This window comes from Acidobacteriota bacterium, assembly GCA_016184105.1.
GTDB lineage: Bacteria > Acidobacteriota > Vicinamibacteria > Vicinamibacterales > 2-12-FULL-66-21 > JACPDI01.
This window is the reverse complement of the sequence record JACPDI010000029.1, coordinates 1-57671: the sequence shown is the minus strand read 5'-3', so window position 1 is coordinate 57671 and position 57671 is coordinate 1. Positions and strand designations below refer to the sequence as shown.

General features: G+C 67.2%; 40 protein-coding genes, 1 tRNA gene and 3 pseudogenes (1 of these 44 running past the window's edge). 23 read left to right on the top strand and 21 right to left on the bottom strand.

From position 1 onward, the window contains the following. The 4 genes in view from HYU53_11300 to HYU53_11285 are tightly spaced (at most 38 nt apart) and all read left to right on the top strand, a layout consistent with a single transcriptional unit that may run on beyond the window. On the top strand, positions 1-1354 hold the 3' portion of the coding sequence (locus HYU53_11300; protein MBI2221776.1) for a M28 family peptidase. 371 nt of this gene lie to the left of the window's left edge; the window shows 1354 of its 1725 coding nt (coding positions 372-1725); its start codon lies off the left edge, out of view; its stop codon occupies positions 1352-1354. Positions 1355-1390: 36 nt separating this feature from the next. Beyond that, positions 1391-3802 (top strand): endopeptidase La, encoded by a 2412-nt coding sequence (gene lon / locus HYU53_11295; protein ID MBI2221775.1) that lies wholly within the window; start codon positions 1391-1393, stop codon positions 3800-3802. 8 nt (positions 3803-3810) lie between these two features. After that, positions 3811-4941 carry a hypothetical protein gene (locus HYU53_11290; GenBank protein MBI2221774.1) on the top strand — a complete coding sequence of 377 codons (1131 nt, stop codon included), beginning with the start codon at positions 3811-3813 and terminating at the stop codon, positions 4939-4941. Positions 4942-4979: 38 nt separating this feature from the next. Beyond that, the gene (locus HYU53_11285; GenBank protein ID MBI2221773.1) at positions 4980-6266 is read left to right on the top strand and encodes an aminopeptidase P family protein; all 1287 of its coding nucleotides are present in this window, start codon (positions 4980-4982) and stop codon (positions 6264-6266) included. Between the two features lie 59 nt (positions 6267-6325). On the opposite strand, the gene HYU53_11280 is transcribed toward HYU53_11285, so the two are convergent. The 4 genes and pseudogenes from HYU53_11280 to HYU53_11265 form a co-directional block, all read right to left on the bottom strand. Further along, complete coding sequence (locus tag HYU53_11280; GenBank protein MBI2221772.1) at positions 6326-7021, bottom strand: methyltransferase domain-containing protein; 696 nt, start codon at positions 7019-7021, stop codon at positions 6326-6328. A gap of 21 nt (positions 7022-7042) precedes the next feature. Next, positions 7043-8843, bottom strand: a pseudogene (locus HYU53_11275) (bifunctional homocysteine S-methyltransferase/methylenetetrahydrofolate reductase). A gap of 46 nt (positions 8844-8889) precedes the next feature. Further along, complete coding sequence (locus HYU53_11270) at positions 8890-9576, bottom strand: metallophosphoesterase (protein MBI2221771.1); 687 nt, start codon at positions 9574-9576, stop codon at positions 8890-8892. 20 nt (positions 9577-9596) lie between these two features. Further along, positions 9597-10028, bottom strand: coding sequence for an NADH-quinone oxidoreductase subunit I (locus tag HYU53_11265; GenBank protein ID MBI2221770.1), 432 nt, complete (start codon positions 10026-10028; stop codon positions 9597-9599). Between the two features lie 19 nt (positions 10029-10047). Between HYU53_11265 and HYU53_11260 the strand changes: the two genes are divergently transcribed. From HYU53_11260 to HYU53_11245, 4 genes are read left to right on the top strand one after another with little or no spacing between them, the layout of a single operon-like run. Then, the gene (locus tag HYU53_11260; protein ID MBI2221769.1) at positions 10048-11295 is read left to right on the top strand and encodes a histidine kinase; all 1248 of its coding nucleotides are present in this window, start codon (positions 10048-10050) and stop codon (positions 11293-11295) included. Between the two features lies 1 nt (position 11296). Further along, positions 11297-12091: a response regulator transcription factor gene (locus HYU53_11255; GenBank protein ID MBI2221768.1), complete on the top strand. Its 795-nt coding sequence runs from the start codon at positions 11297-11299 to the stop codon at positions 12089-12091. Positions 12092-12123: 32 nt separating this feature from the next. Next, a complete protein-coding gene (gene lepB / locus HYU53_11250) occupies positions 12124-12717 on the top strand; it encodes a signal peptidase I (GenBank protein MBI2221767.1) in 594 nt (197 codons plus the stop codon). Next, positions 12718-13599 (top strand): cation transporter, encoded by an 882-nt coding sequence (locus tag HYU53_11245; GenBank protein MBI2221766.1) that lies wholly within the window; start codon positions 12718-12720, stop codon positions 13597-13599. It begins immediately after the preceding gene. Here the strand turns inward: HYU53_11245 and HYU53_11240 are convergent. The 6 genes from HYU53_11240 to HYU53_11215 all read right to left on the bottom strand — a co-directional run bounded on the left by HYU53_11240 (position 13596) and on the right by HYU53_11215 (position 27739). Beyond that, positions 13596-15725 (bottom strand): carbohydrate binding family 9 domain-containing protein, encoded by a 2130-nt coding sequence (locus tag HYU53_11240; protein MBI2221765.1) that lies wholly within the window; start codon positions 15723-15725, stop codon positions 13596-13598. The two genes, HYU53_11245 and HYU53_11240, sit on opposite strands and share 4 nt — an antisense overlap. 96 nt (positions 15726-15821) lie before the next feature. After that, on the bottom strand, positions 15822-17390 hold the full coding sequence (locus HYU53_11235; GenBank protein MBI2221764.1) for an amidohydrolase family protein: 1569 nt from the start codon (positions 17388-17390) through the stop codon (positions 15822-15824). A 17-nt stretch (positions 17391-17407) separates the two neighbouring features. Then, positions 17408-18781: an aminopeptidase P family protein gene (locus tag HYU53_11230; GenBank protein MBI2221763.1), complete on the bottom strand. Its 1374-nt coding sequence runs from the start codon at positions 18779-18781 to the stop codon at positions 17408-17410. A 31-nt stretch (positions 18782-18812) separates the two neighbouring features. Then, positions 18813-21599, bottom strand: a complete 2787-nt coding sequence (locus tag HYU53_11225) for a TonB-dependent receptor (protein ID MBI2221762.1) — start codon at positions 21597-21599, stop codon at positions 18813-18815. Between the two features lie 36 nt (positions 21600-21635). Next, on the bottom strand, positions 21636-24929 hold the full coding sequence (locus tag HYU53_11220) for a hypothetical protein (protein ID MBI2221761.1): 3294 nt from the start codon (positions 24927-24929) through the stop codon (positions 21636-21638). A gap of 29 nt (positions 24930-24958) precedes the next feature. After that, positions 24959-27739: a TonB-dependent receptor gene (locus HYU53_11215; protein MBI2221760.1), complete on the bottom strand. Its 2781-nt coding sequence runs from the start codon at positions 27737-27739 to the stop codon at positions 24959-24961. 249 nt (positions 27740-27988) lie between these two features. Between HYU53_11215 and HYU53_11210 the strand changes: the two genes are divergently transcribed. Next, positions 27989-29590, top strand: coding sequence for an amidohydrolase (locus HYU53_11210; protein MBI2221759.1), 1602 nt, complete (start codon positions 27989-27991; stop codon positions 29588-29590). Positions 29591-29619: 29 nt separating this feature from the next. Here the strand turns inward: HYU53_11210 and HYU53_11205 are convergent, their stop codons facing one another. Continuing rightward, positions 29620-30693 (bottom strand): winged helix-turn-helix transcriptional regulator, encoded by a 1074-nt coding sequence (locus HYU53_11205; GenBank protein ID MBI2221758.1) that lies wholly within the window; start codon positions 30691-30693, stop codon positions 29620-29622. Positions 30694-30853: 160 nt separating this feature from the next. On the opposite strand from HYU53_11205, the gene HYU53_11200 reads away from it, so the two are divergent. Continuing rightward, the gene (locus tag HYU53_11200) at positions 30854-32146 is read left to right on the top strand and encodes a helix-turn-helix domain-containing protein (protein ID MBI2221757.1); all 1293 of its coding nucleotides are present in this window, start codon (positions 30854-30856) and stop codon (positions 32144-32146) included. Between the two features lie 45 nt (positions 32147-32191). On the opposite strand, the gene HYU53_11195 is transcribed toward HYU53_11200, so the two are convergent. From HYU53_11195 to HYU53_11170, 6 genes and pseudogenes are all read right to left on the bottom strand, one after another. Continuing rightward, positions 32192-34024, bottom strand: coding sequence for a long-chain fatty acid--CoA ligase (locus HYU53_11195; GenBank protein ID MBI2221756.1), 1833 nt, complete (start codon positions 34022-34024; stop codon positions 32192-32194). 139 nt (positions 34025-34163) lie between these two features. Further along, a pseudogene (locus HYU53_11190) lies at positions 34164-35196 on the bottom strand (IS256 family transposase). A gap of 66 nt (positions 35197-35262) precedes the next feature. Beyond that, positions 35263-35655 carry a four helix bundle protein gene (locus HYU53_11185; protein ID MBI2221755.1) on the bottom strand — a complete coding sequence of 131 codons (393 nt, stop codon included), beginning with the start codon at positions 35653-35655 and terminating at the stop codon, positions 35263-35265. A gap of 281 nt (positions 35656-35936) precedes the next feature. Beyond that, entirely contained in the window at positions 35937-36920 is a 984-nt protein-coding gene (locus HYU53_11180; protein ID MBI2221754.1) for a D-2-hydroxyacid dehydrogenase, read from the bottom strand. 5 nt (positions 36921-36925) lie between these two features. Next, positions 36926-37339 (bottom strand): cyclic pyranopterin monophosphate synthase MoaC, encoded by a 414-nt coding sequence (gene moaC, locus HYU53_11175; GenBank protein MBI2221753.1) that lies wholly within the window; start codon positions 37337-37339, stop codon positions 36926-36928. A gap of 62 nt (positions 37340-37401) precedes the next feature. After that, the gene (locus HYU53_11170; protein MBI2221752.1) at positions 37402-38034 is read right to left on the bottom strand and encodes a redox-sensing transcriptional repressor Rex; all 633 of its coding nucleotides are present in this window, start codon (positions 38032-38034) and stop codon (positions 37402-37404) included. A gap of 191 nt (positions 38035-38225) precedes the next feature. Here HYU53_11170 and HYU53_11165 point away from each other — a divergent pair, with 191 nt between their 5' ends. The 3 genes and pseudogenes from HYU53_11165 to HYU53_11155 all read left to right on the top strand — a co-directional run bounded on the left by HYU53_11165 (position 38226) and on the right by HYU53_11155 (position 42700). After that, complete coding sequence (locus tag HYU53_11165; GenBank protein ID MBI2221751.1) at positions 38226-39680, top strand: aminoacyl-histidine dipeptidase; 1455 nt, start codon at positions 38226-38228, stop codon at positions 39678-39680. A 36-nt stretch (positions 39681-39716) separates the two neighbouring features. After that, a pseudogene (locus tag HYU53_11160) lies at positions 39717-41595 on the top strand (oligopeptide transporter, OPT family). 25 nt (positions 41596-41620) lie between these two features. Beyond that, entirely contained in the window at positions 41621-42700 is a 1080-nt protein-coding gene (locus tag HYU53_11155) for an Ig-like domain-containing protein (GenBank protein ID MBI2221750.1), read from the top strand. A gap of 7 nt (positions 42701-42707) precedes the next feature. Here HYU53_11155 and HYU53_11150 read toward each other — a convergent pair whose 3' ends face one another. The 3 genes from HYU53_11150 to HYU53_11140 form a co-directional block, all read right to left on the bottom strand. Further along, entirely contained in the window at positions 42708-43433 is a 726-nt protein-coding gene (locus tag HYU53_11150) for a 1-acyl-sn-glycerol-3-phosphate acyltransferase (protein MBI2221749.1), read from the bottom strand. 99 nt (positions 43434-43532) lie between these two features. Further along, positions 43533-44288 carry a hypothetical protein gene (locus HYU53_11145; protein ID MBI2221748.1) on the bottom strand — a complete coding sequence of 252 codons (756 nt, stop codon included), beginning with the start codon at positions 44286-44288 and terminating at the stop codon, positions 43533-43535. Positions 44289-44380: 92 nt separating this feature from the next. Beyond that, entirely contained in the window at positions 44381-45403 is a 1023-nt protein-coding gene (locus tag HYU53_11140; GenBank protein ID MBI2221747.1) for a D-alanine--D-alanine ligase, read from the bottom strand. Positions 45404-45588: 185 nt separating this feature from the next. Here HYU53_11140 and HYU53_11135 point away from each other — a divergent pair, with 185 nt between their 5' ends. The 9 genes from HYU53_11135 to HYU53_11095 all read left to right on the top strand — a co-directional run bounded on the left by HYU53_11135 (position 45589) and on the right by HYU53_11095 (position 56536). Then, entirely contained in the window at positions 45589-47268 is a 1680-nt protein-coding gene (locus HYU53_11135) for a HAMP domain-containing protein (GenBank protein MBI2221746.1), read from the top strand. Further along, positions 47265-47828 carry a peptidase M54 gene (locus HYU53_11130; GenBank protein MBI2221745.1) on the top strand — a complete coding sequence of 188 codons (564 nt, stop codon included), beginning with the start codon at positions 47265-47267 and terminating at the stop codon, positions 47826-47828. The genes HYU53_11135 and HYU53_11130 overlap by 4 nt, the downstream gene beginning before the upstream one ends. Further along, entirely contained in the window at positions 47791-49146 is a 1356-nt protein-coding gene (locus HYU53_11125; protein MBI2221744.1) for a sigma-54-dependent Fis family transcriptional regulator, read from the top strand. Before HYU53_11130 ends, HYU53_11125 begins: the two co-directional genes overlap by 38 nt. A 187-nt stretch (positions 49147-49333) precedes the next feature. After that, a complete protein-coding gene (locus HYU53_11120) occupies positions 49334-49561 on the top strand; it encodes a hypothetical protein (protein MBI2221743.1) in 228 nt (75 codons plus the stop codon). A 93-nt stretch (positions 49562-49654) separates the two neighbouring features. After that, the gene (locus HYU53_11115; protein ID MBI2221742.1) at positions 49655-50554 is read left to right on the top strand and encodes a 4Fe-4S dicluster domain-containing protein; all 900 of its coding nucleotides are present in this window, start codon (positions 49655-49657) and stop codon (positions 50552-50554) included. Further along, the gene (gene hybB / locus HYU53_11110) at positions 50547-51749 is read left to right on the top strand and encodes a Ni/Fe-hydrogenase cytochrome b subunit (protein ID MBI2221741.1); all 1203 of its coding nucleotides are present in this window, start codon (positions 50547-50549) and stop codon (positions 51747-51749) included. Before HYU53_11115 ends, hybB begins: the two co-directional genes overlap by 8 nt. Beyond that, complete coding sequence (locus HYU53_11105) at positions 51742-52422, top strand: glycine cleavage system protein H (GenBank protein MBI2221740.1); 681 nt, start codon at positions 51742-51744, stop codon at positions 52420-52422. Before hybB ends, HYU53_11105 begins: the two co-directional genes overlap by 8 nt. A 13-nt stretch (positions 52423-52435) precedes the next feature. Then, entirely contained in the window at positions 52436-53146 is a 711-nt protein-coding gene (locus tag HYU53_11100) for a glycine cleavage system protein H (protein MBI2221739.1), read from the top strand. 213 nt (positions 53147-53359) lie between these two features. After that, positions 53360-56536, top strand: a complete 3177-nt coding sequence (locus tag HYU53_11095) for a carboxypeptidase regulatory-like domain-containing protein (protein MBI2221738.1) — start codon at positions 53360-53362, stop codon at positions 56534-56536. A 93-nt stretch (positions 56537-56629) separates the two neighbouring features. Here the strand turns inward: HYU53_11095 and HYU53_11090 are convergent, their stop codons facing one another. Beyond that, the gene (locus tag HYU53_11090; GenBank protein ID MBI2221737.1) at positions 56630-56785 is read right to left on the bottom strand and encodes a hypothetical protein; all 156 of its coding nucleotides are present in this window, start codon (positions 56783-56785) and stop codon (positions 56630-56632) included. 174 nt (positions 56786-56959) lie between these two features. Here HYU53_11090 and HYU53_11085 point away from each other — a divergent pair. Continuing rightward, positions 56960-57045 (top strand) — tRNA-Leu (locus HYU53_11085). The last annotated feature ends 626 nt before the right edge of the window (positions 57046-57671 follow it).

Genomic DNA, 57671 nt, shown 5'->3' with positions numbered 1-57671 from the left:
CTACGTGGCGGGCGGCGATTTCTACCCGCACGCCGCGTCGGCGTCGCGCTCGGTTTCCGCCGGCGTCGTGTTCGCGGGCTACGGCATCACCGCGCCGGAACACCGCTACGACGACTACGCCGGCATCGACGCCCGCGGCCGGCTCGTGGTCGTCTTCGACGGCGAGCCGCAGAGCGACGACGAGCGCAGCCGGTTCCTGGGCCGCGCGCCGACCGCGCACGCCGGCGCGGAAGCGAAGATCGCCAACGCGAAAGCGCACGGCGCCGCGGGACTCCTCATCGTGCGCGCGCGGATGCGCGACGTGAAGAGCGTCTGGCCCGCGGACCCGCCGGTCAGGAGCCGGAACTTCCAGATGGCGGGGCGCGTCGATCGTGAGAGCCTCCCGATCGCCGTCATCTCCACCGGCGCAGCCGAAGCGCTGTTGTCCTCCGAAGCGGTGCCGGAGGAACGCAAGGCCGCCGCGTTGAAGAAGACCATTGACGACGTCCTGGAGCGCGCGGGCGACGGCGCCATCAGCGCGCCAGCCTCGTTTGCCGTCGCCGGCCGCCAGGCCAGGCTGTCGATCGACCTCGCGCGCGAGCGCGTCGTCGTCCACAACGTGGTCGGCATGGTCGAAGGGACGGACCCCGAACTGAAGCAGCAGATCGTGGTCGTCGGCGCGCACATGGATCACGACGGCCTGGACGCGGAGGGGCGCGTGTACAACGGCGCGGACGACAACGGCTCGGGCACCGTCGGCGTGATCGAGGCCGCCGAGGCCTTTGCCGCCGCCGCGCGGGGCGGCCGCAGGCCGGCCCGCACCGTCGTGTTTGCGCTCTGGAACGGCGAGGAAAAAGGGTTTCTTGGATCCGAGTACTTCGTCGAGCATCCGGCGCCCGCCGGACGCCTCGTCGCCAACGTGAACCTCGACATGATCGGACGCAACGAGGACGTGCCGGATCCAACGGACTTCCGGTTCAGGGGACTCGCGAAGACGACCGCCGCCGAGAACACCAACACCGTGCACCTGCTCGGCTATTCCTACAGCCCGGCGTTCTCGGCGCTCGTACGCGAGGAAAACGCGGCCGTGGGGCTGACGATCAGGCAGGTGCTCGACGTCTCACCGCAGAACCTCATTCGCCGGAGCGACCAGTGGCCGTTCCTGCAGCAGAGGATCCCGGCGATCTTTTTCACGACCGGGCTGCATCCCGACTACCACACGCCGCAGGATGACGTGGGCAAGATCAATTTCGAGAAGCTGGAGAAGATCGCCCGGCTCGCGTTCCGCGTGACCTGGCGCCTGGCGACCGATGCGGAGCTGCCGGCGTACGCCGAGCCCCGCCCGTCCGCCCGGGCCGCGCACCTCGAACCCTGACCGCGCCCGTTCCGCGGGCGCTGGCAACGAGAACTCATGCCCGACAACAGCCGCAGCACCGATCAATCCTCGCCCGATCAGCAGAACGGCGCGCCGCAGCTTCCCTCCGAGCTGCCGGTGCTGCCGCTCCGCCGCTCCGTCGTGTTCCCGATGACCGTCGCGCCGCTGGCCGTCAGCCGCCCCGTTTCGGTGGAGGCGGTCAACCGCGCGCTCGCCGGGGACCGCATGGTGCTGCTCCTGCTGCAGGAGGGGGAAGAGGAAGAGCCCGGGCCGGACGACCTCAAGCGCACGGGGACGGTCGGCATCGTCCGCCAGATGGCGAAAGGCACCAACGGCCTGCGCGTGCTGGTCGAGGGGGTCTCGCGCGCCAGCGCCGAGTTCCTCAACAGCGCTGCCGACGGCACGGGCATCACGGCGCTCATCAGGCCGCTTCCCGAGCAGGCCACGCGCAGCCTCGAGGTCGACGCGCACGTGCGCCGCATCCAGGAACTGGTCGAGCGCGCCCTGTCGCTCGCCACCGGTCTCTCGCCGGACCTGCGCGCGCTGGTCACGACCATCGACGATCCGCTGCGCATCGCGTACCTGCTCGCGAGCATGCTCGACATGAAGCCGGAGGACAAGCAGCGGCTGCTCGAGGAGAACGATCTCTCGGTGAAGCTGACGGCGGTGGCCGGCGCGCTCTCGCGCGAGATCGACATCCTCGAGCTGAAGGGGCGCATCGAGTCGAAAGCCGAGAAGGAGATCAGCGAATCGCAGCGCCAGTACGTGCTGCGCCAGCAGCTCAAGGCCATCCAGCAGGAGCTGGGCGAGACCGACAGCGAAGTGCAGGAAGTACGCGACACGATCGCGAAGGCGGGCCTGCCGGAACAGGTCGCCGCCGTGGCCACGCGCGAGGCCGATCGCCTGGAGCGGATGACCCCGGCGTCTCCCGAGTACCAGATGATCCGCACGTACCTCGACTGGGTGCTGGAGATCCCGTGGGCGAAGACCACGGAAGACCGGCTCGACCCCATCGAAGCGCGGCGCGTGCTCGACGAGGACCACTACGATCTCGACAAGGTCAAGGAGCGCATCGTCGAGTACCTGGCGGTGCAGAAGCTCAAGTCCGCCCAGGCCGCCGAGGGCCAGGCGGTGACCATCAAGGGGCCAATCCTCTGCTTCGTCGGGCCGCCGGGGGTGGGAAAGACGTCGCTCGGCCAGTCCATCGCGCGCGCGATGAACCGCACGTTCGTCCGCATCTCGCTGGGCGGCGTGCGCGATGAAGCGGAGATCCGCGGGCACCGGCGGACCTACATCGGCGCGATGCCCGGCCGGCTGGCGCAGGCCATGAAGCAGGCGGGCGCGAGCAACCCGGTGTTCATGCTGGACGAGATCGACAAGATCAGCGTCGGCATCCAGGGGGATCCCGCCGCGGCGCTGCTCGAGGTGCTCGACCCGGCGCAGAACCACGCGTTCCGCGACCACTATCTCGAGATCCCGCTCGATCTCTCGCGCGTGCTGTTCATCGCCACGGCCAACCAGCTCGGCACGGTCCACCCCGCGCTGCTCGACCGCATGGAGATGATCTCGCTCTCCGGCTACTCCGAGGAGGAGAAGCGGCACATCGCGCGGCGCTACCTGCTGCCGCGCCAGATCGCCGAGAACGGGCTGAAGCCGCACCAGCTCGAGATCGACGACGCGGCGCTGACCCGCGTGATCACCGAGTGGACGCGCGAGGCGGGGGTGCGTACGCTGGAGCGGCAGCTCGGAACGATCGCGCGGAAGGTCGCGGCCCGCGCCGCGGGCGCCGCCAATCCGCTGGAAACCGTGGAGAACGTCGAGGCGGAGGAAGTGGCGAAGTTCCTCGGCCCGCCGCCGTTCAGGCCGGACGTGGCGTTCCGCACATCGCGGCCCGGCGTGGCGACCGGCGTGGCGTGGACCGAATCCGGGGGCGACGTGCTCTTCATCGAGGCGGTGCTGCTCCCGGGGGGCCACGGCAACGTGACGCTCACCGGACAGCTCGGCAACGTGATGCAGGAGTCCGCCCGCGCCGCGCTCAGTCACATCCGCGAGCAGGCGGACAAGCTCGCCATCGACGCGAAGTTCCTCGACGGCCACGATCTGCACGTGCACGTGCCCGCCGGCGCGATCCCGAAGGACGGCCCTTCGGCAGGCGTCACCATGGCCACGGCGATGGTCTCGGCGATCCGCAAGGAACCCGTCCGGGAGGACGTGGCGATGACCGGCGAGATCACCCTGTCTGGCCTCGTGCTGCCGGTCGGCGGCATCCGCGAGAAGGCGCTTGCCGCCCGGCGCCACGGCATCAAGATCTTCGTCCTGCCGCAGCAGAACCTCCAGGACACCGAGGAATTGCCGGGCGAAGTGAAGAAGGAGATGCGCTTCGTGCCGGTCTCCACCCTCGACGAGGTCCTCCCCATCGCATTGCCGGCCCCGGCACCTGCGCCGTAGAAGTACACGTGCCGGGCCTGGTCTTCTACATATCCGCGCATGGCTTCGGCCATGCCTCGCGCGACATCGAGGTCATCAACGCGTACGGCGCCCGGCACCCGTCCACCCGCATCGTCGTGCGCACCGGCGCCCCGCGCTGGCTGTTCGATCTCACCCTGACCGTGCCGCACGAGTTCGTTTCCGCGGAGACCGACACGGGCATCGTCCAGCGTGACAGCCTGACGCACGACATTGCGGAGACCATGCGGCGCGCGGCGGCGTTCTACGCCACGTTCGACGAGCGCGTTGAACGTGAGGCCCGCTGGCTCGAGTCGCTGCGCCGGGGCGGACCTTCCAGGTCCGCCGATCTGCTCATCGTCGGCGACATCCCGCCGCTCGCCTTCGCCGCGGCGGCGCGTGCCGGCGTGCCGGCGTTCGCGCTGGGCAACTTCACGTGGGACTGGATCTACGAGGACTACGACGAAACGGAGCGGCTGGCGCCGGGAGTGATCGATACCGTCGCGCGCGCCTATGCGCACGCCCACGGCGCGTGGCGGCTGCCGATGCACGGCGGGTTCCAGTCGATCCGCCGCGTGGAGGACGTGCCGTTCGTCGCGCGCTTTTCGCGGCGCGATCCGGAGGAGACACGGCGCGCGTTCGGGTTGCCGCTCGACCGGAGCGTCGTGCTGTCGTCGTTCGGCGGGTACGGCCTCCGCGGGCTTTCCCCGGCGCAGATCGATTGCCTCGACGAGTACGTCGTCGTGGTCACCGAGACCTCGACTGGAACGGCCCGCTCCCCCGAACCGCCGGTCGTCATGCTGCAGGAACGGGCCATCTACGGCTCCGGTTTTCGCTACGAGGATCTCGTCCGTGCGGCGGATGTGGTCATCACGAAGCCCGGGTTTGGCATCATCTCGGAGTGCCTCGCCAACGACACCGCGCTCGTGTACACCTCGCGCGGTCGATTCCGCGAGTATCCCGTCCTCGTGCGCGAAATGCCCGCGTTCCTCCGCTGCGCGTTCATCGAGCAGGCGGACCTCTTCGCGGGGCGCTGGCGCGCGGCGCTCGACAAGGCGCTCGCCCAATCGAAGCCGGCCGGGCCGCGACGCATCGATGGCGCGGACCACGTGGCGCGGCGCATCGAAGCCGCGCTGTCCTGATCCCCCATCCAGGTGGCTGTTGCGATATCCTGTCGCGCATGCTCACCAGACGATCTCTGCTCCGGCTGTCTGCACTGACAGGCATTGCGGCGTGGTCGCGACCCTCCTTCGCTCTCGGGGGCGAGGGGCAGGTGCCGCCCGCGGATCGACCTGCGCCGATCGCCGCGCTGAAATCCATGCGCAGCCTGGCGAAGCCCATCACCAATCCCGAGCGCCTGCTGCGCCTCCAGAAGGCGCAGCGCTTGATGGCGGAACAGAAGGTCGACGCCATCATGCTCTGCCAGGGCACGTCGCTCGTGTACTTCACCGGCGTCCGCTGGAGCGGAGGGGAGCGCCTGTTCGCCCTCGTCGTGCCGCGGTCGGGCCATCCGTTCGTCGTCTGCCCGGCGTTCGAGGAGGACCGCGCGCGCGAGCAGCTCGGCCTCGGCCCGTTCGGGACGAACGCGGACGTGTTGACGTGGCACGAGCACGAGAACCCCTACGCGCTCGTGGCCCAGGGCCTGAAGAAGCGCGCCATCCTCACCGGGACGCTCGGTGTGGAAGAGACCGTGACGTTCGTGTTCAGCGCCGGGGTGGCGCACGCCGCCCCCGCCCTGAAGGTGGTCAGCGCCACGCCAATCACCGCCGGGTGCCGCATGGTGAAGGACGCGCACGAACTCGCCCTGATGCGCCTGGCGTCCGACGTGACGTTGCGCGCCTACAAGGCGGCGTACGAATCGCTGCAGGTGGGCATGACACAGGCCGACTTTGGACGCCTCGTCTCCGCCGCGCACGCGCAGCTTGGGTTCCAGGGCGGAGCCGGCATGCAGGTCGGAGAGTACTCCGCGCTGCCGCATGGCTCCGTCCAGCCGCAGGTCATCAAGGAAGGAACGATCCTGCTCATCGACGGCGGCTGCAGCGTGGAAGGCTACGCGTCCGACATCAGCCGCACGTTCGTGCTCGGCACGCCGAGCGACAAGATGAAGCGCGTGTTCGCCATCAATCGACAGGCGCAGGACGCCGCGCTGCGCGCCGCGCGACCGGGCGTTCCCTGTGAGGCGGTGGACGCGGCCGCGCGCAGGGTCATCGCCAATGCCGCGTTCGGCCCCGACTACAAGTACTTCACCCACCGCCTCGGGCACGGGCTCGGTATGGACGGGCACGAGTGGCCGTACCTGGTGCGCGGCAACACGCAGCCGCTCCAGCCGGGAATGACGTTCAGCAACGAGCCGGGAATTTACATCAGGGGGGAATTCGGCGTCCGCGTCGAGGACGACATGGTGATCACTGAAACCGGCGCGGAGCTCTTCACGCCGCAGAGCGAGTCGCTGGAAAGGCCGTTCTAATCAGGCGCAAGGCACGAGGCTGCCGCAGCAGACACGAGGTCCTCCCTTCAGCCTCGTGCCTAGTCCTTGATGCAGGTCACCAGCGACCAGAGCTTCGGCACGTTCACCTTCTCGATCGTCACTGGCTTGAGGTCCGCCTGCGCGAGGAACGCGGGCAGGTCGAGGTCCGACTTGAATCCGATGTGGATCGTCAGCGGCGAGATCAGCCGCTCGACTCTCGACAGCAGGAAATTCGGGCTCAGGAAGTGGTTCAGGAAGATAATCCGGCCGCCCGGCCGGCACACGCGGCGCATTTCCTGCGCGACCTGCACCGGGTCCGGCACCACGCTGATCAGGTACGGCGCGTACACGATGTCGAAGCTGCTGTCGGGGAACTTGAGATCGGCAGCGTCCATCTGGAGGAGCCGCACGTTCGACAGCTCCTTCTTCCACATCCGCTCGCGCGCCTTCTCGAGCATGGACGCGGAAAAGTCGATGCCGGTCACCTGGCAGTCGCGTGGGTACATCGACAGGTTGATCCCCGTGCCGACGCCCACCTCGAGCACCCTGGTGCCCGGCGCGATGCTCATCCGCTTGAGCGCCCTGACGCGCCCGGGATGCAGTGTAGGACCGAACACCCAGTCGTACACCTTCGCGAGCTTCTCGTAGACCCCCTCGACGAAATCGTTCTCGACGGCGGTTACCGAAAGCGCGCGAGTGGCGGCATCCGATCCGACGAGTTCCTCGTGCGGATCCTTCCGATCAAATAAGGCCATGCGGGTGCTCGGACTATACCATTACGATGAAGCGGCGGTCACTAGTTCAAGGACGTCCGGCACCGCCGCCGGCGCCACGCTGATTTGCAGACCCTTCACCATCCCGCGCAGCGGCCCGTCCGGCGGCCTCGGCCGCCCGCATCCGGTCGAGCAGCGCGTCCGGCACGTACACCCCGGGCACCTCGTTGGCCAGGAACTCGGCGTGCCGAACGCTCTCGAACGGCGTCAGGCCGGCCAGGATCGGGATCTGCTGCCGCGGGATCCTGGCCAGCACGCGCTCGACCTGCGCCACGTCGTACACCGGCTGCGTGATCGCGAACTCCGCCCCCGCTTCGAGCTTGTAGTTGAACCGGCGGATCTCGTCGTCCAGGTTCGGCGCCGCAGGGTTCAGCGCCACGCCGATGTGGAACGAGGTCGCCTGCCCGATCGGCTGCCCGCCGATGTCGAGCCCCTGGTTCAGGCGCGTGACGACGTTGGTGAGGCCGATCGAATCCACGTCGAACACCGCCGTCGCGTCCGGATAGTCCCCCACCTTCGGCGGATCGCCGGTGATGAGCAGGACGTTGCGGATGCCCATCGCGTGCGCGCCGAGCAGGTCTGACTGCATGCCGAGCAGGTTCCGATCGCGACACGCGTAATGCAGGATCGGCTCGAGCCCGCACTGCTGCTGGACCAGCACCGAGACGGCGAGCGCGCTCATCCGCGCGCTGGCCAGCGGACCGTCCGGCACGTTGACCAGATCGATGCCGTGGATCTTGAGCGCGCGTGCCTGCGCCACCACATCGTCGGTACGATAACCGCGCGGCGGCACCAGCTCCACGCTCACGACGAACGTGCCGCGCGCGAGCGCGTTCGCCATCCGCGACTTCTCCGCCCGCTCGACCGGCACGACGGCCACCGCGGGCGCCGATTTCGGCGCGGTCGCGACGGCGCGCGATCCCGGCGGCGCCAGCGCGCGCACCGCCTGCTTGATCTGCCGGATGTGCTCGGGCGTCGTCCCGCAGCAGCCCCCCACCAGCTTCACGCCGTTGACGATGAAGCGCCGGGCGTACGACGCCATGTATTCAGGGGAACAGAGATAGATGTTGCGCCCTTCGATGTCGCGAGGCCGTCCCGCGTTCGGCTGCGCCGCCAGGCGGGCGTGCGTGGTCTGCGCGATCCGCTCGATGGTCTCGAGCATCGCCGCGGGGCCGACGCTGCAATTGACGCCAATCACCGCCGCCCCTTCGGCCTCCAGCGCCGGCGCGAACGACTCGGGGGGCGCGCCATCGAGCGTGTTGCCGTCTTCCTCGGTCGTCATCTGCGCGACGACCGGCAGATCGCACACGCTGCGCACGGCGCGGATCGCCGCGCGAATCTCGTTGAGGTCACGGAACGTCTCGAGGATGAACAGATCCACCCCGCCTTCGTGCAGCGCCCTCGCCTGCTCCCGGAAGTACTCCTCCGCTTCGTCCACGCCCGTCTTGCCCCACGGCTCGATGCGGATGCCGAGCGGCCCGATCGCGCCGGCCACGAACGCCTGCTCGCGCGCGGCGTGTCGCGCGATGCGCGCCCCCTGCGCGTTGATCGTGTGCACGCGGTCCGCCAGGCCGAAGGACCCGAGCTTGATCCGGTTCGCGCCGAACGTGTTCGTCTCGATGAGGTCGGCCCCCGCGCGAACGTACGCCTGGTGCACCTCCGCCACCAGGTCCGGCTGCGTCAGGTTCAACTCGTCGAACGACCGGTTCAGGAAGATGCCCTTCGCGTACAGCATCGTCCCCGTCGCGCCGTCGCAGACCAGGACGCGCCTGTCGATTTCGTCGATGAAGGACTTCGCAGTCATGAAGTTCGTAGTTTGGTAATGTGGTCCAGATTACGAAATCACGAAATCACCAAATCACCAATTTCTCGTATTCCCACGTCCTCGGATCCAGCAGCAGGTACGAACGCGAAACCAGGTCCAGGCAGATCGACCGCGTGCTCTCCACCTCCCGCTCGTCGAACCGGTGGTGGTGGCCGAACAGATGCAGCCGGGGCCTGATGGCGGCGATCAATTCATTTATCGGCGCCTTGCCGGCATCCATGCGACCCACGCGGAACGGCCGCGGGGCCTCGTGAGTGAGCAGGACGTCCACCCGCATCTGCCGGCCTAGCGCCTTGGCCGCCTCGACTTCCGCCTTCACAAAATGGCGCCGCTTGTCGGCGAGCGCCGTCGCCTTCATTGTCCTCTTCCGGGGATGCGGCAGCGCGGCCGGATCCGCGTCATACCACGTGGGCGCGAAGGTGCCACCCACGCCCACGACCCGGACGCCTGCCACCTCGGCGAGCGTGCCGTTCGGCACGTACACGAGGTTCCCGCGCGCATCGTGCGCGTGTGCGGCGAGGTAATCGAACCACTCGTTGTTGCCTTTGATCCAGTACAGCGGCGCCGGAACGTCCTCGTAGATCCCCTCGTCGTCACCGAGATCGCCGACGCAGAGCCAGGCGGGAATTTCGGGGTGGCGCGCCATGATCCGGCGCACCGACGGCCAGTCTTTATGGATGTCGCCGAGGGCACCGAGCTGACCACTGGCCACTGATCACTGGCCACTGACCACTACGCCGTCTTTGCCGCCGACGGAGGCACGAGCAGATCCTGCTTGTCCCAGATGAAGTCGTCCTTGCTGTACACCGCCAGCTCGTAGTCCTTGCCCATGAACACGGCGGAAACCGGGCAGGCTTCCTCGCAGTAGCCGCAGAAAATGCACCGCGTCTTGTGGATCTGGTAGATGCTGGCGTAGCGCGGGCCGGCCTTCACCGTGCCGTCGTTTTCCGCCGCCTCGAGGTAAATCGCGTCCGACGGGCACGCCACCGCGCACAGCCCGCACGCGACGCACTTCTCCAGATCGTTCTCGTCCCGCATCAGCACCTGTTTCCCGCGGTATTTCGGGAACATGGGCATCTTCCCGTCCGGGTACTGGACCGTAATGGGCTTCCGGAAGATGTGTTTGAGGGTCGTCGCGAACCCGATGAGCAGCGGCCGGATCATCCAGCTATCATATAAGGACTTGCAGCACGAGCCCAAGTTCCTCTCGGCGGAGCAGTTCCTGCTGACGACGCTCATCGTGAAGCTGGCGGTGGCCGCCATCCTCACCACGATGCTCGTCCGTTTCCGGTGGTTCCGCCGGATCCTGCTCACCGAGCGCCGGGACTGGCCGGAACGGCTCGTGTTCGCGGCCGGGCTGGGCATTCCCCTGTGCGCCGGCATCGTGGCGCGGCTGCTGCTCAACTACAACGCGTTCGACCTGTCGCTCGAGGGAGCGTTCCTCGCGGGGCTCATCGCCGGCCCCTACGCCGGCGCGATCGTCGGGTCGCTCGTGGGCACCCCGGCAACCATCGCCGGCGAGTTCATCACGCTGCCCTTTGCCGTCGGCTGCGGCTTTGCGGGCGGCGGGCTGCGCGAGGTCTGCCCCAAGGAAACGATCTGGCGGCTGTCGCCCCTCTTCTTCACCGGCCTTCACCGCGACGCCTGGCGCTTCGTGCGACGGCTCCAGATCGACTGGCACATCCTCCTGATTGCCGCGCTCATCGCGCTCGAATTGCTCCGGCAGGCGCTCGGCCACCGCTTCGGGATCGAGCGGCTCTTCTGCCTCGCGCCGAGCAACGCCTGGTTCCTCGCGCTCGTGTGCCTCACCACCGTGCTCGCCGTGGCCATCCCGATCAAGATCTGGAACAGCGCGCGCATCGAGCCCCGCCTCGAGGAACAGGAACAGCTGCTGATGGCCGCCCGGATCGAGGCGCTGGCGAGCCAGATCAACCCGCACTTTCTCTTCAACACGCTGACGTCGATCTCCTCGCTGATCCGGTCCGAGCCGGAAACGGCGCGCACGCTGATCGTCAAGCTGTCCGGCCTGCTCCGCCGCCTGCTCCGCAGCCAGGACCACTTCGTCACGCTCCGCGAGGAGCTCCCCGACGTCCTCGACGTCGTCGTGCCGAGCATGATCCTGCAGCCCCTGGTCGAAAACTCGATCAAGCACGGGTTGTCGCGCAAGGTGGGAGACGGCCGGATCACGATCCGGTCGCGCCGCCACAACGGCCACGCGATCATCGAAGTGATCGACGACGGGCTCGGGATTCCCATGGAAGGACTGGAGTCCGCGATGCGCGGCGGCATCGGGATCAGGAACGTCAACGAGCGGCTGCAGGTGATCTACGGCAAGAACTACCGGTTGAAGCTCGACAGCAACCCGGGTCAGGGCACCGTCGCCCGCATCGAGATTCCCGAGCTGCTGGTCCAGGAGCGGGTGACGGCGTAACATGACTCAGGACGCGCTGCAGGTCGTGGTCGTCGACGACGAGCAGCTCGCGCGTGACGAGCTGTGCTTTCAGCTGCAGCGCATCGGCGGCGTTGACGTCGTGGGCCAGGCCGGCAACGGCGTGGACGCGCTGAAGATCATCGAGGCGCACGATCCCGATCTGGTGCTCCTCGACGTGCAGATGCCGGGGCTGAACGGGTTCGAGGTGGCCAGGCGGCTGCTGCAGCGCGAGTCCGGCACGCAGCTCGTGTTCGTCACGGCGTACGATCAGTACGCGATCGAGGCCTTCGACGTGAGCGCGGTCGATTACCTGCTGAAGCCGGTCGAACCGGAGCGGCTCGTCCAGGCGATCGACAAGGTGCGGCGGCGGCTCGCCGCGGACCGGCCGCGCGGCCTCCCGCCGCTCGGCACCGAAGAGCTGGAGCGCCTCCTGCGGATGCTGTCCGAGCGGGACGGCCGGCGTGAGCAGGTGGCGATCAAGGTCGCCGAGCGCTTCCTGCTCATCCAGGCCGACGAGATCGTGCACGCCTCGCTCGTTGACGATACGATAACGGTAGTAACAAACGGCGTCTCAGGAACGTCTAACTATCGGAGCCTGGACGAACTGCAGGCGCGGCTGGACCCCGGCGTCTTCTGGCGGGTACACCGGTCGCACTTGGTTAACATACACAAGATAAAGGAGATAGTGCCCTGGTTCAGCCGGAACTACATCCTCAAGATGAAGGACGCGAAGGCCACGGAGATCCCCGTCAGCCGCGCCCAGACGAGGCGTCTGCGGGAGTACCTGAGACTCTAGACCCGCGGTTTGAAGCGCCCGGCGTGGGAGCGATGGAGGTTCCCGTCCTGACGGGTGTCGATCCCGGCAGGGAGGGACGGCTGTCGCTGGACCGCCCGCGCGACCTGCTGTTGCGGGTCGGTGACGAGGTCCTCGCCTGGTTCAAGACGCTGGCGTCGGCGGCCGTCTACGCGACGCTCATCGTCACGTTCGGCGTGCAGGTGGCACGGGTGGAGGGCCAGAGCATGGCGCCCACGCTCGCCGACCAGGATCGGCTGATCGTCAGCAAGCTGTCCTACCGCCTGCACGACCCGCAGGTGGGGGACATCGTGATGCTCTACTACCCGATCGATCCCAACAAGTCGTTCGTCAAGCGGGTGATCGCCGAGGAGAACGACGTGGTGCGGATCGTCAACGGCCGCGTGTACCGGAACGAGGTGCTCATCAACGACGAGTATGTCCCGGCCGAGTACCGCAGCCACGAAGATCTGGGCCCGCTGGTGATCCCGGAGGGCTATTACTTCGTCATGGGCGACCATCGGAACAACAGCTCCGACAGCCGGCACTGGGGCATGGTGCCGAAGAAATACATCATCGGCAAGGTCCAGCTGCGATGGTGGCCCATCCCGAAAGCGCGTATTTTCTAATTGCCGCACTCCGCTGAGCGATACCGCGCGGTTTCCCGCGTCCTGCTCGGGGTACTGGCCGCGAACCTCAGCGTCGCGCTGGCGAAGATTGCCTTCGGATATGCCACGCAGTCGGTCGCCATCATCTCCGACGGCTACCACTCCCTGACCGACAGCTTCTCGAACGTGATCGGCCTGGTCGGCTTGCGCGCGGCGCGCAAGCCGCCGGACCTCGATCATCCGTACGGCCACCGCAAGTACGAGACGCTGACCGCCGCCGGCATCTTCGTATCGCTGATCCTCGTCGTCGAGGAGGTGGTCCGGACCGCCCTTGCGCATCTGCGGCATGGCGCGGCGGCGACCGTCACGAGCACGAGCTTCGTCGTGATGACGGCCACCGTCGCGGTCAACCTCGCGGTGGTGGCCTACGAGCGGCGCAAGGGACGGCAGCTCTCGAGCGAGCTGCTGCTGGCCGACGCGATGCACACGCGCAGCGACGTGTACACGTCGCTCGGCGTCATCGCCTCGCTGGTGGGCGTGCGGCTCGGCTACCCGATCCTCGACCCGATCGGGGGCCTCGTCGTCGCCTTCTTCATCGCGCTGGCCGGCCTGCAGATCGCGCGCGATACGGCGCGGATTCTCTCGGACCGCTTCGTCATGGACGAATCGGACATCCGCGACGTCGTCATGAGCGTGCCGGACGTCATGGGCTGCCACCACATCCGCACGCGCGGGTCGGCCGATCACGTGTTCCTGGATCTGCACGTCTGGATGAGCGGCGACGCGCCCCTGGCGCACGCGCACCACGTTTCTCACGTCGTGAAGGACACGCTGATCGCGAAGTTTCCGCAGATCGCGGACGCGATCATCCACATCGAGCCCCCGCCGCGCGGCGTGCCCTAGCGCTTCAGCAGGTGGACGACCTTCAGGATGATCGCGCGGTCGCGCGTGATCGCCTCGAATGGCGTCATCCCGACATCGCGCGTGTCGTTCACGACAACGTACACGTGGCTGTTTGGCCGGTAGATCAGGTCCAGGCGGAAGTTCGCGGTGAGACGGCGGGTGATGTTGTTGTACTGCACGAAGGTGTTGGAGATGACCCGGTTCGACGCGCTGTAGTTCAGGCGGACGCCGGCCAGCGTCGCGGTGAAATGCCCGAACGGGAGCCGGACGTCATTGCGCTCGTAGGACGGCAGGAGCGCGAAGTGGTCGGTGACCTTCGCGGTGGCGCTCAACTGGACCTGCTGCCGCGTTCCCCCGTAGAAGCCTCCCCACGAATACGATCCCGTGGCGGCGTAGCGCCGTCCGGGGCTGGCCGCGTAGCGGATCTGCCCGCGCTCGAACCGGTACGCGTTGGCCGGCACGACCGTGTTCCGGCCGACCACGAACGACCGCTCCGGCGTCTCGGTGTTGTGGTTTCCCTGCACGAGCAGCTCGTCGCCGTTCTGGAGCGTGACAATCAGCTGCGTCATGTGCGCGCGCGTCCGCTGCCGCCCGGCTTCGTCGTGAAACCAGTCGAGCGTGGTGCGGATCAAGTAGCGGCGGACGGGACCGCGCTGCGGCCGCCAGGCCACCCGGCCGCCGGGCGACTGGCGGCGGACGCCCACGCGCGGGAAAAAGCCGAGCGCGGGGGTGAAACCGGCGTCGAAGTCGTGAAAGATGTACTGAATCCCGAGCGCGTCCGTGTCCCAGTGCGCGTAGATGTTCGTCGCGAACGCCTGCTTCCCGTCCCCGGCTGACGGGAACGTTCCGGCCCAGAAGCTGTTGACCGTCATGTAGCGGAACATCGTGAGGTCGCTGTCGATGCCGACGACCCGGTTCCCGGCCCCCTCCGACCGCACATCGGTGAGCATCGCGCCCACCGACGAGCGGCCGAACAACTGGCGGCGGACGCGCAGGACGCTTTGCGTCGCGTCCCGCACGCTGGCGGTCTTCCCCGTGCGGGCGGCGATGGCGCCGAACTCGTATGGGCCCGCGCGGCCGCTCGCCCGCGCGCCGGCCAGCATCGGCACTTCACGCCCGCCCGCGTCCAGTCCGATTCTTCGGCTGAAAAACAGCTTCGACTCGTTGCGGAACCCGAAGTTGAAGACGCCAGCCCCCTCGAGAAAGAACTCGCGTTTTTCCGGAAAGTACAGGCTGAAGCGGGTGAAGTTGATCTGTTCGTCATCGACTTCCACCTGCGCGAAATCCGTGTTGGCGGTGACATCGAGCGTGACGCTCGACGTGAGCCCGAGCCTCACGTCGATGCCGGGCTGGAAGTCGGCATCGGTCGCGGCGGCCGCCGTGCGCGACGCGCGGGCCACGACGAAGGGTTTGACCTCCGCCACGCGCCCCTGCTGGCGCGGCAGCAGCCCCGCCAGCCGTCCAGCCCGGGAAAACCACCACAGCGTGCCGGACAGCTCGACGGGTGCCCAGAACGATTCTTCGTTCTTCCGCCGGATCACCCGCTGCAGGTTCAGCCCGAACGCCAGTCCGGTGTCGTCGCTGGCGGCGGGATAGCGCAGGGTGCTGAAGGGGATCGCGATTTCCGCGGTCCAGCCCCCCGCATGCCTCCGGGCGGCGGCGCGCCAGACCCCGTCCCATTCGAAGTTCCTGTTGAGGCCCTCCCCGGTGATCAGCGCGTCGGTCATCGCGCCGTTGGGGTTCACGGCGAAGTAGTACCCGTTGCGGCCGTCGCGGAAGGTGTCGAGCAGGATGGCGATCGAATCGTCGGGACCTGCGTAATCCCACAGTCCCGTGAGCTTCCAGAGATCGCGGCCGTGCAACGCCGCCGTGACCCGCTCGGGTTCGGAATCTTCCAGCACGATCCCGAAATAGATGGCGTGGTCGCCGGCGGCGATGCGGACGGTGGTGCGTTCGGACGCTGCGGTGCCCTCGCGCGGCTCGCGCTGCACGAACCCGCCGGTTTCGGCGGCGTCCCGCCAGAGCGGTTCATCCAGCTGGCCGTCGATGACCGGCGCGGCTGGCGCGGCCGCCGCGCGGATTTCCCGCCGCGGTTCCAGCGGTACCGTCGCCTGCGCGACCGCCACCGGGGGAGTGACAGCGAACACGCACAGGCCGGCGCACGTCAGAACCGTGGCGGAGTGGTGCGACAACATTCCCGCGATGCCCCGCGCCCGCGAGGTTTACGGCTGCGTCGTTGTCGTCGTCTTGCCTTTCTTCGACTTCGCGACCATGCGTTCGACCTCCTCCATCATCCTGGCGTTGTTGATCACGACGCCATCCTTGATGGTGTGGACGATGCCGCGCGTGCGATACATCTGCCGGTCCGGCTTCATCCGCACGGCGCCGAACGAGTAGAGATAGCGCAGGTTTTCAGCCGGATTGCCGTCCACGAGCACCAGGTCGGCCAGGTAACCGGGACGCACCATCCCGAGCTTCGGCTGGCGCAGCGTCTGCGCGCTGTTGAACGTGGCCGCCTTCAGCACCTCGAGGTTGTGGATCCCCGATTCGCGCAGGAGCTGCAGCTCGCGCACGTTCGAGAACCCGGGCGTCGCCCAGATGTAGCTGTCGTCGGTGCCGTACGCGACGCGCCCGCCGCGCTTGTTGAACTCGAAGATCAGCTGTCCCCACAGGTTGTACGCATACTGCCACGCGTACTCGTCGTCCGAGGTCCAGTCGTAGTGGTACGCGCCGTGGTGCGCCGGGTTGGGCAGGTTCCAGTCCCAGAGCGCCTGGTGCGTGTACTTCTCGTGCCACATCAGGCTTTCGGCGCGAACGATATCCCGGTTGGCCTCGTAGACTACGCGCGTCGGCAGCATCGTGACGCCGCTGTCGGCGAGCGCCTGGGCGACGTCGGTGAGCAGCTTCTCGCGATCGGCCTCGAGCCAGACGCGCCCGGCCTCCCTGAACCGATGGTTCTCGTTGTCGTAGTTGTAATTCGCGGGGAAATCCTGCGTGCGCCGCGGGAGCGACGATTCCGCATAACCGTAGTGGTGCTCGATCATCGTCACGCCCAGGCGGGCGGCGTCGACCGCGTTCACCACGGCATTGGTCGACGGGGGCAGGTGCACCGTCGTGATGCCGCCGGCGTCCCAGACGGCCTTGCACGCCGCGCCGAACAGCTCGCGGCTCCAACCCAGGTTGCCCACGCTCACGACGTGCGCCCCCTTCGCAGCCATGGCCTTCGCGACGCGCGGGGCTTCCGCCGGGTTTTCCAGGACTTCGCGGGGCAGGCCGGTGTCTGCCCCCCATCCCCAGATCGGGAACAGGCGCGGCGCCAGCACCTCGTTCTTCTCGCTGAGTTTCGCCTGCTGCATCCCGTTCGCGAGTCCGCGATCCGCGGCGGGGACCAGGCTCGTCACGCCGTGCGCGAGCTTGAGGTAGTAGACGTACTCCAGCTCCATCGGCTCGTTGCGCAGGTGCATGTGCAGATCGATCATGCCCGGCATCACGTACATGCCGGTCGCGTCGATCACGCGGTCACCGGTGAGCCGCTCGGTCTTCCCGCGCCTGGCCGACGTCACGGGATCGAACGGCGTCATCTCCGTGATCGTGTTTCCGCTGATCACGATGTCATACGGGCCCGCGGGCGGACCGCCATGGCCAGGAATGACCATGGCATTCCTGATCACGAGGCGGTCATACGGCCCGGCGGCGAGATCACCGAAGCGAGACTGGGCGCTCGGGCTGGTGGACGACAGCCCCGCCAGCAGCAGTGCAAGAACGATCGACGTGGTGAGCCAACGTTTCATCATCAACTCCGCGAGCTTCACAGCTTGATCCAGCAGAACTCCTTCGTCAGCGGGGTGTTGTTCATACGGCGCGCGCCGTCCCCGGTGATGAGGATGTTGTTCGAGTGGTTGTACCCGTAGCCCCCTTCGAGGTTGTAGAGGCCCGGCTCGTTCGAGAACATCATGCCTTCCTCGAGGACCGTCGCGTCGCCGAGCGCGATGTAGGGCGCCTGGTGGCCCTCCATGCCTTCACCGTGTGCCGGGCGGTGGTACACGTACTTCTCCATTCCGCCTTTCTTCGCCACCTGGAGCACCTTCTCGGCCACCTCGCGGCACTCCACGCCAGGCTTCGAGTACTCGGCCTGGGCCAGCGTCATCTCGTTGTGCACCTCCCACATCCGGCGGCCGAGGTCCGGGATCGGCTCGATGTGCATGGCGCGATACCCTTCGCCGCCGTAGCCCCCCACGCGCATCACGCCGGAGATCTGGACCGCGTCGCCGCGGGCGATCTGCTTGCGGAAGTACTGGTTCGGGTGGGGATACGCGGTCGCCACCCCGGCGCGGCATCCCAACCCGAGGGAGAAACCGACCGAGGTGTGCGCGCGGCCGGTCGGCGGGAAGTCGGCGAACACGATCTCCTCGGCGTGTTCCTGCATCGCCCGGCGCACCTGGGCGTCGGTCAGCGAGGTGCCGCGCGAGGCAATCAGGTTGCGGCCGAACTGCAGCACGCGATCGTGATAGTCAATCGCGACCTGGGTGAGCGCGATCTCCTCAGGCGTCTTCCGGGTGCGCATGTGCATGACGAGATCGCCCGCCGGCACGAACTCGGCCTTCGGCAGCGCCGCCATCATGCTCTTGAGCGCGGACGGCGCGAGCTCCGCCTCCACGCCGATGCGGCCCGCCTCCCCGCCCCGCTTCGCGATCCCCTGCAGCATCCAGGCCTGGAGGTCCACCTTCGGGCCCTTTTCGAAGAGCACCTGGTTGAACGGCCCCGCGTGCGGGAAGTCGAAGTACCACTCCGAGTCCTTGATCCACCACTCGCGGTACATGTCGCGATCGAGCCCGGGCCCGAAGATCGCCGGCTCTCCTACAACCGGCACCCACAACCAGGCTGGACGCTCGGTCGTCCGGAGGAACAGTCCGACGAGGTAGTCCAGGTTGTTCGGGTCCTTCAGGATCAGCCCCTTCAGCCCCTTCGCCCCGAGCTGCTGCTGCAGCTTGGCGATCTGCGCGCGATACCACGGCTCGGTCATGCGCACCGGCTTGCCGCTCGAAGGCGCGGTCTCGAGTGCGAGGCCGGCCGACTCGGGAGTGACCGCTCCGCGGGCGACCGCCGTCAGGACATCCATTCCGACGAGGCCGGCGGCCATCGAGCCGCCGGCCGTTTTCAGAAACTCACGACGAGATGACATCGTGCCAGCTCCTTCCCGGAAGACGTGCCGGTCAGAACATGATGCTGAAACCGACGCGGACGATGCGCGGCGCCAGGATCTCGGTCGGGAACCCGAGCCGCGGCCCGATCGCGTCCACGGTGCGCGCGATGGTGTCCGCGTTGGTCGCGTTGAAGATGTCGACCTGCGGCTCGAAGGTGCGATTGCCCCCCAGGCGGAACGTCCGCGAGAACCGCACGTCGAGCAGCGTGACGTTCGGCAGCCGGACGTCGCCGCGCTCGTTCACGCGGACCGTCTGGGCCGAGCGGGTCAGCCCCGGCACCAGCGCCCGCGTCACCTGGTAGGTGAACTGCCGCGGGTAGCCGGTGCTCCGCACGAGGCTGCTGCTGATTCCCAGTTCCACGCGCGGGATCACCACCGTGCCCGACACCTTGAGCTGGTGGGTGGCGTCGTTGCCGACGATCCCCTGCTGGAACTCGAGGTTGTTCGGGTCGTTGAAGTCGCCGTTGTCGAACCCCCCCTCGTTGCGCCCCAGCGTGTATCCCAGGAGCATCTGCCAGCGGCGCGAGAACCGCTTCACGGCCGTGATCTCCAAGCCGTCGTAGTCGGTGTCGAGCAGCTCGATGTTATCCCGCACGCTGTCCTGCTTGCCCAGGAAGGTGCTGTCCAGGTTGTGGATCGTCGCCGTACCACCGAGGGGATTCGTCACCTGAACCGGCCGGTACGCACTCCGGGGAACGGCGACGTTCGTCGTCCCGGTATTCTTCCGGTTCGTGCGGTGGTAGTACATCACGCCGAGGCGAAGGTCGCGGATGATCTGATGCTCGACCCCCGCGGTGATCTCGTCCGAATAGCCCCAGTCCGGCCCGTCAGCGGTCGCGTAGCGCGTGGTCGCACCTCCGGTGAACCCTTCGAACGCGCCCAGCTCGTTCGCTTCCGGAAAGCCGTTCCCGTTCGCGTCCTTCCAGGCGATGTTTGCGTTGCTGAGCGTGAAGGGGTGGACGCTGGTCACCAGGCCGATGCCCACCTGCTGGCCGTACCGGCTGTAGTTCCCCTTGATCGCGGTCAGGCCGGTACCGAACACGTCGTAGACCACGCCCGCGCGCCATACGGCGATGGACTGGTTGTAGACGTCCTTCTTCTGGAGCGTGCGCTCGCCGACCCAGCGCCCCGCCGGGCTCGTCTGCTCAGGGATCCACCCGGTGGCGCGGTCCCACCGGACGCCGAGGTTCAGCGCGAGGCGCGACCCGACGGACCACGCGTCCTGCGCGAAGATCCCAAGCTGGTGGACGTAGCTGGTCGCTATGACCGGCGTGTTGAATGCCACGATCCGGATGGGAACGCCGTTGTTGGAGATCAGCCGCATGTCGCCGTTCATGCGGTTGATTTCGCGGAAGAACTGCCTGGTGAACTGCACCCCCGCTTTCAGCGTGTGCGAGCCTCCCCATCCGCTCCGGGTGTGGCTGATGGCGTTGTCGAACTGGAACCGATAATTCGGGTTCTCGTAGAACCGCTGGGCCGCCCCGGTCGCGCTGTCGAGCGTCGTGTCTTCCCGGCGCAGGTCATTCGGGCCCACGTCCTTCTGGTACCGCAACGGGAACGTCCCCGCGACCGCGCCGACGGTCGACTCGAACACCGAGGCACCCTTCAACACCGCCGTGTACTTGGCCTGCGACGTCCAGCCGGGCTGCTCCTGCACGTACGACGCCTTGTCCTCGACGAAGTTGGGCGGCGTGTCCCGGCGGTGAAACCGGTTCTTCTGGTTGTAGTTGTAGACGACGCCCACCCGATGATCCGCGTTGAGCTGCGCGGTCAGCTTGCCCGACCCGTTCCAGATCAGGTTGTCGTCGATCGCGTTGGATCCGTCCGGGTTGAACACGCTGAGCAGCTTCTTGTCGACCTTCCAGCGGCGGTACGACCCGAAGAACCAGAGGCGATCGCGCAGGACGGGACCGGCGGCGGTCGCGTTCAGGTCGTACTGCGACGTCACGGGGTTGCCGACGGGGAACCCGAGCTGCTGCTTGAGCGCTTCGAAGTTGTCCGCCTGCATGCCGTCGTTCGCGTAGTAGTACCGCGCGTCGCCTCGCCACGTGTTCCCGCCGGCCTTGGTCACCATGTTCATGAAGATGCCGCCGATGGCGACCTCGGCAGGGATGGCCGACGTCTGGTAGTTGACTTCCTCGAACATGCCCTGGTCGTAGTAGACCATCGTGGAACCGCCGCCGCCGCCAGGCCAGTTCACCGACATGCCGTCGATGGCGAACGTCTTGTCCTCGTCGCGCGAGCCGTGGGCCGAGATCCCGCTCTGCTGCATGCCCTGCGTGCCGCCCACGTCGTACGTGCTCACCGACACGCCAGGGATGATCTTCGCGAGGGACCACACGTCGCGCCCCGTCGGCACCTTCTCCAGGATCTCCTGGCTCATGACGGTCTGCTGCACGTTCGACCTGGTGTCGACGACGGGCGACTCACCGGTGACGGTGACGCGCTCCTGCATCGAGCCGATCGCCAGCTTCACGTGGACGTCGGCCGTGAAGGCGGCGCTGACCCGGATTTCCCGGCGCTCCACCGTCTTGAACCCCTGCATCTCGAAGCGGACGTCGTAGGTGCCCGGCGGCAGGCGGTCGAACCGGTACGCACCGGTGACGTCGGCCACCTGCACGCTCGGCCCGCCGATGAGCGTCGAGCCGGTCAGCGTGACCGTGGCGCCCGGCAGCACCGCGCCAGTCTCGTCCTGAACCGTGCCGATGAGCGAACCCGTGGTCTGGGCTGATACGGGATGTACCGATCCGATCAGGATCAGCACAACGATCGTGATGACATGGTTGAACCGGTGCATGGTGCTCCTCCATCTACTGCAAGGCATAGCGGACGACTACCCCACGGGCTCGATCGCAATCCTCGGGCGCGCCCGCAGCGCCTCGTTGATGCGGGCGACATCGGCGTTGATCACCTGATTGACTTTCGCCGCCGCCTTGTCCAATTCCACTCCGAGCTCCTGCAGGCGCAGCTTCTCGCCAGCGTTCGGCGGGCGGAAGCCGCGCTGGATCGATCCAGCCAGGCTCTGCACGTCCTCGCGCAGGCGCGGATACTGCCGGTAGTTGAATCCCTGCAGCGGCCGGACGAGTTCATCGTCGCGGAACTTCTTCAGCGTCGCGACGGCCCTCTGGACATCGGCGAGCAGAGGATTCGCCGCCTGGCTCTGGCCGTTGCCGTTCCCGGTCCCGTCGGACGTGGTGACGACCCGCTGCGCGGTCTCGTGCGACAGCTGATCGCCCAGGGTCTGCAACTGGTCGAGCAGGTCGTCCGTGCGCTCCTGGATCTGGTTCACGCCTGCCACCAGGCGAAGCGCCGCGAACGAGGTCTCGAGCTGCTCGGCCAGCACCGCCGGACTGACCTCCACGCGCGGGTCGAGCGCGACCTTCACCGGCTTGGTCAACTCGCGCCCGCCGACCCGGACGGTCACCGTGTACTCGCCCGGAAGCACGGCCGGCCCTGCCGCGCCGAACCCGAATCGCGACGCAATGCGGCGCGGAATTTCGGGCTGGGCCGGCTGTCCGGCCCGCGGCCGCATCGGCGGCACGGGGTTATCGTGCCGGAGATCCCACACGATCCGGTTGATGCCGGCCGTCGGCTTCACGTCGCGGATCGTCCGCACGGGTCTTCCTGAGGCATCCGAGATGGTCACGGTGACCGGCCCGGAGGCGCCCTGCTTCAGGTACAGGTTAATGTAGGCGCCCGACTCCGGATTGTCGAGGATCCATTCGCGATCGCCGAGGTTGCCGTCACGGTTGAAGTACACCCACCGCGTGGCGGGGCGCACGTCGAACAGGTACGCATCCCCCTTGATCGCCTCCGGCATCCGCGCCACCGGGAGTGCATCGTCCAGGACGTACGCGCCGCGCCCGTGCGTGGCGATCACCAGGTCGTGATCGCGCGGGTGCACGAACAGATCGCGCACGGGAGAGGGTGGCAGGCCGTTGCGGATTGACGCCCAGCGCCGGCCGCCGTCCCACGTCGCGTAGACGTCGTTCTCCGTTCCGGCGTAGAGCACGTCGGGGTTCTTCGGATCTTCGCGGATCACGTGCGCCCAGCCGCGCTCCCGCATGCCGCTGGTGATCTTCGTCCACGTCCTGCCGAAATCCGTCGTCTTGAAGAAATAGGGGGCGTAGTCGGCGTTCGTCTGGAAGTGGCTCGCCGCGACATACGCGGTGCCCGCGTCCTTCCACGACGCGTCGATCGTCGGGATCCACGCGTTTGGCGCCAATCCCTTGATGTTGGCGACGACGTTCGTCCAGGTCTTGCCGCCGTCACGCGTCACCTGAACGTTGCCGTCGTCGGTACCCACCCAGATGACGTTCGGATCCACGCGCGAGGGGGCGATCGTGATGATCGTGCAGTGGAACTCGGCCGCGGTGTTGTCGGTGGCGATCTGGCCGCCGGAAGACTGCTGCTTGTCCTTGTTGTTCGTCGTGAGGTCCGGGCTGATCACGTCCCACGACTGGCCGAAGTTCGTGCTCTTGAACAGCACGTTGCCGCCGTAATACACCGTCTTCGGGTCGTTCGGCGCGAGCGCGATCGGCGCGTTCCAGTTGAAGCGGTAGCGCTGCGTGGCCATCGCCTGCCCGCTCGAGCCGATGCCGCTCGGATACGGGTTGACCGGCCACGACGCGCCGGTGCGCGTGTCGGTCAGGCTGATCACGCCACCCTGCAGGTTGTTGTAGACGAGCCAGGGTCGATCGATGTCCGGAACGGCAAAGAATCCGTCCCCCCCGCCGACGGTGTGCCAGTCGATCTTGCGCATCCCTTCGCCGTTGAGGCTCTGGACGGGGCCGCACCACGTGCCGTTGTCCTGCAGGCCGCCGCAGACGCGATACGGCGTCTGCATGTCGTAGTTCAGGTGGTAGAACTGCGTGAACGCGACGTTGTTCAGGAGATCCCACGTCTTCCCCGCGTCGTACGACACGTGGAACCCGCCGTCGCTGCCGTTCAGGATCCGGCGGCTGTTCTTCGGGTCGATCCACAGCGCCTGGTGGTCGCCGTGGATGCTGTTGGCGATCCGCTGGAACGTGCGGCCGCCGTCCTCGGACTTGGAGAGCGCGCCGCCGAGCGAGTACACCGTGTTCGGCTCGCTGGGATCGACGCGGATGTCGCTGTAGTAGAACGGCCGGAAGTTGATGTTCGCGTCGCGGTGCACGGTGCGCCACGTGGCGCCGGCATCGTCCGATCGCCACAGCACGCCTTCCTCTTTCGTCTCGCTCACCACGTAGACGACGTTCGGATTGCTGCGCGCGACGGCCACGCCGATGCGGTCCATCGGCCCCTTCGGGAGCCCGCGCGTATTACCCGGCCCTGACAGGCGCGTCCACGTGGCGCCGCCGTCCGCCGATTTGTAGAGCGCGGTCTCCCCCGCTCCGCTGTCGAAATACCACGGCCAGCGCCGATGCGTGTACATGCCCGCATACACGATGTTGGCGTTGCCGGGATCGATCGCGACGTCCGAGCAGCCGGTGAGGTCGTTCTTGTACAGGATCTTCTTCCACGTCCGGCCGCCGTCGGTCGTCTTGAAGAGCCCGCGCTCTTCGCTCGGGCCCCACGTGTGGCCGAGCGCCGCGACGTAGGCGACGTCAGGATTCCGCGGGTCGATCACGACCCGCGCGATCTTGCCCGTGTCGGCCAGGCCGAGCGGCGTCCAGTGGTCGCCCGCATCCACCGACTTGAACATCCCTTCGCCGAACGATGCGCTGTTGCGCGGATTCCCTTCGCCGGTCCCGACGTAGATCACGTTCTGGTCGGAGGGCGCGATGGCGACCGCGCCAATCGACACGTTCGGCTGATCGTCGAAGATCGGCTTGAACGTGACGCCGCCATTCACGGTCTTGAACAGCCCCCCGGCGGCGCCACCCACGTAGTACGTGGACGGATCGCCGGGCAGGCCCGCGACCTCCGAGACACGCCCGGCATTGTTCGCCGGGCCGATCGACCGCCACGTCAGCCGCTTGATCGCGGTCAATTCCGGAGGCGCCTCCGCGGGCGCCTCCGGTGCGGGGGTCGCCACCTGCGACGCGCCCCCCCGCGTCTGCCCCGCAAGCTCCGCGCGGACGGAGGGAATGAGGGCAACCGCCAGGGCGAGGCCCGTCGTGATGGCCCTTCTCGACACACGTCTCATGGCATTCCTCCCTGCGAGGGTCACAAACCTCAGAACTTGAACACGAACCCGACGCGCATGATGCGCGGCGCGAGAATCTCGCCCGGATAGCCCAGGCGCGGCCCGGCCGCGTCCACCATGTTCACGATGGTGTCCGCGTTGAACACGTTGAACAGGTCCACCTGCGGCTCGAACCGGCGGTCACCGCCCAGGCTGAACGATCGCGAGAAGCGCAGGTCCGCCATCGTCACCCTCGGCAGGCGCTCGTCACCCCGCCGGTTCAGGCGGATGGTCTGGGCGGAACGCGTGAGCGTCGGGACGACGCTGCGCGTCACCTGGTAGGTGAACTGCCGCGGGTACCCGGTGCTGTTCATCAGGCTCCCGCTGACGATGATCTCCGCGCGCGGCACCACGTACGTCCCGGACAACTTGAGCTGGTACGTGGCGTCGTTCCCCGAAACGCCTTCCTGGAAATCGAGGCTGTTGGGGTCGTTGAGATCCCCGAACTCCAGCCCTCCCTCGTTGCGCCCCACCGTCAGGCCGAACAACATCTGCCAGCGCGACGAGAACCGCTTCGCGGCGGTCACCTCCACACCGTCGTAATCGGTGTCGAGCAGCGGCGTCGCCATGCGGACGTTGTCCTGCCTGCCCACGAAGGCGCGATCGAGATTGTAGACCGTCGCGGTGCCCCCGAGCGGACTGGCGATCTGGATCGGGGTGTACGCGGTTGTGGGCACCGCCGCGTTGAAGGAGCCGACGTTCTTCCGGTTCGTGCGGTGATAGTACATGACCCCCACGCGCACGTCCCGCATCAGCTGGTGCTCGAGGCCGGCGGTGATTTCGTCCGAGTAGCCCCAGTCGGTGCCGTCCGCGTCGGGATACCGCGTCGAGGCACCGCCCGTGAACCCTTCGAACGTGCCAAGCTCGCCCGGATCCGGCAGCTCGTTGCCGTTGAGATCGTTCCACGCGATGTTCGCGCTGCTGAGGGCGAAGGGGTGCACCGAGTTCACGATCGCCGCGGCGCCCACCTGGTGCGCGTAGCGGCTGTAGTTGCCCTTGACCGCCGTCAGCCCCTTGCCCGTGAGGTCGAAGACCGCGCCCGCCCGCCACACGCCGATCCACTGGTTGTACACGTCACGCTTTTCAACCGTCCGCTCCGCCACCCAGCGGCCGGTGCCGCTCGTTTCTTCGGGGATCCAGCCCTTCGCGCCGTCGGCGCGGACGCCGACATTCAAGGTGAAGCGCCCCATGGACCAGGAGTCCTGCGCGAAGAACCCGAGCTGGTGGACGTAGCTGGTGGCCTGCACCGGCGTGTTGAACGCCTGCACGCGGAACGGCCGGCCGTTGTTGTAGATCAGCCGCATGTCGCCGTTCATCGTGTTGAGGTCGCGGTAGAACTGCCGCGTGAACTGCACGCCCGCCTTGAGGCTGTGCGTGCCCCGCCCGGCGCGCGTGTGACTGATCACGTTGTCCCACTGGAACCGGTAGTTCGGGTTGTCGTAGCTGCGCGGCGCCGCATCCCATCCGGTCTGCAGGACCGTGTCCTCGCGCCGGATGTCCGTCGGAGCCACTTCCTTCTGGTAGTGGAGCGGCCACACCCCCTTCACGCCCCCAGCGGTCGACTCGAACACGAACTGGTTGTTCAGGACCGCCGTGTATTTCGCCTGGCCGGTGTACCCCGGCTGCAGCTGCACGAAGGTCGCCTTGTCTTCCTCGAAGGTCGCGGTCCGGCGCTGGTAGCGGTTCTTCTGGTTGAAGTTGTAGACGAGCCCGAGGCGATGATCCCGGGCGATCTGGCTGGTCAGCTTCACCGACGCGTTCCAGATCAAGTTGTCGTCTCTCGCGTTGCTGCCGTCCGGATTGAAGGTGCTCAGGAGGAGCTTGTCCACCTTCCATCGCCGGTACGAACCGAAGAACCAGATCTTGTCGCGCACGATCGGCCCGGCCATCGTCCCGTTGAAGTCGTACTGATCGGCAACCGGGTTCCCGCCTTTGAAGCTGAACTGCTTGCTGACCGCGTCGAAGTTTTCCGACTGCAGGTCGTCATTCGCGTAGTAGTACCGCGCTTCGCCTCTCCAGGCGTTGCCGCCGGCCTTGGTGACCATGTTCATGAAGATCCCGCCGATGGCGACTTCCGCCGGAATCGCGGAGGTCTGGTAGTTGATCTCCTCGAACATCCCCTGGTCGTAATACACCATCGTCGAGCCGCCGCCCGTTCCCGGCCAGTTCACCGAAAGGCCGTCGATGGCGAACGTCTTGTCCGCGTCGCGCGACCCGTGGGCGGACATGGCGCTCTGCTGCATGCCCTGCGTGCCCCCCACGTCGTAGGTACCCACGCTCACGCCGGGGATCAGTTTCGCGAGCGACCAGACGTCGCGCCCGGTGGGAATGCCTTCCAGGACCTCCTGCCCCATGGCCGTCTGCTGCACGTTGGACTTGGTGTCGACGATGGGGGACTCGCCGGTGACGGTAATCCGCTCCTCCATCTGCCCGACCTGCATCTTGACGTTGACCGTGGCCGTGAAGGTCGCACTGATGTGGAGGTCCATCCGCTCGATGGACGTGAAACCGGGCAGCTCGAATCGGACGTTGTAGACCCCCGGCGGAAGACGTTCGAAACGGTACTGTCCCGATGCGGCCGTCACCTCCACCTGCGGGCCGCCGATGAGCGTTTCGCCGCTCAAGGTCACGGTGACGCCCGGCATCACGGCACCAGTCTCATCGGTAACCGCGCCGATGAGCGAACCGGTGGTGATCTGGGCGGACACCGGCAGGGACGTACAGGGAATCAAAAAGAGCAGGACGACACAGACACGTATCACACGACGCATGAAGCTCCTCCAACTGACACAGCGCATGCGTGGGTTTATCGCGAGCCGCCGGGGGGACGGAAGTAGCAGATCGGCGGATTGCGGCCATCTGTCACACGCCGGTCTCAGATCGCTGTGACAGATGGCGATACGCGGGCGATCTGTGTCTTCCTCGTGCCCGCCTGCTCGTGCCACCCTCGGACACCGCAGCCGCGGCCACGGCTGCTCAACGGAATACACGGAGGAACTATGCGACGGAACACGTGGCTGATGTCATTCCTCGTAGCGGCCTTTGCCCTGGGCCTGACCGGCATGCCTGCCGCGCTGGCACAGGAGCGCGACCCCCTGACGCCGGCGCCGGCGCGGGGCGCCGACGAGGGCAAGGGGCCGTTCAAGACCCTGGTCATCCGGGGCGCCATCCTCATCGACGGTACCGGCGCTCCGCCGCAGGGGCCCGTCGACATCGTCGTCGAGCAGAACCGTATCAAGGCGATCCGGCGTGCGGGCACGCCTGGACTGCCGCTCAAGCCGGGCCGCGAGCCCAAAGCGGACTTCGAGGTCGACGCCACCGGGATGTACGTCATGCCTGGCTTCGTCGACCTCCACGTGCACGCGGGTGGCGCGCCGAAGAACCCCGGCGCGGACTACGCGTACAAGTTGTGGCTGGCGCACGGCGTGACGACCGTCCGCGGGGTGCCGCTGTCCTCCAACGCCTTCACCGTCTCGGAAAAGAACCGCAGCGACCGCAACGAAATTGCCGCGCCGCGGATCTTCAACTACCAGGGGCCCGGATCAGGCTGGGGTGAGGGAGCGGTGGACACGCCCGAGAAGGCGCGCGCCTGGGTCCGCTGGGCGGCGCAGAACGGCGTCGATGGCATGAAGCTCGGGTCCCATCGCCCGGAGATCATGTCCGCGCTCCTCGACGAGGCGAAGAAGTTCGGCCTCGGCTCGACGGCGCACCTCGGCCAGACGGGCGTCGCGCAGATGAACGCCATCAAGGCCGCGCGCCTCGGGCTCGGAACCGTCACGCACTTCTACGGCCATTTCGAGTCGCTGCTGAAGGACTACGTGGTCCAGCCGTGGCCGGTCGATCAGATCAACGACGACGAATACATGCGGTTCGGACAGGTCGCGCGGCTGTGGGACAAGATCCACACGCCGGGCGGACCGGAGTGGAAGGCGTATCTCGAAGAGCATCTCAAGCTCGGGACGACCTTCGACCCGACGCTCACCATCTATTCGGCCGGGCGCGACCTGATGAAGTTCCGCAACGCCGAGTGGCACGACAAGTACACGCTGCCGTCCCTCATGGACTTCTACGTCCCGAGCCGCGTGAACCACGGGGCGTACTGGTACTACTGGACGACGTGGGATGAGGTCGCCTACCGCAACTTCTACCAGGTCTGGCTCAGGCTGATGAACGACTACAAGAAGATCGGCGGCCGCGTGACCACCGGCTCCGACTCCGGTTTCATCTACCAGACGTACGGGTTCGGCTACATCAACGAGCTCGAGCTGCTGCAGGAAGCGGGCTTCCACCCGCTGGAAGTGTTCCAGTCAGCGACGATGAACGGCGCGCTGACGCTGCACGAGCCGAAGGGCAAGGCGATCGAGTTCGGCGTCGTGCGGCCGGGGCTGCTGGCCGACATGGTCATCGTCGACCAGAACCCGCTCGCGAACCTCAAGGTTCTTTACGGGACCGGGGCGCTCAAACTGAACGACACCACCGGGAAGCCCGAGCAGGTTGGCGGGATCAAGTACACCGTCAAGGACGGCATCGTCTACGACGCGAAGAAGCTGCTGGCCGACGTCGCGGCGATGGTCGAGAAGCAGAAGCGGGAACGGTCGCGGCGGAGCACGACGAGCCAGTAGCACCGCCGCGCGTGATGGGCGGTCGGCCGCTACGCGCGCCGTCCGCCCATCGCGAGCACTCTTGCCGGCGTTTCGGCAAAAAGGCAGTGGTAGAGGATGTCGTTCACCGTGTGGTCGGACATCGCAACGGGGAACGTGGCGATCCGCCGGGCACCGAAGCGTGCCTTCACCGCCGCGATCGAGGTGATCGTGGCGTACACAATGTCTGCCTCGCGCTCGAATTCGGCGAGCCTCGACTCTTCATCCAGGGCCGCGAAATGCACGACCGGACGTCCCTCATGAGCGCCGCGCTCGCAGGGAACCGCCGCGTCCTGGTGCCCCGCCGGCGCGGAACGGTCCGGGACGCGACGGTCAGCGTCGGCATCGCAGAGCGCACAGTGCACGCGGCGCAGGCCCTCAGCCGTGTCGCGGTCGCGCACGACGATGAACCGGCGCTCGCCAGGGGGCGGCTGCAGAATCGCGGCCGTCTCCGGCGACAGCTTGAGGATGACGAACGGAAGATCGAGATCCTGGGCCAGCCTCACGCCCACCTCGGCGGCGAGAAAGCTGCCGACCAGGCAGCGGACGCTCTGCGCGGTTACCTGCACGCGCAACTCCCGCGGCGGCAGCGACGGCGGGATGCGGACGACCGGGAGCGGAAAGCGCATGCGCGCGGCCAGCTGTCGCTGGACCAGTTCGACCGATTCCTGCGTGCCGAGGTAACCAATCTTGAAGTCGGTACGCGGCGAGTGTCCAGTGTACTGGAGCAGCAGGGTCGCGAAGTCGTCCGGGCACGCGCCGGTCAGCCGCAGCTTGCTCGCCGTGGCAGCCACCAGCCGGAACACCGCGCCGTCGGCGCGCGAACGCTCCGGCTCGACGCCAACCGTCCGCAGGAACATGCCGCTCCGCTGGCGACTTTCGATGATCCCCTGCGATTCGAGCGCGCGGTACAGCTCGAGGGTGGTCGTCGGTGAGACGCCAAGATGCTGGGCAAGCCCGCGCACGGACGGCAGGCGGTCGCCTGTGCCGATCTTTCCGAAATAAAACCGTGCGCGAAGCTGGGCGGCGAACCAGCCGAGCGCGCTGCGGTGCGCTCCTGGCATCGGCTGAAGGGCGTCTGGCATCTGGCGGCTCCCCCGGGTGTGGCGTCATCGTCTCGTCAAATTCGGTAATCTGTCAAGACAAACCGTCGTTTCCTGAAATTCGCCACGTTTTGGTCGCTTTCCGAAACTTGAGGTGCCTGTCGACGTGACCACCGCACATGCGCGCGCACCGTTGATCGGAATGGATAACGCCGAGCTCGATCGCCAGAGCATTGCCTCGCGCATTCGCGCGGAGCGGCTGGCGAAGGGCTGGACGCTGAAGGACCTCGGCGCAAAAGTCGACGTCTCCATCGCGCAGCTGTCCGCGATCGAGAACGCCAGGCAGGCGCTCGACGTGGACCTGCTCGTCGCCATCGGCCGCGCGCTCGACGTGCACGTCGAGCGCCTGCTGCCCCGCGGCCGGACGCCGAGCGTCTGCATCACGCGGCAGAGCGACGGCAGGCACCTGCCGATGCGCATGGTCAACTACAGCAGCGAGACGCTGACCGACTATCACAACCGGCTGCGACCGCTGGCCGACGCCGTTGTCGGGAAGTACATCGAGCCGTTCGACATCGAGGTGTGGCCGGTCGTCGAGGGCGAGATGAAGTTCATCTCGCACCATCACGAGGAGTTCCTGCTCGTCGTCAGCGGCGGGCTGGAATGCCTGATCAAGACGCCTGACAAAGTGCGCCGGGAAGTGCTCTCGGCCGGAGACTGCATCCACTTCTGGAGTTATCTGCCGCACTGCCTCAGGTCCACGGGCACCGCGCCGGCGCGGAGCATCCACGTGCTGTGCTCGCTCGACGAACCGGCGGACTCGGAGCTGGCGGACGCGCGCACGGGGCCGGTGTTCCTGATGGACGGCATGCAGCGCGGCCCTTCGGGGGGAGTCGGCGCGCGCCTGCAGGCGCTGCGCCGCCGGCGCGGCATGCGCGTGGCGGAGTTCGCCAGGCAGGTCGGCATGAGCCCGCGGCGGATGATTGCGATCGAGCGCGGCGAGAAAGCCGTCTCCGTCGACCTCCTGCTGGAGGTCTGCCATCGCTTCCGCAAGCCGGTGGAGTACTTCCTGGCGAGCACGCTCGACGTCCGGCCGTACTACGAGGTGCACCGCGGCGTCGACCTCCGGCAGGGCGGCACGCGGGACCGCGGCCCGGAACGCCGCTGGCCGTGCTTCGGGGCCCACCGGATCGTGCCGCTGACCACCACGCTGCCGGGGCATCGCATGATGCCCTCGCTGCTGCGCCTCGAGGGCCCCCGCGGGCACGAGCTGGTGCGCCACCCCGGGCAGGAGTTCATCTATGTGTTGAAAGGATCTGTCCGGGTCATGACCCGTCCGGGCGATCAGGCCCTGGTGTCGACGCTGTCGGCAGGCGACACCTGTTTTCTCGACGCGTCAATCCCGCACGCCTTCGAGCAGAACCAGGTCACGCCGTACGATCCCGGGCACGCGGAAGTGCTTGCGGTGTGCTGGCGGCCGGCGTGGGAACGTTAGGCGCCACTTGCAAGTAAATGGTAGAAGGTAGAACCTTTTCCCTTTTCACCTTTCATCGTACAACCCCTCAATCACCCCGCTCCACGTGTCCTCGATCGCGCGGCGCCGCACCTTCAGGGTTGGCGTCAGCTCGCCGGTCGCGATCGCGAACTCGCGCGGGAGGAGCGCCACCTTCTTGATCCGTTCGAACTGCGCGAGGTCGCGGTTCACGCCGTCGATCAGTTCCTGGTAGAGCGCGATCACGTCGGGCCGGGCGATCAGCGTCTGGTGGTCGGGCTCGTCCGGGCGCCCCAGCTCGCGCAGCCGGCGGTCGAGCGCGGCGAAGTCCGGCACGATCAGGATCGCGGGGTATTTCCGCCGCTCGCCGATCAGCACGGCCTCGCCCACGAGCGGATGCGATTTCAGCCGCGTCTCGATCGGCTGCGGCGCCAGCTTCTTCCCGCCGGAGGTGACGATCAGGTCCTTCTTGCGGTCGGTGATCGCCAGGTAGCCGTCGGCGTCGATGAGGCCGACGTCCCCGGTGTGGAACCAGCCGTCCGGCTCCAGCACCGCGCGCGTGGCGTCCGGCTTGTTGTGGTACCCGGCCATGATGTTCGGGCCGCGCGCCAGGATCTCGCCGTCCTCGGCGATGCGCAGCTCGACGTCAGGCACCGCCTTGCCGACGGTGCCGAACCTCGGCGCGCCGTACGGGTTCACGGTGAGCACCGGCGCCGTTTCGGTCAGCCCGTACCCTTCGAGGACGGGGATGCCGATGGCATAAAAGAACTCGCCGATGAACTTCGGCAGCGGCGCGCTGCCTGAGACGAAGTAGTTCAACCGCCCGCCCATTCGCGCGCGCACCTTCGCGTAGACCAGCCGTTCGGCGAGGGAGTGCCGGACCCCGCTCCGGGGAGTCTTCCCCCGCCCGAGCTCGCGCACGCGGCGCTCCCCGAGCCGCTTCGCCCAGTTGAACATCGCGCGGTGCAGGGCCGGCTGCTGGGCGACCGCTTCCACCACGCGCGCGTAGAACTTCTCGAAGACACGCGGCACGGCGGTCATGATGGTCGGGCGTGCGACGAGCAGGTCGCGCGCCAGCGTGTCGATCGCCTCGGCGTACGCGATCGACACGCCGTTGGACAGGTAGATGTACGCGACGGTGCGCTCGAAGGCGTGGCTGAGCGGCAAAAACGACAGCGCGACGTCGCCTGGCGACATGGGCAGCACGCGGTTGCAGCTGCGGACGTTCGCCATGATGTTGCCGTGCGTCAGCATCACGCCCTTCGGCTCGCCGGTCGTCCCCGACGTGTAGATGATGGTCGCCAGGTCCTGCGGGCCGATCCCGCGCGCGCGGTCCTTGAAGTCCTTCGCCACGCCCCATTCCGCCACCATCCTGGCGTGCCCGCGCGCCGCGACCTCCTCGAGGCTGATGAGCGAGCCGGCGGGCGCCTCCCGGGCGTCGAACAGGATGATGACGTCGAGCGAGGGGAGCGCGTGGCGCACTTTCTGGAGCTTGGCGGCCTGCTCGCTGGTGGAGACGAACGCGTAGCGTGCGCCGCTGTCCTGCACGATGTACTGCGCCTGGACGGCGGACTGCGTGGGGTAGATGGGCACCGTGACGCCCCCCGCCGCGAGGATCGCGAGGTCTGTGACGATCCACTCGGCGCGCGTCTCCGACATGATGGCGACGCGATCGCCGCGCTGCAGCCCCATGGCGGCGAGCCCCAGACTGATGTCGCGGATGCGTTCGAAGAACGCGCTGGTGGACAGCCAGTCGACTCCCCCTTCACGGCAGCGTCCGATCAGCTCGGCCTTCGGAAACCGGCCGGCGATGTGGAACGGCATGTCTGCGAGAGTGGCAAGCTGCGCGGAAGGCTCGAAGACGGTCGCGAGCTCGGGCATTGGAAGAACAATAGCAGGTCAAAACGACAGGTTCAAAACGACAGGTTCAAAACGACAGGTTCAAGACAACAGGTTCACAACGAAAGGTTCAAGACGAAAGGTTCAAGACGAAAGGCTCAAGACGAAAGGCTCAAGACGGCCGGACGTCGAGGGGAAATGCGAAGAACGGAATGATGGACGTCCAGGCGCGGCGCCAGAACGCCACGACGGTCGGGAATGTTCGGCCCCACGGACCCCGCTCGAACTCGTCCAGCGCGGCACTCGCGGCCTCGGCGTTCACCGCCGTGTAGATGGGCCGCAGCGCCATCGCCATCGGCTTGCGCTCTTTCCAATTCGCGAAATCCAGACTGTGCCGGATTAGGTGCACGATGCACGTTTGCAGCGTCGTCTCGGGAAATACCGCGGCGAGCGCCTCGCTCATCCCTTTGAGCCCATCGGTGACCGCGATGAGGATGTCCTGGCAGCCGCGTGTCTTGAGATCGCTGAAGACCTTCATCCAGAATTCGGCGCCTTCGGTCTGCTCGATCCAGAGGCCGAGGATGTCCCGCGTGCCATCGGGCAGCACCGCGAGCGCCAGATAAATCGCCTTGCTCCGGACCGTCGCTTCGTCGCGAATCTTCACCCGCAGCGCGTCGAAGAACACGACCGGATACAGGCGCCCGAGCGGCCGGCTTTGCCAGGCGGTGACCTCAGCCATGATGCCGTCGGTCACCGTGCTGATCAGATCGGGCGAGACCTCCGTGCCGTACATCTCGGCGAGGAACCCTTGGATTTCTCGCACCGTCATCCCGCCCGCATACAGCGCCAGGATCTTGTCGTCGAACCCCGTGAAGCGGCGCTCGTGTTTCGCGACCAGCCGCGGCTCAAAGGTGCCGTCGCGATCGCGCGGCACATCGATCGGGAGCGGACCATCATCGGTCAGGACCGTCTTGCCGCCGGTCCCATTTCGATGATTCGCGGTGTCGTCCGGCTTGTCGCCACCGGGCGTACCCGAGGTGGTGCGTCAGCTCGCCGCCCAGCGCGCGCTCGATGATCGCTTTCTTGAATCGGCGCACGGCGGCATCAAGCTCCTCCACGGAGATCGGCCCCTGGCGCACGAACTGGTCGAGGATTTCCGAGGGGACGGGCGCCAGCGGCGCGTCAGGCATCAAGGCTTTCCGTCTGCGGGGCATATGGACTCCTCATGTTATGCCCCACACACGAAATTCCGGACACCCCGTCGTCTCGAACCGTCTGTTTCAGTCGAACCCCGGCTCCCAGCCTTCTTCGATGCACCTCGTCAGGTACCGCTGCAGCCCCGTGTTCGCCATGATCGCGCGGCGCCCCAGGCGCCACATTCCCGTGAAGCCGTCAGGTGTGATGTAGTCCGATTGGAGCGCCGAACGAAGATGATCTTGAGTTTCGGCGAGCGATGCCCGAGCGATTCGGAGAAAGTAGAGGAACTCGAGTGGGCGAAAGCGCGCAAATCCTTCAGCAGTATTGGACGGAGCCGATTCCGCGGATGCACGAATATCGCGGCAGAATCTGAAATCCCTGGCAGTGGGCTCTTTGGCAGTAAATGCGAACACTTGGGCCCGAAGTTGATCCGCGAGCTGCCATGCAATGAGTTGCGTGAACTGGGAGACCGCCATGCCGCTTGCCCAAGCACGATCGACGCCACGTCCGCTGTCCCAAAACCTCTCGTGCAGAACCTCTCGTGTAGAACCTCTCGTGCAGAACCTCTCGTGTAGAACCTCTCGTGTAGAACCTCTCGTCTAGAACCTCTCGTGCAGGCAGAACCTCTCGTGCAGAACCTCTCGTGCAGAACCTCTCGTGCAGAACCTCTCGTGCAGAACCTCTCGTGCAGAACCTCTCGTGTAGAACCTCTCGTGTAGAACCTCTCGTGTAGAACCTCTCGTGTAGAACCTCTCGTCTAGTACCCGCTCCGCTTGTCGACGACGTTGAGGAGCGGCTGCCCGGCCTGGAATCGTCGCAGGTTCTCGATGAAGAGATCCGTGGCGCGCGGCCAGTGGTCGGCGCGCAGGCCGGAGACGTGCGGCGTGATGAGCGCGTTCGGCAGATCCCACAGCGGGCTGGCGGGGTCGAGCGGCTCGTGCTCCACGACGTCCAGTGCGGCCGCACGAATGCGCCTGGCAGCGAGCGCGGCGGCCAGGTCTGCCTCCTTCACGAGCTTGCCGCGTCCGACGTTCACCAGCACGGCGCCCGGTTTCATGACCGACAGCTGCGCCGCGCCGATGAGCCCGCGCGTCTCTGGCGTGTGCGGGGCGGCGAGCACCACGACGTCCCACTGCGGCAGCCGTTCGGCGAGCTGCGAGGGCCCGTAAATGGCGTGGACCCCCTCGGGCGCGCCGTGCTCGGGATGGCGGCGAATCGCTTCGACGGTGGCGCCCATGGCGGATGCAATCCGCGCCACCGCCGACCCGATCGCGCCCAGACCGATGACGCCGAACGTCGATCCCTTGACGAGGCGCAGCGGCTCCCCCGCGCCCATCGCCTCGTGCCCCCAGCGGTGCGCCCCCTGGTGTGCGAACGCCTCCGGCAGCTTGCGCAGCAGCGCGATCGTGACCCCGATGACGTGCTCGGCCATCGCGTCGCCGTGCAGGCCGCGCGAGTTGGTCAGGATCACCGGGCTCGCGATCAGCTCGGGAAACAGCATGCTGCCGATGCCTGCCGCCGGGCTGTGGACCCATCGGAGCCTCGAGGCGGCAGCCAGCGCGTCGCGGTGGATCAGCGACGAGTACGCCACGTCCGCCTCTCGGGCGAGCGCCACCGTCTCGGCGGCATCCCGCGCGTGCACCACGTCATCGCGCGGGAACTCCCGCCGCACCCGCGCAACTTCTTCGTCGGGAATGTTCCAGGTCGAGATGTCGCTGTAGATGGAGATGAGGATGCGCATGGGGATCAATCAGACTGCCCTCCGCTCTTCTTCACGAGCCGAATCTGGCCGATCCTCATGCGCTTGTCCACCGCCTTCAGCATGTCGTAGACCGTGAGCGCGGCAACGGCCACCGCCGTGAGCGCCTCCATCTCCACGCCGGTCTGCGCGGTGGTGCGCACCCGCGCTTCGATGCCGTAGCCGCGGGCGGTGGCCGTGAGGTCGACCGACACGTGCGTCAGCGGGAGCGGGTGGCAGAGCGGAATCAGTTCGTGCGTCCGCTTGGCCGCCATGATGCCCGCGATGCGCGCCGCCGGGAGCGGATCCCCCTTCTTCACGGCGCGCCGGCGAATCGCGCGACGCGCGGCGGCCGACATGGCGATCGCGCCCTTCGCCACGGCCTCGCGTGGCGTGACGGGCTTCTCGCCCACGTCCACCATGCGCACCCGCCCGCGATCATCCGTGTGACTGAGCACATGTGCGGCCTTCGGCCTGTTGACGCTCACTCGGTCTCCCCTCTCGCCAGGTGGAACGACAAGCTCTCCAGCGACACCGTCACGTCCACGCTCTTGAGCTTGACCTCGGGCGGCACCTTCAGCGCGCCTGGAGAGAAGCTCAGGATGGCCCTGATGCCCGCCGCCGCCACGGCGTCCACCACCGCCTGCGCGGGGGCCGCGGGCACCGCGATGACGGCAATGCTGATGCGTTCCCGCCGGACGATGGCCTTCAGGTGCCGGACGTCGTGGATCGGCACGCCCGAGCGCGAGTGGCGCCCGGCCTTCTGCTCGTCCGCGTCGAACAGCGCCACGATCTCGAAGCCGTCCTGCCGGAACCCGGGATAGTCCGCCAGTGCGAGCCCGAGGTTCCCCGCTCCCACGATCGCAACGCGCATCGAGCGGTCGAGCCCGAGGATCTGCCGCAGGTGCGCGCGCAGGTCCTTGACCTGGTACCCGACGCCGCGCGTGCCGAATTCGCCGAAGTACGCCAGGTCCTTTCGAATCTGCGCCGCGTTGAGGTCGAACCGATCGGCAAGCGCCGTCGACGAGATGCTGCGCACGTCCGCGTGTTCGAGCTCCGTCAGGCACCTGAGATAGACCGACAGGCGATTGGTCGTCAGTTCAGACACCTGTTCCAGGGCCCCGCGCGATGGGGCCGGGGATTGCTTGTTCCGCGGCTTCACAAGCGCATGATTCTAGCAAAGCCTTCACCACGGAAGCTGCAGAACACGCAGAAACCTCTGCTTTCCGGCGGGCCGGCGCGTTCGGCGCGTTCGGCGGTGGTGATAGAGTGCGGAACAGCTCGTCTTCATCCCGCAAGGAGTTCTTCATGTCCAATGCAGTCGACGGATTGACTCCGCCCCTTGTCTGGAAGCACTTCGCGGCGCTGTCCCGGATTCCCCGCTGTTCGAAGCACGAAGAGAACGCCGCGCAGTTCGTCCTCGATACCGCCAGAAAACTCGGGCTCTCCGCCAGACAGGACCGCTCCGGCAACGTCGTCGTCGGCAAGCCGGCGACCCCCGGGCGCGAGCGCGCGAAGCGCGTGTGCCTGCAAGGGCACCTCGACATGGTGTGCGAGAAGAACGCCGGCAAGGCCCACGACTTCGGCAAGGACCCGATCGAGCTGGTGCGCAAGGGCAACTTCCTGATGGCCAACGGGACAACGCTCGGCGCGGACAACGGCATTGCGGTGGCAGCCAATCTGGCCATCATGGAAGACAGGACGCTGGAGCACGGTCCGCTCGAGTTCCTCTTCACGATCGATGAAGAGACGGGCCTCACCGGCGCGAACCACCTGGAGCCGGGCTTTCTCGAGAGCAAGACCCTGATGAACCTCGACTCGGAGGAAGAAGGGGCGCTCTACGTGGGGTGCTCGGGTGGGAAGGACACGACCGGCACCTGGAGAGTGGAGTTCGAGGCGGCGCCGGCCGGCGCGTCCGCGATTGAGGTTCGCGTCAGCGGCCTGAAAGGCGGACATTCCGGGCTGGAGATCGACAAGGGACGCGGCAACGCGCTGAAGATCCTCAACCGCGTGCTCATCGCGCTCGGTGACGAAGGCGCGCGGCTCGCCAGGATCGAGGGGGGCAACAAGCGCAACGCCATCCCGCGCGAGGCGCAGGCCGTGATGTACGTCCCGAGGGCGAAGTCTGCCGGGGCGCAGGCCCTGGTCTCGCGGTGGAACGACGCGCTGCGCGCCGAGTTGAAGAGCGTCGAGCCGGACCTGCAGGTCACCGCGTCCGAACCGAAAGGCCGGAAGGGCTCGGTGATGAAGAAGAAGTTCCAGAAGCACATCACCAGCGTGATCGCGGCGCTGCCGCACGGCGTCACGAAGATGAGCGCGGATATTTCCCGGCTCGTCGAGACTTCCACCAACGTGGCCATGATCGCGACGGCCGGCAGGAAGGTGACGCTCGCCACCAGCCAGCGCAGCTCGGTGGCATCAGAGATCGAGGAGATCGCCCGGACCGTGCGCACGATCATGGAGATGGGGGGCGCGGAAGTCACGCAGGGGGACGGGTACCCGGGATGGAAACCGGACATGGCCTCCCCCATCCTGAAGCTCGCGATCGCAACCTACGAGCAGCTGTACAAGAAGACGCCTGAGATCAAGGCGGTCCACGCCGGCCTCGAGTGCGGGATCATCGGCGAGAAATACCCCGGCATGGACATGGTTTCCTTCGGCCCGACGCTCGAGGGGGTCCATTCGCCGGACGAGAAGATCCACATCGACACGGTGCCGCGTTTCTGGGCGTTTCTCGTGGCAATTCTCAAGAACGTGTCCTGACGGGCTGGCAGATGAGGCGTGCTAGAATCCGCGAACATGGCTCATCAAACGCCTTCAAATCCGGCTGTGACCGCCACGAAGAGCGGCGCCTTCCAGCCGTACGTGCCGGCTGCGAAAGCAGTGCCGGAGTTCACGCCCAAAGCCATCCTGCTCGGTCGTCCTGGCCATCTCGGTGCTGAAGAAGCTCGGCGGATCGACGATCCTTGAAAACAACATCGTCCAGACCATCGGATCGGCGGGTGAATCCGTGGCGGCGGGCGTCGTGTTCACCGTTCCCGCACTCATCTTCCTGACGCCGTTCGGGCCCGGCTACTTCAACTACTTCCAAATCACGATGCTGGCGTTCGCCGGCGGCATCCTCGGCGTGCTCATGATGGTGCCGTTGCGCCGGGCGCTCATCGTGAAGGAGCACGGCGTGCTGCCGTATCCCGAAGGCACGGCGTGCGCCGACGTGCTCGTGGCGGGCAAGCGCGGCGGCTCGATGGCGCGCATGGTGTTCCAGGGCCTCGGCATCGGCGCGCTCTGGAAGGCGCTGTCGTGGATCTTCCAGGTGTTCCAGACGGCGGTCGGCTACTCGATGCCGCGTGCCAGCTTCTTCCCGAACGCGACGCTCAACGTCGACATCTCGCCCGAGTACATGGGCGTCGGCTACGTCATCGGCCCGCGCATTGCGGGCGTGATGTTCGCCGGCGGCGTGCTGTCGTGGCTCGTGCTGCTGCCGCTGCTCACCTACCTCGGCAACCACATGACCGTGCCGCTGCCCCCCGTTCCGCCGAGCGGCCTGCGGCTCGACCAGATGACGCCGGGGCAGATGTGGAGCGCCTATATCCGTTACACCGGCGCCGGCGCCGTCCTCGCGGCGGGCCTGATCACGCTGGCCCGCACGATTCCGACCATCATCGCGTCCTTCAAGGAGAGCGTGAAGGACTTCGGCGCCGCGTCGGCGGGTGTCGTGAAGGCCCGCACCGAACGCGACCTGCCGCTGACGATTGTCCTGGCCGGATCGCTGCTGCTGGCGCTGTTCCTCGCCGTGGCACCGCGGATGCCCACGCAGGGGAATTTCCTGGCGTCCATCCTCGTCATCGTGTTCGGGTTCTTCTTCGTCACGGTGTCGTCGCGGATCGTCGGGCTGATCGGCTCCTCGTCCAATCCGATCTCGGGGATGACGATCGCGACGCTGATCCTCACGTGCACGATTTTCGTCGCGCTCGGATGGACCGGCGATGCGTACGCGCCCGCCGCGCTCTGCGTCGGCGCCATCGTCTGCATCGCGGCGGCGAACGCCGGCGCGACCTCGCAGGACCTGAAGACCGGCTACATCGTCGGGGCCACGCCGATTTATCAGCAGACGGGCCTGGTCATCGGCGTGCTGGTGTCGGCGCTGATCATCGGCTATACGACCCTGTACCTCCACAGCGTGATGCAGGTGGGCTCCAACGCGCTGCCCGCGCCGCAGGCGACGCTGATGTCCACGATCATCAAGGGGCTCCTCAGCCAGAACCTGCCGTGGGGCCTCGTGCTGGTCGGCGTGTTCATCTCGATCACGCTGGAGCTGTGCGGGATCCATTCGCTGTCGTTCGCGGTCGGCTCCTACCTGCCGATCGCCACGACCGCGCCGATCTTCGCCGGCGGGCTCGTCCGTGCGTACGTGGAAAAGAAGACGGGCACGCGCGAGGAGTCCGAGGTCAGCTCCGGCACGCTGTTCAGCTCCGGGCTGATCGCGGGCGGATCCATCGCAGGTATCCTCTACGCCGTGCTGTTCGGCAATGGGATCATTCCGGAAGCAGACGGCGCCGAGGCGCTGGCGCCGCTGGCCTTCCTGCACGACGGAACGGGCGGGCTCATCGCCGCAGGGCTCCTGTTCTTCCTCCTTGCGGTCGTCCTCTCCCGGTTTGCGCAGAAGAGACTCAGCTGATATCCGGCTCGTTCTTGCAGGCGTGATGCTGGTGGCCGCCGCGGTTGCGGCGGCCGCCCAGCCCGCCTCGCGCACCGCCACCACGCTCGAGGCCCTCGCCCAACACCCGCTCTTTTTCCACGGCCGCACGATTGTCGTGCGTGGGACGGTCGAACAGCCGGCGTCCGGCATCGTGTCGCTCCGCGCAGACGACTCGACGCGGCCGGTGTTCGTCCTCCAGCGCGATCGGGGCGTGCCGGACGGCCTGGTGGAACTCCGCGGCCAGTTCTGGGACCTGGGGCGGCTCACGCCGGACGACCCGCACCTGGCCGGGTTCGACATCGAAGCGCTCCTCCAGCGCGTCAACGACGGCCGCTGGCCGGCTCACAACCAGGTGCTCATCGTCATCGCCAGCGCGTCCGGCGCAGCCGAGCGGCTCCCGCCCGGGCTGCGCGCGATCGCGCTCGAGCCGTCACGCTATGAAGGACAACGGGTCACGGTGATCGGGCGGTTTCGTGGCGCCAACCTGTATGGCGATCTGCCGCAGTCGCCGGGCCGAAGCCGGTGGGACTTCGTGATCCAGTCGGCGGACGCCGCGCTCTGGGTCACCGGACAACGGCCGCGCGGCAGGGACTTCAACTTCGACTCCTTTACCAGGCTCGATACCGGGCGCTCGCTCGAGGTCACGGGCGTGGTGCGCGCCGAGCGCGGCCTGGTGTGGATCGAAGCGACGAAGGTGACGCTCTCCAGCGGATCGGCGCCCGCCGCCATCGCCGAGGCTCCGGTGCGCGTGGTCGGGGCGCCGCCGCAGGTCGCGTTTTCGCTGCCGGTCGATGACGAGGCCGACGTCTCGCCGACGGTGAAGGTCCGCATCCAGTTCACGCGCGACATGGAGGCGGAGAGCTTCCGCGATCGCGTCCGCGTGACGTACGTCCACGCGAACGCCACCTCGACACCGCCGGTCGCCACGACCGTCTATCGCCGTGACAATCGCGTCGCCGAGATCACCTTCCAAGCGCCGCTCGACCACTTCAGCACGGTGAAGATCGAGCTGCTCGACGGCATCACCGCCTCCGACGGCGCGAGGCTGGCGCCGTGGGCGATGGAGTTCTCGGTGGGGGGATAAGTCCACCTCAGATCTTCTCCAACATCCCCACGATCTGCCCCCTGACGTCCGCGATCAGCCGATCGCGATCGTCAATCGTCATGCCGCTGGTTTCGATGGGCTGGCCGAAGGCAACCCGCGCCGTGACCGGGTGGATGACGGGGCTCCCCTTCCGCATCGCCTCGCGCGCTCCTTTGATCGCCACGGGCACGATCGGCGCGCCGGCTTTCAACGCGAGGATGAAGCCCCCCTTCTTGAACGGCAGCAGCTCGCCGGTCCGCGAGCGCGTGCCCTCCGGGAAGATCAGGAACGACACGCCGCGGCGCATCGCGTCCGCCGCGCGGTCGATCGCCGGCAGGCTCTGCTCGCGGTTGCCGCGCTCGATGGGAACGAAGCCGGCCAGGTCGAGCCCCCACACCAGGATCGGCAGCTTCCGCAGTTCCGCCTTGTAAAGAATGGCGAGCCGTGGAAACAACGAGCTCAGCGCCGCAAACGCAATCGGGGGCTCGAGGTTGCTCGCGTGATTCACCGCGTAGACGGCGGGGCGGCCGCGGATGATCCGGTCGGCCCCTTCGACCCGATAGCTGATCCCGGAAAGCAGCATGCCCCCGCGGATACCCGCCAGCCCGGCCCAGTACAGGATCGCCGGCGATCGGACAACCAGCGCCAGCGCGATGAGCGGCGTGCCGACGATGACGACGTACAGCGAGACGAACAGGTACGCCGCAATGGAGCGAAGGATGGCAATCAACACAGTGTCGCGAGAGGCCAACAAAAAAGCCCGGCGAAGATTCTATCTCCGCCGGGCTCCTTCCCTTGTGAACGCCCGGATCAAGCGGTACAGGGAAACTCGTTAGCTGGCGCGCGCCGCCCCGGCACGCCGGGCGGTGGCCACGCGGGAGGGCGGCACCGCTTTGACGGTCTTCACCGCCTTCACCTTCGCCGGCGCCGTCGACGCCTTCGCGCGGGCGATCGAGCGCGCCTTGACGGCGAAGCAGCGCTCGAGCGCCTTCTCGACCTTGCCCTCGATGTCGAGCAGCGGCTCGCGCAGCACCTCGGAAATTTCCGACGTGACCAGGAACTTGGCGCGATCCAGCATGCGCTTCTCGCGGAACGACAGGCTCTTGGATCGGCTCAGATACGTGAGGTTCTTGAGGACGTCCACGACGTCGTAAATCGAGCCGGTGCGCATCTTGTCCGAGTTGTCCTTGAAGCGCCCCTTCCAGTTCTGGTGGTTGTCGATCTTGCCGTCACCGAGCAGTTGGAACAGCCGTTCGCACTCCACATCGCTGATGGCGCGCCTCAGCCCGACGCCATCCACGTTATCGAGCGGCACAAGGACGGTGGTCTCGCTGCCAATCATCCGGAGGTGATAAAAGCCGCACGTCGTACCCAGGATGGTTTTGGTTTCAATACCTTCAACGACGCCGAGCCCGTGATTCGGGTAAATGACCTTGTCACCGACCTCAAATGTCACATATCCCCCACAGATAAAAGGTGTGCGTAGGTTGGGCGTGTCCGAGACAAGCAGTCCCCCCAGTATAGCCGATTTTGGGGGCTCAGACAACGGAAACAGGCGGAAAATCAGGCGTTTTTCGCGCCTTTGCACAATGTTGGGGCACTTACGAAAACCGTAAAAAGGGGTCGGGAGCCTTTTTCGGTCGGAATCCCTCGCGACCGAAAAAGGCTCCCGACCCCTTTTTACATTCCGTAGCGCGCCATCGCCAGCTCGACTATTTCGCCGATCAGGTCGGTGTAGGTCCGGCCGGACCTGCGGGCAGCCATCACGAACTCCGCCCGGGAAGATAACCAGGGATTGGGGTTAGCCTCGATCACCGCCACGCGCCCGTTGGGCTGGAGCCGCATGTCGATCCGCCCGTAGTCCCTGAGGTCGAGCGCCTGATAGGCGGCCACTGCCGTCTGGTTCAGCAGCGCCACGGTCTCTTCCGGCAGGTCCTCCGCCACCTTGGACTTGGTGTCCCGGTAGGCGCGCGTGCCTTTGTTCCACTTGACCTCTGAACTGGCGATCCGGGGAATGCCGTCCGGCAGCTTGGACAGATCCAGCTCGACCACGGGGAGCGCCACGGGCGGCTCGTTGCCCAGCACGCCGACATACAGCTCGCGCCCCTCGACGTACTCCTCGATCAGCACCGGCGAGTCGAAATTCTGGTGGAGCTGGTCAATGCGCTCCATCAGCTCGCGGATCGAATTCACGACGGCGTTGAACTCGATCCCGATCGATCCGTCTTCCCGCGCGGGCTTGACGATGACGGGAAACTCGAGGTGGTGGGAGAAATCCAGGCGCCCGCGATACACCTTCGCGAAGACGGGCGTGTGGATCCCGTGGAACGCGAAAATCTTCTTCGCGATCGCCTTGTCCTGCGCCAGCATCAGCCCGCGCGCGCCGGCGCCGGTGTAGCGCTTGTTGAGCAGCTCGAGGTAGGACGCGATACAGAAGTCGGCGAGGTCGTTGCCGCCGAACGACTCGGCCAGGTTGAACACCAGATCGCAATCGAGCTTGGCCAGCGCGTGCAGCCCCTTCCGGCCGCCATCGAGCACGTGCAGCACCGGCTCGTGTCCGCGCTTGCCGAGCGCCTCGGCGACCTCCTCCTCGACTTCCTTCTTGTCGAGCGTGCGGACGAGCGTCGGCGCGCCGCCGGATCCCTCGTCCTCGTCCGGTCCTTCCCACCGGTCGAAGAGGACGACGATCTTCAATTTGCCCACGGTGTGACGGAATTATAGCATTCGCGTTATGACAGCAATCCGGCAGCGGCGGTAGAACCCGCCTGCCGGAATCCCGTCGTCTCTGTTCTCGGTGACCTGATCACCCCTGATTTTCCCGGTATTTTTTCGCCAGCCGCCCGGGCAGGCGCGGCAGTGGCCTTGCTAAAAGTGCAGGGTTTCACAACATGCCTCTCAGCGGGTTGCGCTGGTGGGATCGCCTGAGCGTCAAGGTGACGGCGGTCATCATCCTTGCCACCGCAATCGGCGGCGCCATCTTCCTGTATCTCGTGCTGCGCGCGCAGCAGGAGCTGCTGATGCAGGAGACGGTGAGCAATGCCGCGTTCCTGAGCGACACGCTCGTCCGAAGTCTCCAGCGGCACATGCTCCGCAACGAGCGCGCCGAGCTCGTCGGATCGCTGCAGGCCGTGGCGTCGCAGCCCCTCATGGCGGAGCTGCGGCTGTTCGACTCGCAGGGGCTGACGCAGTACTCGATGGATGCGGCCGAGATCGGGCGCGTCGCGAGCACGCGCGAGCCGACGTGCGCCGCGTGCCACACCAACAGTCACAGGCCAGAGTCGCTGACCCCGTCGGCGCGCAGCCGCGTCATCGCGCACCGCAGCGGGCGCGTGCTGGCGACGGTCAGCCCGATCTACAACGCGCCCGCCTGCTCGAGCGCCGCGTGTCACGCGCACCCGCCCCAGCAGCGCGTCCTCGGCCTGCTCGAAGTGGGGATGTCGCTGTCGAACGTGGACGGCACGCTCGCCTCGCTGCAGCGCCGCACGGCGGAGGTCGCCGTGATCACGGTGCTCGGCCTCGCGATGACGGTGATCGTCTTCACGCGGCGCAGCCTCGTCCAGCCGGTGCAACAGCTGGTAGGCGGCGTGCGGCGTGTCACGCACGGGGACCTGAAGGAGCCCGTGCCCGTCAGCGGATCGGGGGAGATCGCGGAGCTCGCCCGCGCGTTCAACGAAATGGAAGCGGCGCTGCAGGAGGTCCGCCGCCAGCGGCTGGCGCTGCTCGACGGGCTCGAGCAGCAGGTGCAGGACCGCACCGCCGCGTTGCGCAAGGCGCAGGAACAGATGGTCCAGAGCGAGAAGCTCTCGTCGCTCGGCCGCCTGGCGGCATCCATCGCGCACGAGATCAACAACCCGCTCGCCGGGATCCTCACCTACGCGAAACTGCTCGTCCGCACGCTGGAGGAAGCGCCCCCGGACGAGGCGCAGCGCGCGAAGATCATCGGCCAGCTCAAGCTGGTCGAGCGCGAGACGCAGCGCTGCACCGCGATTGTCCGGAACCTGCTCGACTTCGCGCGCGAGCGCGAGCTGAAGCTCACGCAGGTGGACGTCAACGCCGTCCTCGGCGAGACGCTGTTCCTGATCAACAACCAGGTGAAGATGCAGAACATCCAGCTCCAGTCGGAGCTGGGCGACGTCCCGCCCATCGAAGCGGATTTCGGGCAAATCCGGCAGGCGCTCGTCAACATCCTGATTAACGCGTGCGACGCGATGCCCAGCGGCGGGACGCTGCACATCGTCTCGCGCAATGCCGGCGGATCGGCAGAGGTTGCCGTGCGCGACACCGGGACGGGGATCCGGCCCGAGCACCTGAAGAAGGTCTTCGATCCCTTCTTCACGACCAGGGACAAGGGCACCGGCCTGGGGCTCTCGGTCGTCTACGGCATCGTCGAGCGGCACGGGGGCACGCTCAAGATCGACAGCACGCCGGGAGAAGGCACGACGGTGACGATCACGCTGCCGCCGGCGGTGGAACGTGTGGGGGACGTGAGCGGCGCGGGCCTTTCAGGCCCGTCGCACGCGGGGGTCACCTGTGGGGCCTACCTTCCAGGTCCGCCACAGCACCCGTGACGATCTACGTCGCGTGGATCGGCGAGGGTCCGGAGCCGCCGCGGCTGCTGGATCCCGCCATCGCCGCGCTGCAGCGGGAGTTCCAGATGGCGGCGCGCCGCGCGTGGATCGACGAGCGGTCGCCGAATGCCTTCGACGTTCGACGGCAGCAGCACTCGTCGCGCGTCATCCTCGAGTGGCTTGCCGGGCGGATGCCGGCCGACGGCGCGAAGCTGCTCGGCGTCACCGGCATGGATCTGTTCATCCCGGTGCTCACCTTCGTCTTCGGCGAGGCGCAGCTCGCCGGCCGGGTCGCCGTGGTCTCGACCGCGCGGCTGCGCGAGCCGCCGGCCGACGCGCTCGTCCGCGCCCGGCTGGCCAAGGAGTCGGTCCACGAGGTGGGCCACACGTTCGGGCTCGTGCACTGCGCGTCATCCGCGTGCGTCATGGCGCGATCGCCGGCGCTCGCGGCCGTCGATCTGAAGCAGGACCGGCTGTGCCCGGACTGCCGGAGTCGATTTCGCGATCTCAGGGAGCAATCCTATGTCGCTGCCCGTCCCCCATATCCTGATTGTCGATGATGAAGAGATCGTCCGCGAGTCGCTCTCGGGGTGGCTCGAGAAGGACGGCTACACGGTCGACACCGCGCCCGATGGCCCGACGGCGCTCGAGCGGCTGCGCGGCGGCGCGTGGTCGATCCTGCTCGTGGATCTGAAGATGCCCGGCATGGACGGCCTGCAGGTGCTCGAGGCGGCGCGCAAGCTGCAGCCGGAGGCCGCCGTCGTCATGATCACCGCCTTTGCCACCGTCGAGACCGCGGTGAAGGCCATCAAGCTGGGCGCCACCGACTACCTCGTCAAGCCGTTCGACCCCGAGGAGCTGAGCGTGATGATCCAGCGGATCGTCAACCAGCAGTCGATGGTGCGCGAGAACGCGATCCTGCGCAAGGCGCTCCGCCGCGACTTCGCGTTCCATGACATCGACATCGCGAGCCGGAGCGCCGTCATGCAGCGCGCGCTCGACCTCGCGCGGTCCGCGGCCCACACCTCGTCCACCGTCCTCATCCTGGGCGAGAGCGGAACGGGCAAGGAGCTGCTGGCCCGCGCGATTCACGCCGAGAGCGACCGCCGCACCGGGCCGTTCGTCGCCGTCTCCTGCGCCGCGCTCACCGACACGCTCCTGGAATCCGAGCTGTTCGGCCACGAAAAAGGGGCGTTCACCGGCGCCGCCAGCCGCCGCCGCGGCACGTTCGAGGCGGCCCATGGCGGGACGCTGTTCCTCGACGAGATCGGCGACATCAGCGCGAAGCTGCAGCTGGACCTGCTGCGGGTGCTCGAAGACCGCCGCTTCTGCCGCGTCGGCGGCAACGACCCGGTCGCGGTGGACGTGCGCATCATCTCGGCCACCAACCGCGACCTGCGCAAGGCGGTGGACGGCGGCGCGTTCCGCGAAGACCTGTACTACCGCGTGAACGTCATCCCGGTCACGCTCCCGCCGCTGCGCGAGCGCCGCGAGGACATCCCGCTGCTGGTGGACATCCTGCTCGAGCGCCTGGCGATCGAGCTGAAGCGCCCGATCGACGGCGTCGCGCGCGACGCGATGGCGCTGCTCATGTCGTATCCCTTCCCCGGCAACATCCGCGAGCTGCGCAACATCCTCGAGCGCGCGATCGTTGTCGCCAGCGGACCGACGATCCATGCCGCCGATCTGAACCTGCAGGTCGCGAGCGACGCGCCCGACGGCTCGCTCGAGTCCGTGGAGCGACAGCACATCGCGCGCGTCCTCGAGCAATCGCACGGCAACGTGTCACAGGCGGCGCGGATCCTCGATATCGATCGGGTGACGCTGTACAACAAGATCAAGAAGTACCGGCTGCGCGAGCCGGCGGGAACGGCGTAGCTTCCCTCGACCGCCACACCCGCGTTGAAATCCTCAACTCGCCGTTGAGGCTTTCACCGATCCCTTTTCCCGCAACCACCACAATTCCCCGGTAAATCCGCACGCGAGTGCCTGGCGCGACCGTTGCCATGCCGTGGGGTGACGGTGGCGCACGAACGCGGCACCGCGATTCACCTGGAAGACGCCCATGAGCTGCCCGCACCTGAAGGAAGTCGTGATGCTCTTCTGCGATGCGTACCCCGTGAAGAAGATGCTTCCGCTCGATCGCATCGCGACCGCCGACCCGTGCCTGGGGCAATTCCACGACTGCCCGCTCTTCCGCGAAGCCATGGCGCGCCTGGCAGCCGCCGGCGGCGTCCACGGCGTCGCGGCGGAGCCCAAAGGTCCGGCACCCGCAAAGGAGGTCGCGCGATGATCCTCACCATCCCGCTCACGATGATGGCGCTCCTGGTTCTCTCCGTCATGTCGTACGTGTCGCTCGCCGGCACCCGGCATTGAGGTCACGCCCATGAAACTCACGCGACGAACCTTCTTCAAGGTCAGCGCGATTGGCGCGACGGCGGTGGCGGGCGCGGCGGCGCCGGCCGCCGCCTCCAGCCTCGCGCCTGCCGGGGAAGACTCCCGCGCGGTGCTCGTGGATACGACCAGGTGCGTCGGCTGCCGCTCGTGCGAAGCGGCGTGCGCGGAAGCCAACCGCCTGCCCGATCCCGCGATGGCCGGCGACGAACGCGTCTTCGAAGCGAAACGCGAAACCGATCAGCGAGCCTTCACCGTGGTGAATCGCTACACCGTTGCAAAAGACGACGTGCGGTTCATCAAGACGCAGTGCATGCACTGCGTGGACCCCGCGTGCGTGTCGGCGTGCCCCGCCCGGGCGCTCGAAAAGACGGCGAGCGGCCCCGTCACCTACACCGGCAGCCGCTGCCTGGGCTGCCGCTACTGCATGCTCTCCTGCCCGTTCGGCGTCCCGAAGTTCGAGTACGACAAGCCGGTGCCGTACGTGAAGAAGTGCACGTTCTGCGCGGAGCGCCAGGCGCAGGGCCTGCCGCCCGCCTGCGCGGACGCGTGTCCGACCGGCGCGCTCTCCTTCGGGACGCGCGCGGCGCTCATCGAGGAGGCGAAGCTGCGGATTTACCAGAACCCCGACCAGTACGTGCACCACGTCTACGGCGAGCGCGAAGTGGGCGGCACGAGCTGGCTGTACATCGGCGACGTGGACCTCGATCGGCTCGGGCTTCCGGGCGGGCTCGGCGAAACGCCGCGCCCCGCGCTTGCGTCGACCGCGCTTGGCGCGGTGCCCCTGATCCTCACGCTGTGGCCCCCAATCCTCATGGGCCTGCACGCCATCACGAAGCGTCGCAACGACGTGAAGGATGATGTCGCGGCCGGGGAGGCCCGCCATGACTGAGATCGCGCAGACCGGCTGGTTCAACCAGAAGGTCCTCTTCGGCCTGGGCTGGCGCGGATACCTTCGCAGCCTGATGACACCGTGGGACGCGGTGTTCGCGCTGATTCTCGCCATCGGGATTCCGGTGATCGTCTACCGCTTCGCGTTCGGCCTGGCGACGGCGACCAACCTCACGCAGGCCACGCCGTGGGGGATCTGGATCGGGATCGACATGCTGAGCGGCATCGCGCTGGCCGCCGGCGGCTTCACCATCGCCGCGGCGGTCTACCTGCTCGGCCTCGAGGAGTACCACCCGGTGGTCCGCCCGGCGGTGCTCACCGGGTTTCTCGGCTACCTCTTCGCCGTGTTCGGCCTGCTGGCGGACCTCGGCAGCCCGTGGCGGCTCTGGGTGCCGATGGTGTACTCGTGGGGCACGCGCTCCATCATGTTCGAGGTGGCGTGGTGCGTGGCGCTCTACTCCGCCGTGCTTTTCCTGGAGTTCACGCCCGCGCTCTTCGAGTGGCTCGGGTGGCGGAAGTTCCGGGCGTGGGCGCTGAGGCTCACGACCGTGCTGACGGTCGCGGGCGTGCTCCTCTCCACGCTCCACCAGTCATCGCTCGGCGCCCTGTTCCTGATGGCGGAGGGCAAGCTTCACCCGCTGTGGTACTCGCCGTTCATCCCGCTCTTCTTCTTCGTCTCGGCCGTCACCGCGGGCCTGAGCATGGTCATCGTGGAGTCGTCGCTGTCGCACCGGCTGTTTGGCAGTCAGGCCAGCCCGGAGCAGCCCTTCGATCTCGACCGCCTCACGGTCGGCCTCTCGCGCGCGGCAGCCGTCGTCCTCTTCGCGTACTTCTTCCTCCGGCTGCAGGGGCTGCTCGACTCCGGCCGGTTCGACCTGCTCGCCACGGCATACGGCGTCTGGTTCCTGTTCGAGATCGCCGGCTTCATCCTCGTGCCGTCGCTGCTCTTCGCCTACGGCGCGCGCAACGGGCGCGTCAGGCTGCTGCGCGCGACCGCCGCCTGGACGGTCCTCGGCGTCGTCATCAACCGGCTGAACGTGTCGGTGATTGCGATGAGCTGGCGGATCACGCCGCACTACGTGCCCAGCGGAATGGAGATCGTCACGACCGTCACGATCATCACGACCGGCGTGCTGGCGTTCCGCTGGATCGTCAACCGCATGCCCATCCTCCACGAGGAATCGACCCATGCATGACCCCTACATCGCGAAAGGCCTCGAATACCTGCTCGGCATCACGTTCCTGGTGCTGTTCACGGGCTTCTGGCGCTATGCGATCGGCGGCGCGAGCGTGGCGGAGCGCGCGGCCGTGCGCGCCGAGCGGCGGCTGCCGCTGCTCGACATGTTCCGCGTCCCCGAGGGGGTGATGTTCCACCCGGGGCACGCGTGGATGCGCGCCGATGCGCCGGGCATCGCCACGGTGGGCATGGACGATTTCGCGCAGCAGCTGGTCGGCCCGATCGCGGCGCTCGACCTGCCGCCGCTCGGCACGGCGATCGAGCAGGGAGCGCGCGGCTGGCGGTTGAAGGCGGACTCGAAGAGCGTGGACATGGTGTCGCCGGTCACCGGCCGGGTCGTCGCGATCAACGAGGCGGCGCTCGGCAACCCCGCGGCGGTGAACGAGGATCCGTTCGGCCGCGGATGGCTGATGAAGGTCGAGGCGCCGCGGCTGGTCGCCAACACCAAGCAGCTGCTGAGCGGCCGCGCGGCGCGCGACCTGATGTCGTCCTCGTGGGACGAGCTGTCGGCGCTGCTCTCGCCGCAAGTCGGCCTGGTGATGCACGACGGCGGCGCGCCCGTGAAAGGGTTCGCGCGCGGCGTGGACGCGGAGAACTGGGACGCCATCGCGCGCCGGTTCCTGAGGTCGTGAGAAGGAGACCGTCATGGATGCCCTGATCAACGTCATCGAAAACGCCGCGATCCTGGTAGGCGGGCTTGCGGTGCGGTTCGCCGTTGCCGTGGTGCTGCTGGCGCTGCTCGTCAGCGTGCTGCTGCCGTTTCTCTTTGCGGGCGAAGGCGTCCGGCAACTGTGGCGGCGCTTCGCCGGTTTCGGCTCGGAGGGAGGGCTGACGTGGCGGCGCGGGACGTACTACTCCCCGGCCCACGCCTGGCTGCGCACGCGCGCGGGGTTCGTGCGGCTCGGGCTGGACGACCTCGCGGGGCGCCTGCTCCGGCGCGTGGACGCCGTGGCGCTCCCGGCCGTCGGGACGTACGTGAAGGAAGGCGACGCGCTGCTCACGGTGAGCGCCGGCCCACGCGGCGTCGTCCTCCCGTCGCCGGTGGAAGGCGTCGTGGCGCGCGTCAACCCGCGGCTCGGAGACACGCCGCAGTCGCTGGTGGACGACCCCTACGGGCGCGGCTGGCTCCTCGAGGTGGATCCGGCCAGCGACAGCTTCCGATCGATGAAGCACGACGAAGCGGCGCGCCAGTGGATGCACACCGAGGCGGTGCGCCTCTCGCTGGCGCTCGAGCGCGCCACCGGCATCCTGGCCGCCGACGGCGGAGAGCTGGCGGTGCCGAGCCACCTGCTCATCAGCGAGGAACAGCGGGCCGCGCTCGAACAGCAGTTCCTGCGGGCGCTCACGAAAGTGTGATCGCGTTTCATTCCTGATCGCTGGCCGGCGGCCCTGGCGCCAGAGGAGACTGCCAGTCGCCGCCGGCAGGCGATTTGCCCTGCCACGTCGATCGATGCTTCCCCAGGCCGCGGCTCCGGCGCGCACGCTCCGGACGCGCGTTTGACAGGACTCGGCGCCGCGCTATACTCCTGCGGACTTTCCACCTTCACACTGGCCCCGGGGGAGCGTGCCATGCGCGTGTCGCTCGCCTTCACGATCGTCCTGCTATCTGCAAGCCTTTCACTCGCACAAACATTCCGCGGCGGCATTCAAGGCGCGGTGACGGATCAGACCGCGGCGGCGCTGCCCGGCGTGACCGTGACCGCGACCAACACGGGAACCGGCCTGGTCCGTTCGGTCCAGACCGACGAGGCGGGCAACTACGTCTTCACCGAGCTGCCGCTCGGCGCCTACGACGTCTCCGCCTCGCTCATGGGGTTCTCCACGCAAACCGTGAAGGGCGTGCAGGTTGAAGCGTCGGCGATCCAGCGCATCAACCTGGAGCTGCGGCCGGGCGGGCTGCAGGAATCGGTCGAGGTGATTGCGAGGGCGCCGCTGATCGAAACGAGCGGCAACACGCAGGGAGGAACCATCGAGGGGGCGCAGGCAGCCGAGATCCCGCTGAACGGGCGTGATTTTGTGAAGCTGCTCACACTTGTGCCGGGCACCGCGGGAGACCCGAGCGGCATCAACGACTCCCCGGGATCCTTCGGGCTCTTCAGCATCAACGGCAACCGCGGCCGCTCGAACAACTACCTCCTCGACGGCACGGACATGAACGACGGCTACCGGAACCTGCCGGCGATCAACGAGGCCGGCGTCTTCGGCACGCCCGCCACCGTGCTGCCCATCGACGCGGTGGACGAGTTCCCCGTCCTCTCCGGCGCCGAGGCCGAATACGGCCGCAACGCGGGCGCCGTCGTCAACATCGTCACCAAGTCGGGGACGAACACGGCGTCGGGCTCCGTGTATGAGTACTTCCGCGACGATGCGCTGGGGGATCGAAATGCGTTCAACAAGGCGCCGGCCCCGAAGAACGAGTTCCGCAACAACCAGTTCGGCGGGTCGCTCGGCGGCGCGCTGAAGAAGGACAAGACGTTTTTCTTCGCGGCCTACGAAGGGCAGCGGGAAAACGGCGGCCTGCCGGGCCCGGCCCGCGTGCCCACCAACGACGAGATCAACGCCGCCATCGCGGCCAACGGCGGCGTGGTCAATCCGGTCGTCCGCGGGCTGCTCGATCGGCGGCCGTGGCCGGCCCCCAACCAGGCGCCCGACGCCAACGGCAACAACCTGCAGGCCACCACGCTCTTCAACAACCGCGTGGACAGCGCCCTGGCGAAGATCGACCAGCACTTCGGCGCGGCCGACCTGCTCACCGTGCGCTACTTCTTCGGCGACAGCGATCAGAGCTTCCCGCTCGGCCTGCTCGGCGGCGGGTTCCTTCCCGGCTACAACACGGAAACGCCGACGACGGTGCACCTGCTGTCCGGGTCGTACACGCACGTGGTCTCGTCGAGGCTGCTGTTCGAGGTGCGCGGCGGCCTCAATCGGTTCGACGAGGACTTCTTTCCGGAAGACGGGGACTTCGACCCGCGCAGCGTCGGCCTGAACACCGTCACGAACGCGCAGGACTTCGGGCTGCCGCTCATCCGCGTCTCCGGGTACGCCAACGCCGGCGCCAATTTGTCGCTCCCCCGCGGGCGCGTGGACAGCAACTACCAGGCGTTCACCAACGCGACCTACACGACCGGCCGCCACACGTTGAAGGCCGGCTACGAGTTCCGGCGCACGACCGTGGACGGCTTCTTCGATGCCGGGTACCGCGGGCGGCTGGATTTCGACAGCCTCGAGGATTTCATCGCCGGCCGGCTCTCGGGCGGGCGCCAGGCGCGCGGCGATTCGCGCCGCTTCACGTTCCAGAACAACCACGCGTTCTACGCGCAGGACAGCTTCCAGGCGAACCGGAACGTGACGGTGAACTGGGGCCTGCGCTGGGATTACTACGGCGTCATCGGCGAGGAGAAGGATCGCTTCAGCGTGTTCGATGAAGCGTCGGCGCGCGTGACGCCGGTGACGCAGTTGTACGACAAGGACTTCAACAATTTCTCCCCGCGCCTGAGCGTTGCATGGGATCTCACCGGCGAGGCGCAGACCGTGGTGCGCGCCGGCTACGGGTTGTACTACGACGCGTTCTCGCAGGACTTCTTCGTCGGACAGCTTCCCTGGAACACGTTCAACCCGGGGCCGGCGTACAACGACATCGAGTTCAGCTTCTCGCCGACCGGCGTGATTCGTTCGGACGCGCCGGTGTTCGAGGACGACAGCTTCAGCGCGTCGGACGTCTTCACGGTGGACCGCAACCTGCGCACGCCGTACGTGCAGATGTACAGCGCGAACCTGCAGCAGGAGCTGGGGTCGCGCGCCGCCGTGCAGGTCGGCTACGTGGGATCGACCGGCAAGTCGCTGTTCCGGTATCGCGACATCAACCAGCTCGATCCGGCGACGGGCGGCGCGCCGTTTCCCGACTTCATCTACATCAACCAGTTCGAGTCCACCGCGCGGTCGCGCTACAACGCGCTGCAGGCGAGCCTGCGCGTGCGCGGGTGGCGCAACGTGACCTCGACGCTGAACTACACGCTGTCGAAGTCCATGGACACCGCGAGCGACGGGCAGGACTACGTGCCCAACGCCTCGCAGCCCGACGACAGCCGCAATCCCGAGGCGGAGTGGGCGCCGTCGAACTTCGACGCGCGGCACCGGCTGACGTGGTACTTCACGTGGGACCTCACGCCGGTGACCGCCGGCCACTGGCTCACCGCCGGCTGGTCGATCAACGGCGTCGTCACGCTCGCGAGCGGGCAGCCGATCAACATCAATTACCTGTTCGAGGATGACTTCAACGGCAGCGGCGAGTACTTCGGGCGCCCGGACCTGGTGGGGGATCCCTTCCAGGGGACGGGCGGCGCGGATCGGTTCCTGAATCTCTCGGCGTTTGCCGCGCCGTGCACGCCGAACGGCGAGGGGGGCTGCGCGGGCGGGCAGCACTTCGGCAACCTGCCGCGCAATGCGTACTACGGGCCCGGGTTCCGCAACCTGGACCTGTCGTTCGTGAAGAACACGGCGCTTGGCGATCGCGCGCGGCTGCAGCTTCGCGTGGACGTCTTCAACGTGGTGAACCGCACGAACTACGCCAACCCGCTGCTGCCCAACTTCGCGATTGACTTCCTGCAGAACGGGATCGATCCGGAGACCAACCGCGGGGTGGGGTTCCTGCCGCTGACCGCGACGCCGGACGTGGCCGGGGGCAATCCGTTCCTGGGGGGCGGCGGCCCGCGCGCCGTGCAGGTGGCCGCGCGCATCAGTTTCTGAGGTGAAAGAAGGGGGACAAAAGGGGGACAGTCACACTTTCCGGTGCCCGTCGGGCGGGAAAGTGTGACTGTCCCCCTTTTGTCCCCCTTTGTCTCAGCGCCCGACCAGGATCAGGATGCCCGCGAGCAGCGCCAGAACGGCCATGACGACGCCCGGGATGGGGACTGCCGCCAGCCCTGTAATGCCGGTGACGATCAGCCAGATCGCGAGGCACAGCATTCCAAGGCTGCGGGTGGCGAATACGGCCATGTCCAACCTCCGTTGAGCCCTACTATACCCGCGACCACTGTGACGTCGTTGCGATTCGTTCGGAGGTTGAACCGCAAAATGCGCGGAACACGCGGAACTCCTCAACCTTCCCGGACCTCGCGTGCGGGTCGGTGAGAGTGGCTGGCCACGTTATACTGAAAGTTCCCACCCCGGGCCGGAGTGGTGAAACTGGCAGACGCGCGGGACTCAAAATCCCGTGGGCTTTACCGCCCGTGTGGGTTCGATTCCCACCTCCGGCACTTATCTAGTTGATGCTCACAGAGTCCTCGTCGCGCTCGCGCGTGGCATCAAGGGAAGCGTCGCCGGACGCCCCTGACGATGGCCCACGACCGATGGCAGGCCAGTCCTCCTGGCGATCGTGAACGCCGTCGTCCCGCCCGCGCGAGTCACAGTCGCGCGGATCGAAGTCGCCTGACACCCCGTTCTCCTTTGAACCGTGTCGCGCCCGGTACGGGCAAAGCGATTGGCGCCTTCCCCCTATCCGGCGGTCTCTGAGCGTTGGCGGCCAGCGGCCATTTGCAGCCGATCGGCCTCCGGATTAGCCCAAATCGTTGTCGTGAAGCGACTTGATCCGTGTCCGCGGCTCAGGCAAGATCGCGCGAACGTGGAATGGCGCCGGCCAGAATCCGTCAGCCATTAGCAGCGTGGTGACGCCCAACGGCTGTTTCGCGATTTCTCGGATCACCTTCTGCCGAGTCGGGTCGCCCAGTTGAAGCAGTTCGTGTCCCGGCGATCAACGAGAACACCGAATCGTGACCATGACTGAGATCGGATGCAGTCGTATATTCGGCCTCTGAGTGGAGCATCGTGGCTCCGGGCCATCATGGTGAGCCGCGCACTGGGGGCCAATCGCTGATCAGCGGCC

Excerpts from the sequence above, each read along its gene's own strand:
- HYU53_11185 (MBI2221755.1), bottom strand. The coding sequence starts at position 35,655 with ATGGCGGTCTCCCAGTTCACGCAACTCATTGCATGGCAGCTCGCGGAT.
- HYU53_11180 (MBI2221754.1), bottom strand. The coding sequence starts at position 36,920 with ATGCGCATCCTCATCTCCATCTACAGCGACATCTCGACCTGGAACATT.
- HYU53_11220 (MBI2221761.1), bottom strand. The coding sequence starts at position 24,929 with ATGAGACGTGTGTCGAGAAGGGCCATCACGACGGGCCTCGCCCTGGCG.
- HYU53_11125 (MBI2221744.1), top strand. The coding sequence starts at position 47,791 with ATGTCGCTGCCCGTCCCCCATATCCTGATTGTCGATGATGAAGAGATC.
- HYU53_11215 (MBI2221760.1), bottom strand. The coding sequence starts at position 27,739 with ATGCGTCGTGTGATACGTGTCTGTGTCGTCCTGCTCTTTTTGATTCCC.
- HYU53_11200 (MBI2221757.1), top strand. The coding sequence starts at position 30,854 with ATGGATAACGCCGAGCTCGATCGCCAGAGCATTGCCTCGCGCATTCGC.
- HYU53_11285 (MBI2221773.1), top strand. The coding sequence starts at position 4,980 with ATGCTCACCAGACGATCTCTGCTCCGGCTGTCTGCACTGACAGGCATT.
- HYU53_11100 (MBI2221739.1), top strand. The coding sequence starts at position 52,436 with ATGGATGCCCTGATCAACGTCATCGAAAACGCCGCGATCCTGGTAGGC.
- HYU53_11165 (MBI2221751.1), top strand. The coding sequence starts at position 38,226 with ATGTCCAATGCAGTCGACGGATTGACTCCGCCCCTTGTCTGGAAGCAC.
- HYU53_11195 (MBI2221756.1), bottom strand. The coding sequence starts at position 34,024 with ATGCCCGAGCTCGCGACCGTCTTCGAGCCTTCCGCGCAGCTTGCCACT.
- lepB (MBI2221767.1), top strand. The coding sequence starts at position 12,124 with ATGGAGGTTCCCGTCCTGACGGGTGTCGATCCCGGCAGGGAGGGACGG.
- HYU53_11230 (MBI2221763.1), bottom strand. The coding sequence starts at position 18,781 with ATGTCATCTCGTCGTGAGTTTCTGAAAACGGCCGGCGGCTCGATGGCC.
- moaC (MBI2221753.1), bottom strand. The coding sequence starts at position 37,339 with ATGGTGGACGTGGGCGAGAAGCCCGTCACGCCACGCGAGGCCGTGGCG.
- HYU53_11225 (MBI2221762.1), bottom strand. The coding sequence starts at position 21,599 with ATGCACCGGTTCAACCATGTCATCACGATCGTTGTGCTGATCCTGATC.
- HYU53_11205 (MBI2221758.1), bottom strand. The coding sequence starts at position 30,693 with ATGCCAGACGCCCTTCAGCCGATGCCAGGAGCGCACCGCAGCGCGCTC.
- HYU53_11095 (MBI2221738.1), top strand. The coding sequence starts at position 53,360 with ATGCGCGTGTCGCTCGCCTTCACGATCGTCCTGCTATCTGCAAGCCTT.
- HYU53_11090 (MBI2221737.1), bottom strand. The coding sequence starts at position 56,785 with ATGGCCGTATTCGCCACCCGCAGCCTTGGAATGCTGTGCCTCGCGATC.
- HYU53_11120 (MBI2221743.1), top strand. The coding sequence starts at position 49,334 with ATGAGCTGCCCGCACCTGAAGGAAGTCGTGATGCTCTTCTGCGATGCG.
- HYU53_11235 (MBI2221764.1), bottom strand. The coding sequence starts at position 17,390 with ATGAAACGTTGGCTCACCACGTCGATCGTTCTTGCACTGCTGCTGGCG.
- hybB (MBI2221741.1), top strand. The coding sequence starts at position 50,547 with ATGACTGAGATCGCGCAGACCGGCTGGTTCAACCAGAAGGTCCTCTTC.
- lon (MBI2221775.1), top strand. The coding sequence starts at position 1,391 with ATGCCCGACAACAGCCGCAGCACCGATCAATCCTCGCCCGATCAGCAG.
- HYU53_11105 (MBI2221740.1), top strand. The coding sequence starts at position 51,742 with ATGCATGACCCCTACATCGCGAAAGGCCTCGAATACCTGCTCGGCATC.
- HYU53_11255 (MBI2221768.1), top strand. The coding sequence starts at position 11,297 with ATGACTCAGGACGCGCTGCAGGTCGTGGTCGTCGACGACGAGCAGCTC.
- HYU53_11135 (MBI2221746.1), top strand. The coding sequence starts at position 45,589 with ATGCCTCTCAGCGGGTTGCGCTGGTGGGATCGCCTGAGCGTCAAGGTG.
- HYU53_11280 (MBI2221772.1), bottom strand. The coding sequence starts at position 7,021 with ATGGCCTTATTTGATCGGAAGGATCCGCACGAGGAACTCGTCGGATCG.
- HYU53_11115 (MBI2221742.1), top strand. The coding sequence starts at position 49,655 with ATGAAACTCACGCGACGAACCTTCTTCAAGGTCAGCGCGATTGGCGCG.
- HYU53_11210 (MBI2221759.1), top strand. The coding sequence starts at position 27,989 with ATGTCATTCCTCGTAGCGGCCTTTGCCCTGGGCCTGACCGGCATGCCT.
- HYU53_11155 (MBI2221750.1), top strand. The coding sequence starts at position 41,621 with ATGCTGGTGGCCGCCGCGGTTGCGGCGGCCGCCCAGCCCGCCTCGCGC.
- HYU53_11265 (MBI2221770.1), bottom strand. The coding sequence starts at position 10,028 with ATGATCCGGCCGCTGCTCATCGGGTTCGCGACGACCCTCAAACACATC.